At 64.1% G+C, this 55,578-nt stretch carries 55 protein-coding genes, 1 tRNA gene and 1 pseudogene (1 of these 57 only partly in view); 23 read left to right on the top strand and 34 right to left on the bottom strand.

Annotated features, from left to right (window positions below):
* Positions 1-711, top strand: the 3' end of a protein-coding gene (purH, locus tag FJ954_RS19130) for a bifunctional phosphoribosylaminoimidazolecarboxamide formyltransferase/IMP cyclohydrolase (RefSeq protein WP_140662519.1). Its footprint begins 906 nt before the window's first position; only the last 711 of its 1,617 coding nucleotides appear in the window; its start codon lies beyond the left edge, outside the window; its stop codon occupies positions 709-711.
* A 40-nt stretch (positions 712-751) separates the two neighbouring features.
* Here the strand turns inward: purH and FJ954_RS19125 are convergent, their stop codons facing one another.
* Complete coding sequence (locus tag FJ954_RS19125) at positions 752-2,125, bottom strand: MFS transporter (protein ID WP_140616558.1); 1,374 nt, start codon at positions 2,123-2,125, stop codon at positions 752-754.
* A gap of 85 nt (positions 2,126-2,210) precedes the next feature.
* The gene (locus FJ954_RS19120; RefSeq protein WP_140662517.1) at positions 2,211-6,998 is read right to left on the bottom strand and encodes an NAD-glutamate dehydrogenase; all 4,788 of its coding nucleotides are present in this window, start codon (positions 6,996-6,998) and stop codon (positions 2,211-2,213) included.
* Positions 6,999-7,136: 138 nt separating this feature from the next.
* Here FJ954_RS19120 and FJ954_RS19115 point away from each other — a divergent pair, with 138 nt between their 5' ends.
* A complete protein-coding gene (locus FJ954_RS19115; protein WP_140662516.1) occupies positions 7,137-7,700 on the top strand; it encodes a peroxidase-related enzyme in 564 nt (187 codons plus the stop codon).
* 141 nt (positions 7,701-7,841) lie between these two features.
* Entirely contained in the window at positions 7,842-9,662 is a 1,821-nt protein-coding gene (locus tag FJ954_RS19110; protein WP_140662514.1) for an aromatic amino acid ammonia-lyase, read from the top strand.
* A 2-nt stretch (positions 9,663-9,664) separates the two neighbouring features.
* On the opposite strand, the gene FJ954_RS19105 is transcribed toward FJ954_RS19110, so the two are convergent.
* Positions 9,665-10,276, bottom strand: coding sequence for a LysE family translocator (locus tag FJ954_RS19105; protein ID WP_140616554.1), 612 nt, complete (start codon positions 10,274-10,276; stop codon positions 9,665-9,667).
* A 438-nt stretch (positions 10,277-10,714) separates the two neighbouring features.
* Here FJ954_RS19105 and FJ954_RS19100 point away from each other — a divergent pair, with 438 nt between their 5' ends.
* Entirely contained in the window at positions 10,715-11,341 is a 627-nt protein-coding gene (locus tag FJ954_RS19100) for a DUF1062 domain-containing protein (RefSeq protein WP_140662512.1), read from the top strand.
* 57 nt (positions 11,342-11,398) lie between these two features.
* On the opposite strand, the gene typA is transcribed toward FJ954_RS19100, so the two are convergent.
* Complete coding sequence (typA, locus tag FJ954_RS19095; RefSeq protein ID WP_015315136.1) at positions 11,399-13,228, bottom strand: translational GTPase TypA; 1,830 nt, start codon at positions 13,226-13,228, stop codon at positions 11,399-11,401.
* A gap of 198 nt (positions 13,229-13,426) precedes the next feature.
* Between typA and FJ954_RS19090 the strand changes: the two genes are divergently transcribed.
* Positions 13,427-13,708 carry a hypothetical protein gene (locus FJ954_RS19090; protein ID WP_140662511.1) on the top strand — a complete coding sequence of 94 codons (282 nt, stop codon included), beginning with the start codon at positions 13,427-13,429 and terminating at the stop codon, positions 13,706-13,708.
* 193 nt (positions 13,709-13,901) lie between these two features.
* On the opposite strand, the gene FJ954_RS19085 is transcribed toward FJ954_RS19090, so the two are convergent.
* A complete protein-coding gene (locus FJ954_RS19085) occupies positions 13,902-15,185 on the bottom strand; it encodes an MFS transporter (RefSeq protein WP_181177869.1) in 1,284 nt (427 codons plus the stop codon).
* 74 nt (positions 15,186-15,259) lie between these two features.
* On the opposite strand from FJ954_RS19085, the gene FJ954_RS19080 reads away from it, so the two are divergent.
* Positions 15,260-15,877: a TetR/AcrR family transcriptional regulator gene (locus tag FJ954_RS19080; RefSeq protein WP_140662507.1), complete on the top strand. Its 618-nt coding sequence runs from the start codon at positions 15,260-15,262 to the stop codon at positions 15,875-15,877.
* A 44-nt stretch (positions 15,878-15,921) separates the two neighbouring features.
* Positions 15,922-16,515 (top strand): hypothetical protein, encoded by a 594-nt coding sequence (locus FJ954_RS19075; protein WP_140662505.1) that lies wholly within the window; start codon positions 15,922-15,924, stop codon positions 16,513-16,515.
* A 9-nt stretch (positions 16,516-16,524) separates the two neighbouring features.
* On the opposite strand, the gene ppa is transcribed toward FJ954_RS19075, so the two are convergent.
* From ppa to FJ954_RS19045, 6 genes are all read right to left on the bottom strand, one after another.
* Positions 16,525-17,058, bottom strand: a complete 534-nt coding sequence (ppa, locus tag FJ954_RS19070) for an inorganic diphosphatase (protein ID WP_140616548.1) — start codon at positions 17,056-17,058, stop codon at positions 16,525-16,527.
* A gap of 191 nt (positions 17,059-17,249) precedes the next feature.
* Positions 17,250-17,756 carry a GNAT family N-acetyltransferase gene (locus FJ954_RS19065; RefSeq protein ID WP_015315131.1) on the bottom strand — a complete coding sequence of 169 codons (507 nt, stop codon included), beginning with the start codon at positions 17,754-17,756 and terminating at the stop codon, positions 17,250-17,252.
* 244 nt (positions 17,757-18,000) lie between these two features.
* Positions 18,001-18,639, bottom strand: coding sequence for a TPM domain-containing protein (locus tag FJ954_RS19060; RefSeq protein WP_140662503.1), 639 nt, complete (start codon positions 18,637-18,639; stop codon positions 18,001-18,003).
* A 9-nt stretch (positions 18,640-18,648) separates the two neighbouring features.
* The gene (locus FJ954_RS19055; RefSeq protein WP_181172861.1) at positions 18,649-19,539 is read right to left on the bottom strand and encodes a YgcG family protein; all 891 of its coding nucleotides are present in this window, start codon (positions 19,537-19,539) and stop codon (positions 18,649-18,651) included.
* Positions 19,540-19,543: 4 nt separating this feature from the next.
* Entirely contained in the window at positions 19,544-20,356 is an 813-nt protein-coding gene (locus FJ954_RS19050; RefSeq protein WP_181177877.1) for a YgcG family protein, read from the bottom strand.
* 99 nt (positions 20,357-20,455) lie between these two features.
* Complete coding sequence (locus tag FJ954_RS19045; RefSeq protein WP_015315127.1) at positions 20,456-21,094, bottom strand: LemA family protein; 639 nt, start codon at positions 21,092-21,094, stop codon at positions 20,456-20,458.
* A 163-nt stretch (positions 21,095-21,257) separates the two neighbouring features.
* On the opposite strand from FJ954_RS19045, the gene FJ954_RS19040 reads away from it, so the two are divergent.
* From FJ954_RS19040 to FJ954_RS19015, 6 genes are all read left to right on the top strand, one after another.
* Positions 21,258-21,509, top strand: a complete 252-nt coding sequence (locus FJ954_RS19040; RefSeq protein ID WP_015315126.1) for a hypothetical protein — start codon at positions 21,258-21,260, stop codon at positions 21,507-21,509.
* Positions 21,510-21,522: 13 nt separating this feature from the next.
* Positions 21,523-22,407, top strand: a complete 885-nt coding sequence (pdxY, locus tag FJ954_RS19035; protein ID WP_015315125.1) for a pyridoxal kinase PdxY — start codon at positions 21,523-21,525, stop codon at positions 22,405-22,407.
* Positions 22,404-23,195 carry a DUF429 domain-containing protein gene (locus FJ954_RS19030; RefSeq protein ID WP_140662501.1) on the top strand — a complete coding sequence of 264 codons (792 nt, stop codon included), beginning with the start codon at positions 22,404-22,406 and terminating at the stop codon, positions 23,193-23,195. Before pdxY ends, FJ954_RS19030 begins: the two co-directional genes overlap by 4 nt.
* Before the next feature lie 147 nt (positions 23,196-23,342).
* Positions 23,343-23,987, top strand: coding sequence for a carbonic anhydrase (locus tag FJ954_RS19025; protein ID WP_140616544.1), 645 nt, complete (start codon positions 23,343-23,345; stop codon positions 23,985-23,987).
* Positions 23,984-24,418, top strand: coding sequence for a nuclear transport factor 2 family protein (locus tag FJ954_RS19020; protein WP_140662500.1), 435 nt, complete (start codon positions 23,984-23,986; stop codon positions 24,416-24,418). Before FJ954_RS19025 ends, FJ954_RS19020 begins: the two co-directional genes overlap by 4 nt.
* A gap of 89 nt (positions 24,419-24,507) precedes the next feature.
* Positions 24,508-26,562 (top strand): M3 family metallopeptidase, encoded by a 2,055-nt coding sequence (locus FJ954_RS19015; RefSeq protein ID WP_140662499.1) that lies wholly within the window; start codon positions 24,508-24,510, stop codon positions 26,560-26,562.
* Between the two features lie 34 nt (positions 26,563-26,596).
* Here FJ954_RS19015 and FJ954_RS19010 read toward each other — a convergent pair whose 3' ends face one another.
* The 4 genes from FJ954_RS19010 to FJ954_RS18990 form a co-directional block, all read right to left on the bottom strand.
* Positions 26,597-28,081 carry a M81 family metallopeptidase gene (locus FJ954_RS19010; RefSeq protein WP_140662498.1) on the bottom strand — a complete coding sequence of 495 codons (1,485 nt, stop codon included), beginning with the start codon at positions 28,079-28,081 and terminating at the stop codon, positions 26,597-26,599.
* A 78-nt stretch (positions 28,082-28,159) separates the two neighbouring features.
* Positions 28,160-28,984: a carbohydrate ABC transporter permease gene (locus FJ954_RS19005; RefSeq protein WP_015315119.1), complete on the bottom strand. Its 825-nt coding sequence runs from the start codon at positions 28,982-28,984 to the stop codon at positions 28,160-28,162.
* Positions 28,981-29,850, bottom strand: coding sequence for a sugar ABC transporter permease (locus FJ954_RS19000; RefSeq protein ID WP_015315118.1), 870 nt, complete (start codon positions 29,848-29,850; stop codon positions 28,981-28,983). Before FJ954_RS19000 ends, FJ954_RS19005 begins: the two co-directional genes overlap by 4 nt.
* Positions 29,851-30,281: 431 nt before the next feature.
* Positions 30,282-31,508: a sugar ABC transporter substrate-binding protein gene (locus FJ954_RS18990; protein WP_140662496.1), complete on the bottom strand. Its 1,227-nt coding sequence runs from the start codon at positions 31,506-31,508 to the stop codon at positions 30,282-30,284.
* A 182-nt stretch (positions 31,509-31,690) separates the two neighbouring features.
* Between FJ954_RS18990 and FJ954_RS18985 the strand changes: the two genes are divergently transcribed.
* The 3 genes from FJ954_RS18985 to FJ954_RS18975 are packed head-to-tail and all read left to right on the top strand — an operon-like array spanning position 31,691 to position 34,432.
* Entirely contained in the window at positions 31,691-32,461 is a 771-nt protein-coding gene (locus tag FJ954_RS18985; protein ID WP_140662494.1) for an SDR family oxidoreductase, read from the top strand.
* Between the two features lie 2 nt (positions 32,462-32,463).
* Positions 32,464-33,534, top strand: coding sequence for an ABC transporter ATP-binding protein (locus FJ954_RS18980; protein ID WP_140616538.1), 1,071 nt, complete (start codon positions 32,464-32,466; stop codon positions 33,532-33,534).
* Positions 33,535-33,550: 16 nt separating this feature from the next.
* Positions 33,551-34,432 carry a MurR/RpiR family transcriptional regulator gene (locus FJ954_RS18975; protein ID WP_140662492.1) on the top strand — a complete coding sequence of 294 codons (882 nt, stop codon included), beginning with the start codon at positions 33,551-33,553 and terminating at the stop codon, positions 34,430-34,432.
* A gap of 164 nt (positions 34,433-34,596) precedes the next feature.
* Here the strand turns inward: FJ954_RS18975 and FJ954_RS18970 are convergent, their stop codons facing one another.
* Both FJ954_RS18970 and FJ954_RS18965 read right to left on the bottom strand, forming a co-directional pair.
* Positions 34,597-34,911 carry a DUF167 domain-containing protein gene (locus FJ954_RS18970; protein ID WP_140662490.1) on the bottom strand — a complete coding sequence of 105 codons (315 nt, stop codon included), beginning with the start codon at positions 34,909-34,911 and terminating at the stop codon, positions 34,597-34,599.
* Between the two features lie 7 nt (positions 34,912-34,918).
* Complete coding sequence (locus tag FJ954_RS18965; RefSeq protein ID WP_015315112.1) at positions 34,919-35,212, bottom strand: YggT family protein; 294 nt, start codon at positions 35,210-35,212, stop codon at positions 34,919-34,921.
* A gap of 148 nt (positions 35,213-35,360) precedes the next feature.
* Between FJ954_RS18965 and FJ954_RS18960 the strand changes: the two genes are divergently transcribed.
* The 4 genes from FJ954_RS18960 (at position 35,361) to FJ954_RS18945 (ending at position 37,272) form a co-directional block, all read left to right on the top strand.
* A tRNA-Ala gene (locus tag FJ954_RS18960) sits at positions 35,361-35,436 on the top strand.
* Between the two features lie 321 nt (positions 35,437-35,757).
* Positions 35,758-36,507 carry a helix-turn-helix transcriptional regulator gene (locus FJ954_RS18955; protein ID WP_140616536.1) on the top strand — a complete coding sequence of 250 codons (750 nt, stop codon included), beginning with the start codon at positions 35,758-35,760 and terminating at the stop codon, positions 36,505-36,507.
* A gap of 242 nt (positions 36,508-36,749) precedes the next feature.
* A complete protein-coding gene (locus FJ954_RS18950) occupies positions 36,750-36,953 on the top strand; it encodes a nitroreductase family protein (protein WP_246681113.1) in 204 nt (67 codons plus the stop codon).
* Between the two features lie 67 nt (positions 36,954-37,020).
* Positions 37,021-37,272 (top strand): hypothetical protein, encoded by a 252-nt coding sequence (locus FJ954_RS18945; protein ID WP_015315110.1) that lies wholly within the window; start codon positions 37,021-37,023, stop codon positions 37,270-37,272.
* Between the two features lie 51 nt (positions 37,273-37,323).
* Here FJ954_RS18945 and FJ954_RS18940 read toward each other — a convergent pair whose 3' ends face one another.
* The 4 genes from FJ954_RS18940 to FJ954_RS18925 form a co-directional block, all read right to left on the bottom strand.
* Positions 37,324-38,268, bottom strand: a complete 945-nt coding sequence (locus tag FJ954_RS18940) for an energy transducer TonB (RefSeq protein WP_140662488.1) — start codon at positions 38,266-38,268, stop codon at positions 37,324-37,326.
* Entirely contained in the window at positions 38,265-38,732 is a 468-nt protein-coding gene (gene exbD, locus FJ954_RS18935) for a TonB system transport protein ExbD (RefSeq protein ID WP_140662486.1), read from the bottom strand. The genes FJ954_RS18940 and exbD overlap by 4 nt, the downstream gene beginning before the upstream one ends.
* 13 nt (positions 38,733-38,745) lie before the next feature.
* Entirely contained in the window at positions 38,746-39,672 is a 927-nt protein-coding gene (gene exbB, locus FJ954_RS18930; protein WP_140662484.1) for a tonB-system energizer ExbB, read from the bottom strand.
* A 64-nt stretch (positions 39,673-39,736) separates the two neighbouring features.
* Positions 39,737-40,528 (bottom strand): ATP-binding cassette domain-containing protein, encoded by a 792-nt coding sequence (locus FJ954_RS18925; protein ID WP_181166325.1) that lies wholly within the window; start codon positions 40,526-40,528, stop codon positions 39,737-39,739.
* Between the two features lie 288 nt (positions 40,529-40,816).
* Here FJ954_RS18925 and FJ954_RS18920 point away from each other — a divergent pair, with 288 nt between their 5' ends.
* The gene (locus tag FJ954_RS18920; protein ID WP_015315105.1) at positions 40,817-41,551 is read left to right on the top strand and encodes an isochorismatase family cysteine hydrolase; all 735 of its coding nucleotides are present in this window, start codon (positions 40,817-40,819) and stop codon (positions 41,549-41,551) included.
* Here FJ954_RS18920 and FJ954_RS18915 read toward each other — a convergent pair.
* The 9 genes from FJ954_RS18915 to FJ954_RS18870 form a co-directional block, all read right to left on the bottom strand.
* Positions 41,509-42,450, bottom strand: coding sequence for an LLM class flavin-dependent oxidoreductase (locus tag FJ954_RS18915; protein WP_140662482.1), 942 nt, complete (start codon positions 42,448-42,450; stop codon positions 41,509-41,511). The two genes, FJ954_RS18920 and FJ954_RS18915, sit on opposite strands and share 43 nt — an antisense overlap.
* Before the next feature lie 138 nt (positions 42,451-42,588).
* On the bottom strand, positions 42,589-42,744 hold the full coding sequence (locus FJ954_RS18910; RefSeq protein WP_015315103.1) for a hypothetical protein: 156 nt from the start codon (positions 42,742-42,744) through the stop codon (positions 42,589-42,591).
* A 263-nt stretch (positions 42,745-43,007) separates the two neighbouring features.
* Positions 43,008-43,952, bottom strand: a complete 945-nt coding sequence (locus FJ954_RS18905) for an ABC transporter permease (protein WP_140662481.1) — start codon at positions 43,950-43,952, stop codon at positions 43,008-43,010.
* Positions 43,949-45,004 (bottom strand): ABC transporter permease, encoded by a 1,056-nt coding sequence (locus FJ954_RS18900; protein ID WP_140662480.1) that lies wholly within the window; start codon positions 45,002-45,004, stop codon positions 43,949-43,951. The genes FJ954_RS18905 and FJ954_RS18900 overlap by 4 nt, the downstream gene beginning before the upstream one ends.
* Positions 45,004-46,512 (bottom strand): ABC transporter ATP-binding protein, encoded by a 1,509-nt coding sequence (locus tag FJ954_RS18895; protein WP_140662478.1) that lies wholly within the window; start codon positions 46,510-46,512, stop codon positions 45,004-45,006. Before FJ954_RS18895 ends, FJ954_RS18900 begins: the two co-directional genes overlap by 1 nt.
* 234 nt (positions 46,513-46,746) lie before the next feature.
* Positions 46,747-47,778 (bottom strand): BMP family protein, encoded by a 1,032-nt coding sequence (locus FJ954_RS18885; RefSeq protein ID WP_140662476.1) that lies wholly within the window; start codon positions 47,776-47,778, stop codon positions 46,747-46,749.
* A gap of 152 nt (positions 47,779-47,930) precedes the next feature.
* Positions 47,931-49,136 (bottom strand): 3-oxoadipyl-CoA thiolase, encoded by a 1,206-nt coding sequence (pcaF, locus tag FJ954_RS18880; protein ID WP_140662474.1) that lies wholly within the window; start codon positions 49,134-49,136, stop codon positions 47,931-47,933.
* 1 nt (position 49,137) lies between these two features.
* Entirely contained in the window at positions 49,138-49,938 is an 801-nt protein-coding gene (locus tag FJ954_RS18875) for a CoA-transferase subunit beta (protein WP_140662472.1), read from the bottom strand.
* The gene (locus FJ954_RS18870) at positions 49,935-50,792 is read right to left on the bottom strand and encodes a CoA transferase subunit A (protein WP_140662470.1); all 858 of its coding nucleotides are present in this window, start codon (positions 50,790-50,792) and stop codon (positions 49,935-49,937) included. The genes FJ954_RS18875 and FJ954_RS18870 overlap by 4 nt, the downstream gene beginning before the upstream one ends.
* A 121-nt stretch (positions 50,793-50,913) precedes the next feature.
* Here FJ954_RS18870 and FJ954_RS18865 point away from each other — a divergent pair, with 121 nt between their 5' ends.
* Complete coding sequence (locus FJ954_RS18865; RefSeq protein ID WP_140616522.1) at positions 50,914-51,684, top strand: IclR family transcriptional regulator C-terminal domain-containing protein; 771 nt, start codon at positions 50,914-50,916, stop codon at positions 51,682-51,684.
* A 54-nt stretch (positions 51,685-51,738) separates the two neighbouring features.
* Here the strand turns inward: FJ954_RS18865 and FJ954_RS18860 are convergent, their stop codons facing one another.
* The 3 genes and pseudogenes from FJ954_RS18860 to FJ954_RS32085 all read right to left on the bottom strand — a co-directional run.
* Positions 51,739-53,037: an FAD-binding oxidoreductase gene (locus tag FJ954_RS18860; RefSeq protein ID WP_181177868.1), complete on the bottom strand. Its 1,299-nt coding sequence runs from the start codon at positions 53,035-53,037 to the stop codon at positions 51,739-51,741.
* Between the two features lie 2 nt (positions 53,038-53,039).
* Positions 53,040-54,410, bottom strand: coding sequence for a glutamine synthetase family protein (locus tag FJ954_RS18855; RefSeq protein WP_140662733.1), 1,371 nt, complete (start codon positions 54,408-54,410; stop codon positions 53,040-53,042).
* A 5-nt stretch (positions 54,411-54,415) separates the two neighbouring features.
* A pseudogene (locus tag FJ954_RS32085) lies at positions 54,416-54,701 on the bottom strand (nucleotide disphospho-sugar-binding domain-containing protein); the annotation flags it as partial.
* On the opposite strand from FJ954_RS32085, the gene FJ954_RS31645 reads away from it, so the two are divergent.
* Positions 54,582-55,013 carry a hypothetical protein gene (locus tag FJ954_RS31645; RefSeq protein ID WP_181177867.1) on the top strand — a complete coding sequence of 144 codons (432 nt, stop codon included), beginning with the start codon at positions 54,582-54,584 and terminating at the stop codon, positions 55,011-55,013. The pseudogene FJ954_RS32085 and the gene FJ954_RS31645 overlap by 120 nt on opposite strands.
* Before the next feature lie 107 nt (positions 55,014-55,120).
* On the opposite strand, the gene FJ954_RS32275 is transcribed toward FJ954_RS31645, so the two are convergent.
* Entirely contained in the window at positions 55,121-55,447 is a 327-nt protein-coding gene (locus FJ954_RS32275) for a serine hydrolase (RefSeq protein WP_140662468.1), read from the bottom strand.
* Between the last annotated feature and the right edge of the window lie 131 nt (positions 55,448-55,578).

Genomic DNA, 55,578 nt, shown 5'->3' with positions numbered 1-55,578 from the left:
AAAGCGGCCTACGCCAAGGCGCTCGCCTGCGACCCGGTCTCGGCCTTCGGCGGCATCGTCGCCTTGAACCGCACCCTTGACGCCGAGGCGGCCGAGGAAATCGTGAAAACCTTCACCGAGGTGATCATCGCGCCCGACGCGACCGACGAGGCTGCTGCAATCATAGCTGCCAAGAAGAATTTGCGCCTGCTGGTCACCAGCGGCCTGCCGGACCCGCGCACGGCCGGCACGACGGTCAAGTCGGTTTCAGGCGGCCTGCTGGTCCAAGGCCGCGACAATGCCGTGGTCGACGACCTCGAACTGAAGGTGGTGACGAAGCGCGCGCCGACGCCTAGTGAAATGGCCGATCTCAAATTCGCCTTCCGCGTCGCCAAGCACGTCAAGTCGAACGCCATCGTCTACGCCAAGGACGGCGCCACGGTCGGCATCGGCGCCGGCCAGATGAGCCGGGTCGATTCCTCGCGCATCGCCGCGCGAAAGGCGATCGACGCGGCGGAGGCGGCAGGCATGGCCGAGCCGTTGACCAAGGGCTCGGTGGTCGCGTCGGATGCCTTCTTCCCCTTCGCCGACGGCCTGCTGTCGGCCATCGAAGCCGGTGCCACCGCCGTGATCCAGCCGGGCGGTTCGATGCGCGACGACGATGTCATCGCCGCCGCCGACGAACATGGCATTGCCATGGTGTTCACAGGCATTAGGCATTTCAGGCACTAACCTGCCGCTCGGCGGCCAGTGGGGTGAATTATCGAAGCATCTACTCCGGCCGATCCGCCGGATACGGTGTGCGAACCAGGATCGCCATGCCAATGGCCAGGAACAAAATAATCGCCGCCATGCCAAGCCGGGCCGAGCCGCTGGTTGCGGTAATCGTCGCCACCATGAACGGCGCCAGGAAACTGGTCGCCCGACCGGCCAGCGCATAGATGCCGAAATAGCGACCGGATTCGGCTGCGGTCACGCTGCGCGCCATGTAGGAGCGCGACGAGGCCTGCACCGGCCCGAAGGCCAGGCCGATCAGCAGGCCGTACATGATGTAGGCCTTTTCGGCCGCCGTACCGAACAGGCCGCCTGAATCGGCGGTCGAAAGCTGGATCAGGCCGAGCAGCGTGAACCCAGGGCCGGTCGAGACCACGCCGATAGTGGCGATGGACAGCATGACCAGCGAAATCATCACCACCGCCTTGGAGCCCAGCGCGGTGTCCAGGCGGGCGGCGACCCAGCAGCCGAAGATGGCGACGATATTGAGGATGATGCCGAACATCCCGATCTCGGTGATCGACCAGTGGAACATGCCCGCCGCGAAGGTGCCGCCCAGCGCCAGCAAGGCATTGACGCCATCCTGGTAGATCATGCGGGCGACGAGAAAGCGGAAGATGCCGCCGCGCTTGCGCACCTCGGCCAGTGTCGATTTCAGCTCCGACAGGCCTTCGCGCACCGCCGGCCCGATCGGGATGCCCTTGATGGCGTCGGGCGTAAAGAAAAACATCGGCAGGATGAACAGGAAATACCAGCCCGCCGACAGCGGCCCGGTGGCGCGAGCATCCTCGCCCAGTTGCGGATCGAGCCCGAACAGCGGGGTGATGCCGATGATCGTCTTGCCGGTCTCCGGCGAGCCGGCCAGGCAGGTGACGACGAAGATCAGTGCGATCATGCCGCCGAGATAACCGAGGCCCCAGGCCATGTTGGAGATGCGGCCGATCTCGCTCTTTGGCACCAGCCGCGGCATCATGGAATCGTTGAAGACAGTGGAGAACTCCGCCGCCACCGACGCCAGCGAGAACAGCGCCACGACCAGGAACAGGTTGGAACCCGGCGCGGCGAACCAGAGCAAGGTGAGACTGGTGATCTTGATCGCCGCGAAAAACGCGATCCACGGCTTGCGCGGCCCGGTCTGGTCGGCGATCGATCCGAGGATCGGCGATAGCACCGCGATGACCAGCCCGGCCGCGGCGATGCCATAACCCCAGACGGCCTGGCCAGTGGTTGGATCACCCGCCATGCGCGAAACGAAATAGGGGCCGAAGATGAAGGTGGTGACGACCGTGAAGAACGGCTGCGCCGCCCAGTCGAAGAACATCCACCCCCAGATGCCGCGCCCGGATGCCCGCTGCACTGTCTCTACCGCCATAGTGATTCCCCCGGCGTCCGCTCCGCCCATTTCGGGCGCCATGTCTGCATGTTTCGAATGATCATGCAAACGGACAACCGCTGGCTCACATGCCCGTCAGATCGCTCATCAGCCCCGACGCAACCGACAGCCGCGACACGGTGATGTCGCCGCCCTCCGTCAACGCCTGCAGCCGTTCGCGGATGCGCGCCACCCGCTCGCCACCAGCTTCGAGCCAGGCCGCCATCGGATCGGCCGCCTCGGCATGGCCGGTAAGCGCGGCGATAGCGATACCGCGCCGCGCCGCGCCGATCGTGTCGGTGGCGCGGGACAGAGCGAGCTGGTCATAATAGTCCGATGGCGTGATCGAGCGCGCCGCATCCTCGACGCGCGGGATGCGGAAGGCATCGCTGACGGCGAAGAACGCCTTGGCCGCCGCGACGATATCGGCACCGGCGGTGCGGGCCGTCAGCGCGACGTCGGGGATGAGCTCCGCCGCCTCGCTCATCGCCAGCTGCTCGGCCAGCTTTTCCGGTGCGCCCGCCTTGAACAGCGCGTGCCGCTTCTCCTCGATCCGCTCGCGCGAAAAAGCCGGCAGCAGCGAAACGAGCTTGGGCTCCAGCGCCTTGCGCGCATCCTGCAGTTCGGCGATGCGCTGGCCGAGCGGTGCCGTGCCGGCATCGTTCTTCAGGTACCAGCCGCTGCTCATGTAGATAAGCCGGCTCACCATCTGATAGAGATCGAGTTGCACCTGGCCGTCGACCAGGTTGTCGAGCGCGTCGATCTCGCGATAGAGCGCGGGCAGCGCAAAGCCATCGCGCACCACGGCGAAGGTGCGCACTACATCTGCCGCGGTGCGCCCCGTCGCCTCCTGAAGCCGGTTGACGAAGGACGGCCCACCGCGATTGACCAGATCGTTGGCGACGACGCGCGCGATGATCTCGCGGCGCAGCCGGTGGCCATGGATCTCGGAAGCGTATTTCTTCGCCATCCGGTCCGGGAAATAACCCATCAGGTCGCGGTCGAAATGCGCATCGTCAGGCACGTCGCTGGCGACGATGTCGGAAAACAGCACGATCTTGGCATAGGCGAGCAGCACGCCGAGTTCGGCCCGGGTCAACGGCTCGCCGCGCGCCTCGCGCTCGGCAAGGGCTGCCGGCGACGGCAGTGTTTCCACGACACGATCGAGCAGGCCGCGTGCCTCCAGCGCCGTCATGAAGCGGCTCTGATGCGCGATGTCGGCGAGGCCGCGCTTGCGGGCGATCGAAAGCGCCAGCGTCTGCTGGTAGTTGTTGGACAGCACCAGCCCGCCGACCTCGTCGGTCATCTCGGCCAGCAGCTTGTTGCGCGCCGGCCGCGTCAGCGATCCCTTGCGCATTGCCGACGCCAGCGCGATCTTGATGTTGACCTCGACGTCGGAGCAGTTGACGCCGCCCGAATTGTCGATCGCGTCGGAGTTGCAGCGGCCGCCATTCATGCCGAACTCGATGCGCGCCCGCTGCGTCACACCCAGGTTGGCGCCCTCGCCGATCACCTTGGCGCGCACGTCGAGCGCCGTGATGCGGATGGCATCGTTGGCACGGTCGCCGACCTCGGCATTGGTCTCGGTCGATGCCCTGAGATACGTGCCGATGCCGCCGAACCACAAGAGGTCGACCGGCGCCTTGAGGATGGCGGTCATGATCTCGACCGGCGTGGCGGTCGTCTTGGCAAGTCCGATCGCCGCCGCCGCGGCAGCCGGCAAGGTGATCGATTTCTGGCTGCGCGAAACGATGACGCCGCCATCCGACAGCTTGGTCTTGTCATAGTCCTGCCAGCTCGAACGCGGCAGCGCGAACATGCGCTCGCGCTCTGCCATCGAGGCCGCCATGTCGGGATCGGGATCGATGAAGATGTCGCGATGGTCGAAAGCGGCGATCAGCCGCGTTTTCGGCGACAACAGCATGCCATTGCCGAACACGTCGCCCGACATGTCGCCGACGCCCACGACAGAGAAGGGCGAGGTCTGGATGTCGCGGTTCATCTCGCGGAAATGCCGCTTGACCGCTTCCCAGGCGCCCTTGGCGGTGATGCCCATCTTCTTGTGGTCGTAGCCGGCCGAACCACCGCTGGCGAAGGCATCGTCGAGCCAGAAGCCGTGCTTTTCGGAGATGGCGTTGGCGGTGTCGGAGAAGGTTGCCGTGCCCTTGTCGGCAGCGACGACGAAATAAGGATCGTCCTGGTCGCGGCGCACGACACCTGCCGGTGGAATGACGCCGTCCAGGCCGATATTGTCCGTGATCGAGAGCAGGCTGGAAACGAAGTTCTTGTAAGCCGATGTGCCGGCCTCGAAGATCGCGTCGCGTCCGGCGCTCATCGGCAGTTTCTTGGGATAGAAGCCGCCCTTGGCGCCGACCGGCACGATGACGGCGTTCTTGACCTGTTGCGCCTTGACCAGGCCGAGCACCTCGGTGCGATAGTCCTGGGCGCGGTCGGACCAGCGCAAGCCGCCACGCGCAACCGGGCCGAAGCGCAGGTGCAGGCCTTCGACCTCCGAGCCGTAGACGAAAATTTCACGCCATGGCCGCGGCGCCGGCAATCCCTCGACCGCCTGCGACTCGAGCTTGATCGCCAGCGACTGGCCTTTCTCTTTCGTATCGGCAACGAAATGATTGGTGCGCAGCGAGGCTTCGATCAAATTGAGGTAACGGCGGATGATGGTGTCGTCGTCAATGTTAGGCACATCCTCCAGCGCATCCTTGATCTTGGCCTTGAGGTGCTTTGCCGCCACCACGCCTTCGGTTTCGGCCGTCGGGCCGAGCCGGGCGATGAACAGCGCGTGCAGGCCGCGCGCGATCTCGGGATAGCGGTTGAGTGCGGCGGCGATGAAATCCTGGCTCTGCGGGATGCCGACCTGCTGCAGGTAACGGCCATAGGCACGCAGGATGGTGATCTCGCCCGACCACAGGCCGGCGGTCTGGGCGAGGCCGTTATAGCCGTCATTGTCGACGTCGCCCCGCCACACCGACAGGAAAGCGTCCTCGAACAGCGCGCCGCCGTCGGCGAGGTCGATCGGCTTGCCGTAGCTGTTCTCCAGTTCCATATCGTGGATGAAGACCAGGCCCGACTGGTCGTCGCCGACTTCGAAAGTCCGCTCGCTGATGACGCGGAAGCCGATGTTCTCCAGCACCGGAACGCGCCGCGACAGTGCCACCGGGCTGCCATGGTGATAGATCTTCAGCGCCGCCTGGTGCGGCTTCTGCTCGGCATGGCGGTAATAATCGATGGCGATCGGATTGCCTGCGCTGATCTTGGCGATTCGTCCGGCATCGGCCAGCGCCACGCCAGCGCTGAACGTATCCCGGTAGCTCTCTGGCAGCCGCGCGGCGATGGCTTTCAACGCCGGGTCGCTGCCGCTGGCTTCGGCCGCATCGGCAAGCGCATCTTCCCAGGTGCGCACGATGTCGCGGATCGCCGCCTCTATCGTCGCCTGCTCGACCTTCGGCGTCTTGCCGCCGGAGCGGCCGATGATGAAGTGCACGCGCGCCAGCCCGCCTTCCGGGAAAGCCGGGTAATAGGCCGACAGCCGGCCCTCGAACGCGGTTTTCAGATAGGTGCCGATCTTCTCGCGCACGACGCTGTCGTAGCGGTCGCGCGGCACGAAGACGAGGATCGAGACGAAACGGTCGAACTGGTCGGCGCGCACCAGCGCCCGCACGCGTGGCCGCTCGACCAGGCCGAGAATGGCAGCGGCATGCTTGCGCAGGATCGGTACCGGCACCTGGAACAGTTCGTCGCGCGGATAGCTTTCCAGCACGTTGATCAGCGCCTTGCCGGAGTGGTCGTGGCGGTCGAACCCCGACTTGGCGATGATGGTTTCGGCCTTAGACCTGAGATACGGGATCTTCATCACCGAGCGCGTGTATGCGGTCGAGGTGAACAGGCCGACGATGCGCAGTTCGCCCGCCAACGCACCTTTGGCGCTGTAGGTCTTGACGCCGATGTAATCGAGATAGATGCGCCGGTGCACCAGCGACTTGGCATTGGCCTTGGTGACGATCAGCGGCTCCGGTCCGTGCAGGAAAGCGCGGATTTCCGGCGTCGTCGTCACCGCCTCGGTGCCGCGTCTCAGCACCAGCACGTCCGGGTCGGTCAGGATGCCGAGGCCGGGTTTTTCGGCCCGCTCCAGATTGCCGCTTTCCTCGCCGCCGGTGTACTTGAATTCACGCATGCCAAGGAAAGTGAAATTGTCGTCGCGCAGCCACTCCAGGAAGGCGATCGCCTCGGCGACGCTCTTCTTGTCGAGCGGCACCGCCGAATAGCGGAATTCGGAGATGGCCTGATCGAGCCGGGCCAGCATCGGCCGCCAGTCGTTGACGGCGGCATGGACCTGGCCGAGCATCTTGCGCAGCCGCTCGGCCAGGCCATTTGCTTGTTCGGGCGTCAGCCGGGGAATATGGACATGGATCACGCTCAGCCGGTCGTGGCTGCCGTCATCCCTGGCGAAATTGCCATCGCCGAGGATTTCGTCGACACCCGTCTTGCCATGGCGGACCGTAATCACCGGATGGGTGACCAGGGTCGGTTCGCCGGCGGTTTCTGTAACCTCGCCGAGGATGGAATCGAACAGGAACGGCATGTTGTCGTTGACGACCGTGATGACGGTCACCGGGCGGCCTTCGCGAACCACGCCCGAATCGGCTTCGACGGCGACGACGCACTCACCCTTTTTGTGGGCGGCGACCGCCTGGCCGGCGAGATCGGCGGCACGCTCGAGGTCGGCCACGTCATAGGCGGCGATATCCTCCGCCGGCGCGCGGGCGAGCAGGTAATCGGCGAGCCTGGCCGGTCTGTCATCGGCCTTTGCCGCAGGTGCCTTCTTCTTCGACTTAGCTGCGGATTTTACGCTGGCCATGACGCTTCTTCCCTCCCGTCGCATGCTTTTGCGACTATGGTAGCAGATGACCGCTGTTTGGCGACAAAGGTTTGACGGCTTGCCAAGAATTCTCGGAATTCGGCGGCAAGGCTTCGCATGACGAGGAGAAATGACACGATGACCGGCAAAATCACCGCGCTAGACCTGGCCGCCGGAGAGCTGAGCGAGCCGACAAAAGCCTATTTCGCCAAATGCGAGGAAAAGCTCGGCCTCGTCCCCAACGTGCTCAAGGCCTATGCCTTCGACGACAAGAAGCTGCGCGCCTTCACCGACATGTACAATGATTTGATGCTGGGCGAGTCCGGCCTGTCGAAGCTGGAACGCGAGATGATCGCGGTCGCCGTCTCCTCCATCAACCACTGCTACTACTGCTTGACCGCGCATGGCGCGGCGGTGCGCCAGCTCTCGGGCGATCCCCTGCTTGGTGAGATGATGGTGATGAATTTCCGCGCCGCCGATCTTTCGCCGAAGCAAACGGCAATGCTCGACTTCGCCGTCAAGCTGACGGAGGAGCCGGCCAGGATCGTCGAGGCCGATCGCGCGGCCCTGCGCCAGGCCGGCTTCAGCGATCGCGACATCTGGGATATCGCCTCGACCGCGGCCTTCTTCAACATGTCGAACCGTGTCGCGGCCGCGATCGACATGCGGCCGAACGACGAATACCACGCCATGGCGCGATAGGGCCACGCGCGTTCCACCATCGGTCCTGCTTCGCATCAAGCGTTGACAGGCGAATGCCGCCGGCTAGTTTTCCGGGAAACAAAATTTCCGAGGGGTGAACTTGATGCCCGAGGCCAACGCTTCGTGAATGGGAGTCCCCCTATGCTTGATGCAATCGCCAAACCCGGGATTTTTCTCCGCGCCCTGACCATGACGCTGGCGCTTGCCGCTCCACCCGCCCACGCCTTCGAGGCGGTGACAGCCTACCAGCCCATTTTCGAGACAGCCGCGGCCAAGACGATAACGCTGACTGGCCATGACCTGACCGTCGAACAGGTCATCGACATCGCCCGCAACGGCGCCAAGGTCGAGCTCAGTCCCGAGGCGCTGCAACGTTCGGCGGACGCTTATGGCCTGCTGCTCGAAGGTGCTGCCGAAGGTGTCACCATCTACTGGTTCAACCGTGGCGCCGGCGACCAGCGCGAGACGGTGATCTTCTCGGGCGATCCGACGACGCCGGAAAACAGTAAGCTGCTCAAGGATCAGCAGCTCGCCCGCTTCAAGGGCGGCGTCAACAGAGGCTACGGGCCGGAGCTGCAGGAAGAAGCGCTGGTACGCGCCATCATGGCGATCCGCGCCAACACCATGTCCTACGAGGCTGCCAGCCCGCAGCTGACGCATATGCTGGTCGACATGCTGAACAAGCGGGTGACGCCGGTCGTGCAATCGCGCGGCACGCTCGGCGAAGGCGACCTCGCGACGCTTGGCAATATCGGCGCGGCCATGGTCGGGGAAGGCGAAGCCTATCTCGATGGCGTCCGAATGCCGGCCACACAGGCCCTTTCGCAGGCCGGTCTGAAGCCTCTCGAGCCTTTCGCCGCCGACCAGGCCGCGCTGATCAGCACCAATGCCTACGCACAGGCACAGGCCGTGCTTTTGCTGGAGGACGCGCGAAAACTGCTGGAGTGGACCGACCTCAGCTACGCCATGGGGCTGAACGGCATGAATTCCAGCGTGACGCCGATTTCCGCACCCGTGCAATCCATGCGGCCTTACCCATGGCTGACATGGGATGCCGCGCGGGTCATGGACATGATCAAGGGCAGCTATCTCTTCGACGAGGATCAGGCCCGCATCATACAGGATCCGGAAAGCATGCGCGCCTCCAGCCAGCGCCAGGGCTCGGCCTGGCAGGCCTGGGCGGATCTGCGCCAATCCGTGCTGCTCTCCATCAATTCGTCGGATCACAATCCGGCCGTGCTGCCGGGCCTGACGCCGCAGAGCTCGCCGGAGCTGAGCACGCCGCAATTCATGAAATATTATATCAAGGGCGGGCCGCTGAGCGGCGGCAAGTCCGGCTATATCTTCTCCAACGCCAACTGGGATCCCTATCCCATGGCCAATCAGGTCGAGGCTTTCACCATCTCTCTCACCAATCTCGGTGTCGCGGTGGCGCAGCGCATCGAGCGCTTCCGCAATCCCTTCTTTACCGTGATCAAGCCGATCGATGTGCTGAAGCCCGACGAGCGCAAGGACATCCCGACCTTCGATGGCTATCTGCCGACCGATCTCTGGCAGGAACTGGCCGACCTCGGCACGCCGGTGACGCCGAATGGCCAGGCGATCGTCGCCACCGTCGAGGATCTGGAAGGGCAGACCCGCATCAAGACGCAACGCGCCCGCGAGGCGGTCGACATATCCTTCCATCTCTTGGCGCAGGACCTGTTGACGGCAAGCTATTGGATGGAAATCCGCAAGGCGCAGAACCCTCAGCGGAAATTCGGCGAGGCGCCAACCGCGGCGCTCGAGGCGCTGCGCCAGGTGATCCCGTGGCACCAGGCGGCATCGGAACGGCAAAAGCGGCCGCTCGGCATGGTCGCCTACGATTTCATGCAGGAGAACCCGGCCTCGAAATTCTATTCCGGCGGACCGCAGGCGCCGAAGGCGGCCGCCATGCCTGCGGCCGGCGTCTTGCCCAGATAGCCTTACCGCGCCGCGATGGCCGCCGCCGCACCGGCCATCGTCGTGGCGCTGACGCGGTTGGCGATCTTCATGGCGCGCTTGCTCCTGAGGAGCTTGCGCGCCTGCGAGGCGGCGAGCACCCAGGCGAGATCGATGGCGATCAGCACCACCGCCATGGTCGCCGTCAGTTCGACCCAGCCGACGAGACTGACCGAAGCGAGGTCGATGATGGTCGGCAACAGCGCCAGGTAAAACATCATGATCTTGGGATTGCCGAGCGTGACGGCCATGCCGGCGAAAAAAAGCTTGCCGGCCGAATCCTCACGCGGCATCTCGCCCTCCTTGGCGTCGACAGGCGCCGTCCACATCTTCCAGGCGAGATAGGCCAGGTAGAGAACGCCGATCCATTTCACAACGACGAAAGCGAAATGGAAGGTCTGCGCCACCACGGCCAGCCCAAACACCGCCAGCGACAGCCAGATGCCTTCGCCAATCCACATGGCAAGCAGGAACGGAAACACATCGCGAAACCCCTTCGAGATAACGCGCGCGACAAGCGCCGCGATCGATGGGCCAGGCGAACCGGCGGCCACGAACAAGGCGGCGGCGAAAATCAGCAGCGAGGCGAGGTGCATGGCGAGGGTCTCCGCGTCAGGGCTTCACCAACCACAATAACCCGACTGCTGCGTCTCTGGCAAAGGCAAGACAATATGGGCCATGGGCGCCGACCCCTACGGCGTGACTTGCGGAGCCCCTTGCAGCCCCAGCGTCACGCCGCTAGAAGGGCCGCCGCGAAACAATTTCGAGCTTCACTTTGCCCCAGTAACCACCGGTCTCGTCAACTCCCCCGACACACCTGCATGGCGCTGCATCAGCGGTGCCTGTTTGTTTTTTGATGTGTTCCTCTGGGCGGCGGTTCGAGACCGGTTTGGCACTGCTGAACCGCTGTCGCTCGGCTTACCGCCAGCGACACCTGATGTCACAATCTCCGCAGCCACCCGCCACGCCGCGCCCGCATGGGCATCTCGATAGCGCCGACCGGATGAACTTCCCAACGGGAAGGACTTACCGGCATGTCTTGCGCCCTGCGCGTCCACTGGACGATCGCGCCTGAAATCGCACCACGACCCCTGATCAACTGCAATCGCTGTGGCTTCGTGAAAGCCTACCGCTGCAGCGAGAAATTCCGCGTCAACGCCAACGGCAAGCGCATCGACGTGTGGCTGATCTATCGCTGCGTCGACTGCGACAATTCCTGGAATTTCGGCATTTTCGAGCGCTGCAACCGGCGCGATATCGCGCCGGCACTGCTGGCGGCGCTCGAAAGCAATGATCCGGCACTGGTCCGGAGCCATGCCTTCGACATCGTCGCCCTGCGCAACCAGGTGGGACGCGTCGAAGAGTTCCCTGACGCCGTCGTGCGCAAGCAGGTGATCGGCAGGATTAAGCAAGGCGCGACGGTGCTGGATCTTCGGCTTGGTCTGGAAATACCGGTATCGTTGAGGCTCGACCGGCTGCTTGCCAACGAACTCGGCATCTCGCGGTCGCGCCTTCGGGCGCTGGACGAGCGGAGGCTGCTGACCATCGAGCCGGATGGAGCAAAGGCCCTGCGCAAACCGGTCCGAGAGGGAGCGACAATCCGCATCGATCTCGCCAGCGAGCCCGACCGGCGGACCATCATCTCGGCCGCTGGTGGATGAACGAAAGAGGGCGGAGAACAAGTGCTCCGCCCTCTCAAACTCTCGGAAAGGGAAACTTTACGCCGCGCCGACCGCCTTCGACGACTTCTCGAAACGCTTGCGCTCGTTCGGGTCGAGATAGAGTTTGCGCAGGCGAATGGTCTTCGGCGTCACCTCGACCAGTTCGTCGTCCTGGATCCAGGCCAGCGCGCGCTCCAGCGTCATGCGGATCGGCGGGGTGAGCTTGACCGCCTCGTCCTTGCCGGCGGCGCGGATGTTGGTCAGCTTCTTGCCCTTCAGCACGTTCACTTCGAGATCGTTGTCCCGGCTGTGGATACCGATGATCATGCCCTGATAGACCTTGACGCCGGGATCGATGACCATCGGACCGCGATCTTCAAGGTTCCACATGGCGTAAGCCACCGACTCGCCCTGTTCGTTGGAGATCAGCACGCCGTTGGTGCGGCCAGGCAACTCGCCCTTGTAGGGCTCGTAGGCATGGAACAGCCGGTTCATCACGGCGGTGCCGCGCGTATCGGTCAACAGTTCCGACTGGTAGCCGATCAGGCCGCGCGTCGGCGCATGGAAGACGATGCGCTGGCGGTTGCCGCCCGAGGGACGCAGCTCGACCATTTCGGCCTTGCGTTCCGACATCTTCTGCACGACGACACCGGCATGCTCCTCGTCGACGTCGATGACGACTTCCTCGACCGGCTCCAGCAATTCGCCATTCTCGCCCTTCTGCATGACGACGCGCGGACGCGAGACGGCGATCTCGAAACCTTCGCGGCGCATGGTCTCGATCAGGACGGCGAGCTGCAATTCGCCGCGGCCGGAAACGAAGAACGAATCCTTGTCGGGCGATTCTTCGATTTTCAGCGCGACATTGCCTTCGGCCTCGCGCAGCAGACGGTCACGGATGACGCGACTGGTCACCTTGTCGCCTTCGGTGCCGGCCAACGGGCTGTCGTTGACGAGGAAGGACATGGTCACGGTCGGCGGATCGATAGGCTGTGCATGCAGCGCCTCGGTCACCGCCAGGTCGCAGAACGTGTCGGCGACGGTGCCCTTGGACAGGCCGGCGATGGCGACGATGTCACCCGCCTGCGCTTCTTCGATCGGCTGACGCTCGAGGCCGCGGAAAGCGAGAATCTTTGAAATGCGGCCGGTCTCGATCTGGGTGCCGTCATTGTGCAGCACCTTGACCGCCTGGTTAGACTTCAGCGTGCCGCTCTCGATGCGGCCGGTGATGATGCGGCCGAGGAACGGGTTTGCTTCCAGGATGGTGCCGATCATCCGGAACGGGCCGGGATGAACGGTCGGCGCCGGCACATGCTTGATGACGAGGTCGAACAGCGGCGCAAGCTGCTGGTCCTTCGGGCCTTCCGGATTTTCCGACACCCAGCCGTCGCGGCCCGAACCATAAAGGATCGGGAAGTCGAGCTGCTCGTCGGTGGCGTCGAGCGCGGCGAACAGGTCGAACACCTCGTTGACCACCTCGACATGGCGCGCGTCCGGCCGGTCGATCTTGTTGATGACGACGATCGGTCTCAAGCCGACCTTGAGCGCCTTGCCGACGACGAACTTGGTCTGCGGCATCGGGCCTTCGGCGGCGTCGACCAGCACGATGGCGGAATCCACCATCGACAGGATGCGCTCGACCTCACCACCGAAATCGGCGTGGCCGGGCGTGTCGACGATGTTGATGCGCGTGTCCTTCCAGTCGACCGAGGTCGCCTTGGCCAGGATGGTGATGCCGCGTTCCTTTTCGAGATCGTTGGAATCCATGGCGCGCTCGGCGACGCGCTGGTTGTCGCGGAAGGAGCCGGACTGTTTCAAAAGCTGGTCGACCAGGGTGGTCTTTCCATGGTCGACGTGCGCGATGATCGCGATATTACGGAGGTTCATGATTCTGGTCTCGGAAGCGTTGCAGGCAGCAGGCCAAAGGCGCTGCCTCTTTCGGTTGCGCGGCTCATACAGGGTTTTTCGCAGTTGCGAAAGGGGACGCGCGATACCAAATACTCATCAAATCTTAAGCATCTGCGTGTGAAATGATTTTGTTAACCAAGGCGGGAACCTTTTCAGGGCCCGGACAGTTCGAACGTCATGACCGATAGACTCAACCGATTTTGGCCGCTTATCGCTTCCGCCGCCTTTGCGATGCTGCTGGCGGCCAACGCCGCGCAGTCGGCCGCGACGCTGAAGGAAACGCGGCCTGTCCTGCCGGCCGATGCGCCTTCCGCGCAGCAGGCCTTTGCCGACGCGCCCGACGGCGTCGACCCCGTGGTGACCGGGCCGGTCAGTGCCGCCTTCAAGCAGAGACAGGCGAGCGCCAACTGCGACGCGGCGGTCTGGCCCAACATTCCAATGGTCTGCTACCCCGACTGATCGTTCGCGCCCGTTCTTACACGCTGAGGTGTGTTGAGATTCAGGTCAGGCCGGGCCGAAAATAGTGGTTTTCGAGAATCCGAGCGGAGCGTACATTTTGTACGTGAGCTCAGTTCTACTGCGACGCAGTAGAACTGAGAAGCGCAGGAATCCGCCGTTTGCAGGCCGGCCTCACCTGAATTATCGACGCGCCTCAAGCCGCCTGCGGTTCGGGATCGAAGGCCGGCCGGCTGGTGTTGATCAGGAGCGAAATACAAGCCGCCGCGATCGCCGTCATGCCGGCAATCAGGAACGCCAGTTCGTAGTTGCCCTGCAGTTCGCGCATGGTGCCGCCGAAGGCAGCGGCGGCGGCGGCACCCACCTGATGGCCGGCCACGATCCAGCCGAACACGATCGGCCCGCTGCGGTCGCCGAAGGCTTCGTTGGCGAGCCTTAAAGTCGGCGGCACGGTGGCGATCCAGTCGAGACCATAGAGCACCGCGAAGATGATCAGGCTGGTTGCCGAGAAGCCGGAATAGGGCAAATAGATCAGCGACAGGCCACGAATGGCATAGTAGACGCCGAGCAGCTTGCGCGGGTCGTAGCGGTCGGTGAGCCAGCCGGACAGCGTGGTGCCGATCAGGTCGAAAATGCCCATCATAGACAACAGGCCGGCGGCCTGCACCTCGCCGATGCCCATGTCGCCGCAGAAGGCGATCAAATGCGTGCCGACCAGCCCGTTGGTGGTGAAGCCACAGACGAAGAAAGTGGCGAACAGGTACCAGAAAACCCGCGTGCCGGCGGCGCGGCGCAGCGTGCTGAGCGTATGCGCCAGGAAATTGCCTTGTGATGCGGGCGAAGTCGGCGGCACATCATCCGCCTCGGCCCCATAACGCACCATTCCGATCGAGGCCGGGCGCTCCGGCACCAGCAACCAGACCAGAGGGATCAACGCCGCGGTGGCGATCGCGACAGCGATGACGACAGGCTGCCAGCCGCCTGACTGGGCGAGCGAGGCGATGAGCGGCAGGAAAATCAGCATGCCGGTGGCGCTGGAGGCCGACATCAGCCCCATGACAAGACCGCGATTGGTCTTGAACCAGCGGTTGACGATGGTGGCGCCAAGGACGCTGGCGACAGCGCCGGATCCGATGCCGGAAAAAACGCCCCAGGTGATGAACAGATGCCATGGCTTGGTCATCAGCAGGCTGAGCGTGGTCGAAGCCGACATCACCACCAGCGACGCCAGCAGCGTGCGGCGCAGCCCGATGCGCTCCATGAGCGCGGCGGCGAACGGACCGGTCAGCCCATAGAGCAGGATGCCGACGCCCGCGGCCAGCGAAATGACGTCGCGCCGCCAGCCGAAGCTGTTTTCGAGCGGCAGCATCATGACGGAAGGCGCCGAGCGCAGGCCGGCCGCGATCAGCAGGCAGAGGAAGATGACGCCCACCACGACGAAAGCGTAGCGCTGGCCAAAGGGACGAGATTGAGCTATCATGTTACTGACCGGTACGTTGCAAGGTAGGAGCATGTATACGTACCGATCGGTAACATTGTCAATCGAGTCCCATGATGCCAAGCGACAAAAATATTGAACTGACCATCAGCGACGGTCATGCGTCGGCGCCACCCAAGGCCGCCAAGAAGATCCTCGACGTGGCCTATGACCTGTTCTACCGGCGCGGTATCCGGGCGATCGGCGTCGACGAAATCGTCAAGCGTGCCGGTGTCACCAAGCCCAGCCTCTATCGCAGCTTTCCCTCCAAGGACGAGCTGGCCGCTTCCTACCTCAGGCAATACGATCTTGAATATTGGGAGCGTTTCGACGAGGCCGTCGCCGCCAATCCTGGCGACCCGCGCGCTCAGGTCAAGGCTTTCCTGACCCGTATCGGCAAGCGAACGCAAGTGGCGGACTATCGCGGCTGCGGCATGACCAATGCGGCGGTCGAATATCCCGACCACAGCCATCCGGCTCGCGTCGTCAGCGAGGCCAACAAGCAGGAATTGCGCCGCCGCCTGCGCGCCATGGCGGCTGCGATGGGCGCGCAAGACCCCGACACGCTGGGCGACGGGTTGCTGCTGCTTGTCGAAGGCGCCTATATCAGCGGCCAACTGTTCGGCCTCGGCGGACCCGCGCAGTCGGTTGCCCGCAACGCCGACCTGCTGATCGAAGCCAGCTTGAAGAAATAGCGATTGGCGATACGCTGGGACGACCTCCAACTGAGATCTCCGCCATGCGCAGCCTGTTGATCCCGCTCACCTTCGCCGGCCTTTGCCAGGCGGCACAGGCCGGCGACATATCCAGCACCTACACCGACCTCGACTGGAAGAAGGACTGCGTGACCTATGCGCAGGCCGAGCAGGGCGACGGCGACTGGGCCGACCTCGCCTGCTCCGGCTATCGCGGCTATCCAGTGCTGGTCGGATATGACGACGCCCGCGAATCGCTGTTCTATGGTTTTCCGCCCGGCGGCGACATGACGTCCGTCTGGGAAAGTTTTTCCGCCTTGAATTCGTCCGGAGCCAAGGTCGAGTGGCGCGTCGAAACCAATGGCGACAAAGCCGTGCCGTTCGCGGTCATCCACCGCCGCTCGATCAGCAATGGCGAGGACGAGACCAAAAAGACCGAGGTGCTGCTCGTCGCCAAGGTCGCCCAGATGGACGCCCGTGACGGCTGCACCGTCGGCCTGGTGTTGGCCACCGGTAACCCCGCCGCCAACGACCAGGCGCGCAAGATCGCCGACGAGAAGGCGAAAGGCTTCGCCTGCGGCAAGGACAAGCGCGTGGTGATTGGCGATGTGCCGGCTTTCGGCCGGGTCGATAACTGACCGCTCGAGCTACTTGCTCGCCTTCGCCCGGTCGATCGCGTCCATGATCATCTTCTTGGCGTATTTGGAATCATGCCAGCCCTCGATCTTGACCCATTTGCCGGGTTCCAGATCCTTGTAGTGCTCGAAGAAGTGCTGCACCTGCTGGCGCGTGATGTCGGGCAGCTGCGTGTATTCGGTGACGTTCTCGTAGCGCAGTGTCAGCTTCGGTGACGGTACCGCGATGATCTTTTCGTCCTGGCCGGCATTGTCTTCCATGATCAGCACGCCGATCGGCCGCACGTTGATCACGCAGCCCGGCACCAAGGCGCGCGTGTTGCAGATCAGCACGTCAATCGGGTCGCCGTCGCCCGACAGCGTGTGCGGCACGAAACCGTAATTGCCGGGGTAGCGCATCGAGGTGTGCAGGAAGCGGTCGACGAACAGCGTGCCGGCCTCCTTGTCCATCTCGTACTTGATCGGCTCGCCGCCGATCGGCACCTCGATGATGACATTGACGTCCTCAGGCGGATTCTTTCCGGTGGCTATGGCTTCGATGCGCATGTCTTTTGTCCCTCTCTCGATTGGCAGGAGATAGCGGGCGGCGCAAAATGGTGCAATGCGGCGAATGGTGCTTACAGGCGTCCGGCGAGACGCGATGGCGGTCGACCCGTTCAATCATCGGCACAAGATGTTTCAGCGTCGTGATGTGCGGTGAGCCCGGGACTGCGTCTCCCACGATCATCCCCAGGCGGTCACTCCCAGACGAAGGCGACCTTCTTCAGCGCCTTCTGCTCGAAAATCTCGACCCCTTCGGCGATGTCGCGGCCGCCGGCCCCGGCATAGAAGGCAAGTGCGTTCTGGTTGTCTTCCAGCGCCCACACCACCATGCCTTTCAGCCCGTGGTCGGCGAGACGTGCCCTGGCCGCCGAAAACAGCCGCCTGCCGAGCCCTATGCCCTGATATTCCGGGCGCAGGTACAATTCATAGATCTCGCCCTGCTGCTTGAGTTCCTTGGCGCGGTTCTTGCCGATCGTCGCGTAGCCGGCGATCGTGCCGCCGATCTCGACGACTAGGACGGTGGCGGCGCGGCGGATGGCGTTGGCCCACCAGTCGCTTCCGCGACGGTTGATCATAGATGTCAGCGTGCGGTGCGGAATGATTCCGCTATACGCGCCGCGCCAAGCCTCGAGGTGTACTTCGGCGATGGCGCCGGCATCGCGCGGGTCTGCCTTCCGAATGTCGATCGTCAGCGTATTCATGATTTGTTAACCATAAACCCGCATCGCCCGATTGCAAGAGTCGCGGCGGCCGATGGTCCGCTTTCGCACAGACGATCATGACACTGCCGACATTGGCCAAAGCCTGCCTGAAAACGCGCTCAGCCGAGGCGGATGGCGCGGCTTTCGAGTACCGAAACCCAGCGGACTTTTAGGTCCGTGGGCATCGGAAGCGCAGAAAGCCGCGTCAGGCGTCCGGCTGAGTAGCGTTTGCAGGTAGGGCTTTTCAGATTTCGACCAGATGGTCGTCGAGCTCGTTGGTATCGCCCGAAGTAACCGGAAAGTGCTCGGCCAGCACGGCCCCGACCCCCTCGATCGCCTTGACGAAACCGTCGGCAAGCCGATCGTGGCCGGCATGCGCGGTCAGATCGCGCACCACGCCGTCCCAGACATGCTGGCCGACCTTGGCAGCGATGCCCGAATCGGCGACCACTTCGGCGTAGCGCTCGGCGATCGAGACGAAGATCAGCACGCCGGTGCGCGCCGTGGTGCGGTGGACGTTGCGGGCGAGGAACTGCTTGACCGCATTGGCGTGCGCGGCCTGATAGCGCAGCCGACGCGGCACCATATGGATGCGCAGGCCGGGCAGCGTCCACAACAGGGCCAGCACGCAGGCCATGGCCAGCAACTGAGCGATGACGAAATGTGGCAGGCGGATGGTGAGCCACCAGGCCTCCAGCCCATAGGCGACCGCGAGGCTGACGACCAGCATGCCGAGGGTCGCCATCAAGGCTGCGGGAGCTAAGTAGCCATCGCTGGCATGCGCCACGACGCAGTAGATCTCGCCGTCGGTTTGCGCTTCGGCGGCGCGGATCGCAGCGGCGATGCGCTCATGATCCTGCGGGCTGATCGGTCGTGTCGCCATGATCTTGTCTCACCAGCTTCCTGAAGAACCGCCACCGCCGGACGAGCCGCCGCCACCGGAAAACCCGCCGCCACTGCTTGACCCCGACGACCAGCCACTGCCGGAACCACCCGAGGACCAGCCGCCGCCCGACGACCTTGTCGTCCAGCCGCTGGTTCCGGATGATCCGCCCGCACCCTGGCCATAACGAAACGTCATACCCAGCCATCGATACACGCCCGGCGACAGCTTTGTGCCGAACATCGGCGGCAGGAAGGCCATTGCCAGGCCACCGAAGAACATCGTCGCCCACAGGATCAGGAACACCGCGACGACCGGATCCATGGGGGTGCTGCTGTCGGCGGGATTGCGCCGGCCGCGCGCCTCCAACTCCTCCGGATTGCCGTTCAGCACCATGATCATGTCGTCGACGGCCTTGGAGATGCCGCCGGAGAAATCGCCGGCGCGGAAGGCCGGCACCATGTCGTTCTCGATGATCAGCTTGGTGTGCAGGTCGGTCAGCGTGCCTTCCAGCCCATAGCCCACCTCGATCCGCATCTTGCGGTCGTTCGGCGCGACCAAAAGCAGGACACCGTTGTTCTCCTTGGCCTGGCCGAGCTTCCAGAAGCGGAACAGCCGGTTGGCGTAGGGTTCGATCTCCTCGCCGCCGAGGCTGGGAATGGTGGCGACGACGATCTGGTCGGAGCCCTTGGTTTCGAAGTCCGCCAGCTTCTGCGTCAGCGCGGCACGTGTGCCGGCATCGATGATGCCGGCATTGTCGACCACGCGGCCGGTGAGAGCCGGAAGGTCGGCGGCCACGGCGGCGATCGAGGCAAGCAGCAGAGACGCCAGGATGATTAAGGCCAGGCGCAGCCGCGAAGCGCATTGGCCGGGCATTGAAGGGACGGCAGCTCTGGCCATGGCCTTACCAGCCTCCCGAGGAGCCGCCGCCGCCGGACGAACCGCCGCCGCCCGAAAAACCGCCACCGGAGGACCCTCCGCCGGAGGACCAACCGCCGCCGCCGGACGACCAGCCGCCGGACGATGATCGCCGGTGCGGCTCGAAGGTCATGCCGAGCCAGCGATAGCGTCCGGGCCCGAGTTTCTGGCCGAAGATCGGCGGCAGGACCGAGGCCGCGATGCTGCCGAAGAAAATGATCGCCCAGATGCCGATAAAAATGGCGAAGAACAGGTCGTCGGAATTGAATGGTGCCTGCTCGTTGCGCTTGCCGCGCGCTTCCAGTTCTTCCGGATTGCCCTCCAGCACCATGATCATGTCGTCGACGGCCTTGGAGATGCCGCCCGGGAAATCGCCGGCGCGGAAGGCCGGCACCATGTCGTTCTCGATGATCAGCTTGGTGTGCAGGTCGGTCAGCGTGCCTTCCAACCCGTACCCGACCTCGATGCGCATCTTGCGGTCGTTTGGCGCGACCAAAAGCAGGACGCCGTTGTTCTCCTTGGCCTGGCCGAGCTTCCAGAAGCGGAACAGCCGGTTGGCGTAGGGCTCGATCTCCTCGCCGCCGAGGCTGGGAATGGTGGCGACGACGATCTGGTCCGAGCCCTTGGTTTCGAAGTCGGCGAGTTTTTGGGTCAGCGCCGCACGTGTGCCGGCATCGATGATGCCGGCATTGTCGACGACGCGGCCGGTCAGCGCCGGAAGATCGGCGGCGAAGGCGGCGAACGGGAGGAAGAGGATGCCGGCAAGAAGGCCAAGAAAGGAAAGGTGGGCGTTCCGCAGCGCCCCCCTTGAGGAGGAGATGTCCGGCAGGACAGAGGGGGGTGTTTGCACGCCGGCGGTCCGTCTTTTCGCGGAATTCGTTCCGATGACAGTCGCCGTTCACCCGCCCTGCTTCGTGCCGAAATCGACCTTCGGCGGCTGCATCTTGTCTTCGTCGACGGTGAAGTTGGCGAAGGGCTCGTTGCCGCGGAACCAGAATGTCGCCCACAGTACCGACGGAAAGGTCTTCAGCGTCAAATTGTAGTCCCTGACCGCCTGGATGTAGTCGCGGCGGGCAACGGCGATGCGGTTCTCCGTGCCTTCGAGCTGCGCCTGCAGCGCCAGGAAATTTTGGTTGGCCTTGAGGTCGGGATAGGCTTCCGACACCGCGATCAGCCGCGACAGCGCGCTGGTCAGCCCAGCCTGGGCATCTTGAAACTTCTTGAGGGCTTCCGGATCCTTCAGCGTTTCGGGCGTCACCGTGATCTGCGTCGCCTTGGCGCGCGCTTGGACAACCGCGTCGAGCGTGTCCTTTTCATGCGAGGCATAGCCCTTGACCGTCTCGACCAGATTGGGAATGAGGTCGGCGCGTCGCTGATACTGGTTTAACACCTCGCTCCATGCCGCCCTGGCGTTTTCTTCCGCCGTCGGGATCGTGTTGTAGCCGCAGCCGGCAAGCAGCGGCAGCACGATTGCCATCATCAGGAAGGCGGGCAACGTGCGAAATGTCGATGGTCGAGCAAGGCGCTGGGCAAGCATGAAGGGATCCCTCGATAGAAGTTGCATCCGAAGCATTACCACAATCGGCGCGCAAGAAAACGGCCTCGGCCTCTGAAGCAGGCTCGGCATGAATTGTGCCCGCGCAAGGCCCTGTGATTGGCCTGGTGAACGCGATAAGGTTCGATCAGAACGGGATATCATCATGGCGAAACGCCAGGACAGCGACAGCGAATCGCGCCGTATCCTCCAGCGCGTCGCGCAGGAGACCGATCCGGCCGGCAATTCTTTCGTGGCACGGACGACGAAAGGCATGCGCGACCACGTCTCCGCGGCCGATGCCGATCGCACGGATCCGATCGAAGTCTGGGGCACGCGTGTTGGCAGGATACTCGGCCTGCTTCTGGCGCTGGGCCTGATGGTCTGGCTCGTGCTTTTCCTCACCCGGGGCAGCTAGGAATCAAGAGACAATGAGCGCCGAAAAAGCCGACGCGCCGCGCGCGGTCATCGTCATATCCAGCCATGTCGCCCGCGGCTCCGTCGGCAACCGCGCGGCCGTCTTCGCGCTGGAGACACTGGGCTTTCCGGTCTGGGCCGTACCTACGGTCACCCTGCCCTGGCATCCCGGCCATGGCCGCGCGACCCGCATCGTGCCGCCGCTCGACCAGTTCAAGGCGCTGATGGCCGATCTGGAGCGCGCGCCGTGGCTGGGCGAGGTCGGGGCCGTGCTGTCGGGTTATCTCGGCGAGGCCGGCCAGGCCGAGGCGGTCGCCTCGCTGGTCGCCGCGGTCAAGGCGAGGACGCCCGATGCCGTCTATATCTGCGATCCGGTGATGGGAGATTCCGGCGGCCTCTACGTGCCCGAGCCCACCGCCGCCGCCATGCGCGACCGGCTGATGCCGATCGCCGACATCGCCACGCCCAACCGCTATGAGCTGGAATGGATGGCCGGCGCGCCGCTGCCCGATCTGAAATCGGTGATCTCGGCCGCACTCCATGCCGGACCGTCGACCATGCTGGTCACCTCGGCTCCGTCGATGATGTCAGGCGGCACAGGCAATCTGCTGCTCGACGGCACCCAGGCGTTGCTGGCCGAACACCGCCTGATCGACAAGCCGCCGAACGGCCTTGGCGACTTGACGGCAGCGGTCTACCTGGCGCGCATCCTGTCCGGCCAGCCGGCGATCAAGGCGCTGCAGTCGACGACGGCGGCGGTCTACGAAATCCTGGCGCGCACCGCAAAACGCGGCGGCGACGAACTGCAGCTCGAAACCGACGCGCAGAGCCTGTCGCACCCGATGGCCATGGTCCAGCTTCGCCACCTCACGCATCCGGGGCGGGACCGCCGGGCGTGACCCCGGCCAAGGTCGCGCTCGTCGGCGCCGATGGCTGCAAGGCTGGCTGGATCGCCGTGCGGAGCGAACCCGGTTCGACACGTCGTGACCCAGATACGGCGCCTTCGGTCGATGTCTTCCCTTCGTTCGCCGCCCTGCTGGCGGCGATCCCCGATGACGCGATCGTCGCCGTCGACATGCCGATCGGTCTACCGGAATTTTCGCAAAAGGGCGGACGCGGGCCGGAAGCGCTGGTGCGGCCGCTGCTTGGCGCTCGCCAGTCCAGCGTCTTCTCGATTCCGTCCCGTGCCGCGCTCTATGCCGACACCAGCGACTTCACCACGATCGAAGCCTGGTACGCGGCGCATATCAGGGCAAGCGAAGCGGCCAAGGCCACATCCAACCCGCCGCGCGGCGTTTCCATCCAGGCCTTCGGCATCTTTTCGAAAATCCGCGAGATCGACACATTGCTGATCGCGCGGCCCGAACTGCGCGGCCGCATCTTCGAATCGCATCCGGAAGTCGCCTTCTGTCGCCTGAACGGCGATCAGGCCATGCGGTTGCCGAAGAAGATCAAGGGCAGCGTCAATCTGGCCGGCATGGCGGAGCGCAAGGCGCTGCTTTGCCGGCACGGCTATGACATGGATTTCCTCGACCAGCTGCCGCCACGTGGTGCGGCCGCCGACGATTTCCTCGATGCGGCGGCCATGATGCTGATTGCCGGCCGCATCGCCAGCGGCGACGCGAAGCCGTTTCCCGACCCGCCTCGCGCTGACGGTTTTGGCATACCGGTCGCCATTTGGGCGTGACAATGTCGGCGGGCGTCCCGCTCTGGCGCATGGCATTTATAGCTAGCCCCTACAATTCTGCATTGCTCGTAACGGGTTTTTGCCGTTAGAGGCTTTCCTCGACCGCAACGAGCTGCCGCCTCCAACCCGGAAAGGCCTTAGCCGCCCATGCCTCATCTTCCCGAACACCTCCTCGCCGGCTACCGCAATTTCATGAACGGCCGCTACCTCACCGAGAGCGGCCGCTATCGCGAGCTCGCCCGCGAAGGCCAGGCGCCCGAGACCATGATCGTCGCCTGTTGCGACTCGCGATCCGCGCCCGAGGCGATCTTCGACGCCGGCCCCGGCGAACTCTTCGTCTTGCGCAATGTCGGCAATCTGGTGCCGCCTTACGAGCCGGACGGCGAGTTCCATTCGACCTCGGCCGCGCTCGAATTCGCGGTGCAGAGCCTCAAGGTCAAGAATATCGTTGTCATGGGCCACGGCCGCTGCGGCGGCATCCGGGCCGCGCTCGACACCAACTCCGCGCCGCTATCTCCCGGCGACTTCATCGGCAAGTGGATGAGCCTGATCGCGCCGGCCGCCGAGACGGTGTCGGCCAGCACCTTCATGACGGCGACGGAACGTCAGACGGCCCTGGAGCGCATCTCGATCCGCTACTCCCTCGCCAATCTCAGGACCTTTCCCTGCGTCTCAATCCTTGAGGGCAAGGGGCGGCTGTCATTGCACGGAGCCTGGTTCGACATTTCGACCGGCGAGCTCTGGGTGATGAACAAGGAGACCGGCGATTTCGAGCGGCCGGTGCTGGAATGAACGGTACGGCGCGGCAGGCGATGAGTGTCCGGCCGGTCGTTTTCACGGCGGCCGCGCTGATGATAGCGATCGTTGCCGCTCGCGCCGATGACCGCGCCATCATAAGCCGCTGGTATTCGGCGCTGCTGGTCGCCGATCGCACCGAGCTGGCGGACCTGCTCGCCGACGACGTCCGCATCAAGCTCGACGACCTCGGCGTTGTCCAGAGCAAGCAGGAATTCATCGCCTCGCTCGACGAATGGAAAGGTGCGGTTGCGGGAGCCGCGATCCGCCACCGCATCGAGAAGACCGAAGGCGGGGTCACCACCGTGATCGCCTGCTACGACTTCCCCGACAATGATATGTTGATGCAGGAGACCTTCGCGGTGAGCGACAACCGCATCACCGCCAGTTCGCAGGCGGCAATCGCTGAAAACTGCGAGGGCTACTGAGGCGGAGCGGCCAACTGGCATATTGCGGGCCCGCGGACCGCGCCCTACATCGGTGACACCTCCTTCCTGACGCCAGCGAAAGACCCTCCATGCCCTCTCCGAAAGCCGTCGATCTCGCCGCCCATCCGTTGACCGCGTGGCGAGGGCCGCTCGGCCTGCCCGATTTCGCCCATATTGGCGACGGTGATTTTTCTCCCGTTTTCGACGCCGCGCTGAAGGCGCATGAGGCCGAGATCGACGCGATATCAGGCAACAAGGATGCGCCGAGCATCGAGAACACGCTTGCCGCGCTTGAGCTCGGCGGCGAGGCGCTGGATCATGTCTCATCGATCTTCTGGTGCCGCGCCGGCGCTCACACCAACGAAACCATCCAGGCCCTGGAGCGTGACATTTCGCCGAAGATGTCGCGGCACTTCTCGGCCATCTCGATGAACGAGAAGCTGTTTGCCCGCATCGACGATCTCTACCAGCGCCGCGAGAGCCTTGACCTCGATCCCGAGACGCTGCGCGTCCTGGAGAAGACCTGGAAAGGCTTCGTCCGTTCCGGCGCCAAGCTCGACGCCGACGGCAAGACGCGGCTGGCCAAAATCAACGAGGAGCTGTCGTCGCTCGGCACGACTTTCGGTCAGAACGTGCTGGCCGACGAGCGCGACTGGGCGCTGTTCCTCGACGAGGCCGATCTCGCCGGCCTGCCGGATTTCGTGAAAAGCTCGATGGCCGAGGCCGCCGAGATGCGCCGCCAGAAGGGCCGCTACGCCGTCACCCTGTCGCGCTCGATCTATGAGCCGTTCACAACCTTCTCCGAACGCCGCGACCTGCGCGAGATCGCCTATCGCGCCTTCACCATGCGCGGCCAGAACGGCGGTGCGTCAGACAACACGTCCGTGGTGCGCGACATGCTGAAGCTGCGCGCCGAAAAGGCGAAGCTGCTCGGCTACGCCTCCTTCGCCGCGCTCAAGCTCGACGACACCATGGCCAAGACACCGAAGGCGGTGCACGCGCTGCTCGACCCGGTTTGGGAAAAGGCATTGGAAAAAGCCGCCGCCGACCAGAAGGAGCTGGAGCGTCTGGCTGCCGAGGCCGGCAGCAACGAAAAATTCGCCGCCTGGGACTGGCGCTTCTACCAGGAGAAGCTGCGCGCCGAGAAGTTCGCTTTCGACGAGGCGGAGCTGAAACCCTATCTGCAGCTCGACCGCGTCATCGACGCCTGCTTCGACGTCGCGACGCGGTTGTTCGGCATCACGTTCGAGGAGAAGAAAGGCATCGCCGCCTGGCATCCGGACGCGCGCGTCTTCGTGGTCAAAAATGCCGACGGCAGTGAGCGCGGCCTGTTCCTCGCCGACTATTTCGCGCGGCCGTCAAAACGCTCCGGCGCCTGGATGAGCGCGCTGAAGTCCGGTTACAAGCTTGGCCATGGCTCGAAGCCGGTGATCTACAACATCATGAACTTCGCCAAGCCGCCAGCGGGCGAACCGGCTTTGCTGTCGGTCGACGAAGCGAAGACCTTGTTCCACGAATTCGGCCATGCGCTGCACGGCATGCTGACCGACGTCACCTGGCCGTCGGTGTCAGGCACCTCGGTCAGCCGCGACTTCGTCGAACTGCCCTCGCAGCTCTACGAGCACTGGCTGACGGTGCCGGCGGTTCTGGAAAAGCACGCGCTGCATGTCAAGACCGGCAAGCCGATGCCGAAGGCGCTGCTCGACAAGATGCTGGCCACGCGCACCTTCGGCGCCGGCTTCGCCACCGTCGAGTTCACCGCCTCTGCCTTGATGGACATGGCCTACCATGCACGGCCCGACGCGCCGGAAGAGCCGCTTCGTTTCGAGGCCGAAACGCTTGCGACGCTGCATATGCCGGATACGATCGCCATGCGCCATCGCACCCCGCATTTTGGCCATGTCTTCGCCGGCGAGGGCTATTCGGCCGGCTACTATTCCTACATGTGGTCGGAGGTGCTGGACGCCGATGCTTTCGCCGCCTTCGAGGAAACCGGAGACCCCTTCAACCCGGCGCTGGCCGAGCGGCTGAGGAAGAACGTCTACGCCGCCGGCGGCTCGAAGGATCCGGAAGAGCTCTACACGGCGTTTCGCGGCAAAATGCCGTCGCCGGAAGCGATGATGGTCAAGCGCGGATTGGTGTAGGCAATCGCCGAAGTCGGCGCTGACGTTAACCTCGTTATCCTTGGCTGCCGACCCAAGGATCCTTTACCCTTGGCCACACCGGCCGCGTCAGCTTCGTGTAATTCGTCGCCGCCGGATTGCTGGGATAGGAACTCGGCGCCGCGACATAGATGATCTCGGCGGCGATCGGCTCGAAGCCGGCGTAAAAATGGTTTGTTGACTTGATCAGCAATATGTCTTTCGACAGCGGATCGACGCCGATGTTGGAGAAGACATCCGGCTCGAAGGTCTGGGTGCGGTTGGTGTTCAGGATCACATCGACTTCGGTGCCCTCGATGCGCACCACCGCTGATGGTCCCAATGTCACCCGGCTCGGGCCAAAACTCTGCCAGCCCTCGGCAACCGCTTTCAGTACCTTGACGCGTGCATCGATCGGTTCGCCCGCCTGCGGGCCGGCCTTGCCGCCGAAACGCAGGTCGATGACGGCGCCCTCGCCGGCCGCCTGGCAGAAAGTCACCGCGATCGGATCCCAGATCGTCGCCACGCCGAACTTGTCCAGACCCCGCGCCAGCATCTGGCGCAGCACGAAGGTACCGTCGCCGGGAACGCCTCCGCCGGGGTTGTCCCAGATATCGGCAATGACCACCGGCTTGCCCGGTCTTTGCTTGCGCACGGCCAGCGCCCGATCGATGCCGTCGGCCGTACTCAGCATCGTCATCGCGGTCGTTTCGCGCATGGCATAGAGCTCGCGTCCAAGCCGCTCCGCCAGCGCATCGCCCTTGGCCTTGTCATTGTCGGTAACGACAAGGATGCGCGTGCCCATTTCGGGCACGTCGGCGGCCATGAAGCCGTGGATGACCGAGACCGACAGCACGCCGTCCTTGCCGTGCAGCGCCTTGATGCGGTCGACGAAGGAGCGCATCGGCTCGCGGCTGGTCGGCAGCACCTGGATCATGCGGCAGTCGAAGGTCGAGATGACCGGCTTGATCTCGCCGCGCGCCGCGGCCAGGCCAAGCGCGACCACATGCTCGCCGCGCTCGTAGAAATCGGTGTGCGGGAATTCGAGGAAATAGGCCATGATGTCGGACGCCGCCACGCGCTTCGGCGTCAGATGGCTGTGCGGATCGAACTCGCAGGCAATCACCACGCTTGGCCCGACAATGCCACGCACGCGCTCCAGCAGGTCGCCCTCGCAGTCGTCATAGCCTTGCGCCACCATGGCACCGTGCAGGCCCAGAATGACGGCATCGACCGGCAAGGCGGCCTTGAGCTGGCCGAGGATTTCGTCGCGGAGCGCCTCATAGGTCTGCCGCTGCACGAGGCCGCCGGGCTCTGCCCAGGTGGCGGTGCCTTCGATCACGGTCAGGCCTTCGGCGGCCGCGCGGCGGCGCAGCGCCACCATCGGCGAGGAGCACAGGGTCGGCGTTTCCGGATGCTTGCCCGGCCCGGCATAGAACGCCATCTCGAAAGAGGCTCGGTCGGTTGGCACCGGCGAGAAGGTGTTGGTTTCCGTCGCCAGCGAGGCGGTGAAGATACGCATGAAAACTCCGTGGACTTCTTGTTTTCGCAATTCCGGACGGATAACCGCTGGGCACTTTTCCTGGAATTGCTGGGATTGCTATTTGACAGCCCCGAGCGCCAAGCCCCGGACAAGATAGCGCTGCAGCCAGATGAACAGGATCGCCACCGGCAGCGTCGCCAGCAGCGTCGCCGCCATGACATGGTGCCACTCGATCGTGTAGCGCCCGGCAACCAGCGAGAACACCTGGATCGGCAGCGTATAGCTCTCCTGGCTGCGCAGCATGGTGAGCGCCACGACGAATTCGTTCCAGGCATTGATGAAGGTGAAGATCGCCGTCACCGCGATCGCCGGCAGGCAGAGCGGCAGGAACACTTTTCGCAGCGTCAGCCAGCGGCCGGCGCCTTCCATCCAGGCGGCCTCCTCAAGGTCGCGCGGAATGGTGTCGAAATAGCTCTGCAGCATCCATACGGTGAAGGCGACGTTGAAGGCCATATAGATGAAGCCGAGCGCGGTGGTCGATTCGACCAGTCCCCAGGCAGCCATCAGCCGGAACAGGCCGAGCACCAGCACGATCGGCGAGATCATCTGTGAGATCAGCAGGAACTGGCGGAACGCTCCATAGCCGGCAAAGCGGAAGCGCGACATGGCATAGGCCGCCGGGACGGATATGAGGATGGCGCCAACGGTGGCGATGACAGACACATAGAGCGAATTGGCCAGCGCCCGGCCGAAGCCTGTCGCCACCCACATGTCGGCAAAATTCGACCACCGGAACTCGCTCGGCCACCATGTCGGCGTCAGCACTTCGGTACGCGGCTTGACCGCTGTCAGGAACATCACCGCGAAGGGAAAGATCGTCACCACGATCAAGGGCGCCAGCAGCAGCCAGGCGATGATGGTGCGCTTCAGCTTGGCCTTCATGCGCGCTGCTCCCGCATCGCAAGGCGCACATAGATCATGGTGAAGATCAGCAATATGGCGAACATCACCAGCGAGACCGCCGACGCCTCGCCGAGTTTGCCGATACGGAATGCCAGCTTGTAGAGGTGGGTGACCAGTATGTCGGTCGAGTTGGCCGGCCCGCCCTGCGTCATCACCCAGATGATCGGGAACGAGTTGAAGACGTAGATGGTGTTGAGCACGATGGCGATGTTGATGAAGGGTTTCAGGAGCGGAAAGGTGATCTCGCGGAACTGCTGGAGCGGCGTTGCCCCTTCGAGCGCCGCCGCCTCGTAGAGATCGTCCGGGATCGACGACAGGCCGCCGAGAAAGATCGTCGTGGTGAACGGCACCGTCACCAATATGCCGATCAGCACCTGCATCGGAAACGCCGTCTCGGCGCTCGCAAGCCACTGGATGTTGTGGTCGATCAGGCCAAGTCCGATCAGCGCCGAATTCAGCATGCCGCTTTCACCGCTCAGCGCCCAGCGCCAGACCACGGCCGTCATGGTCAGCGACACTGCCCAGGGCAGCATGATGATGACGCGGGCAAGGCCACGCCCATAGAAATCGGTATTGAGGATCATCGCCACCGGGACCGAGAGCAGCAGCGCTCCGCCGACCACCAGCACCGTCCACAGCCCCGTGCGCCAGAGCGCGGCGACGAAGTCGGGATCGGCGGCCAGCGCGGCGAAATTGGCAAGACCGCTGAACTCGCGCAGCTGACCAAAGCGATTGACGTCATGCGTGGCGATCTGGATCAGGTCCCAGACCGGCCAGAAGATGACCACCGCCGCCAGGAACAGACTGGGCAAGGTCAGGAGGTAGGGCAGGAAGCGATTTTGCATCGGCTGATTTTACACCGCGTTGCGAGGCATCAGTAGCACTGGTTGGCCAGTTGACCTGTTCTTCCCAGGCGCTCGGTTTCGAACTCTTCCCCGGCGTCGGCGCCGCCCCTCACCTGCCTGCCGGCATCCTCTCCCGTATAGAGACGGGGAGAGGGGAGCTTTCATCACCGCTTTCGCCAGTCACCAGCGTCCAGAAAGGGCTCCGAGATGCCGGCCGCCCTTTCTCCCCGTCTCTATACGGGGAGAAATGCCCGGCAGGGCAATGAGGGGCGGCGCTGACGTCGACAATTCGTCCAAAGTGGTTGCTTGTCAGTCTTCGTTATTTACGTGGAGCGCAGCCAAATGTCTGTTTGGAAATGTGGCGCGCCCCACCTGAGTCGGGGGCGCGCCACGGGCGCAGGGAGATACGCCCTATTTGTTGGGCGCGGCCCCTACTTCTTCAGCACTGCGTTGGCCTTGGCCGCCGCTTCCTTCAAGCCTGCCTCGGGATCGCCGCCGAGATAGATCTTCTGCATGGCATCCGACGTGATCTGGGCAACTTCTTCCCAGCCTGGGATGACCGGCGCGAAACGCGCATCCGGCAGCAGGGCGGTGAAGGCGGCCAGGTCGGCGTTGTTGACGTAATAGTCCATCTTGGCCTCTTCCTTGTTCACCGGCAGGAAGCCTTCGCCCTGCGTGAACTTGGCGCGCTGTTCCGTGGTGAACAGGAAGTCCATCAGCTTCCAGGCCTCGTCCTTGTTCTTGGAGTTCTTGAACATGATCATGGAGTCGGTGACGCCATAGGTGCCGCGCGCACCGGTCGGACCGGCCGGAATGGCGGCAACGCCATATTTGAGGCTCGGCGCCTCGTCCTTGATCTGGTTGGACAGGAAGGGCGCCGTGATCATCATGCCGACCTTGCCCTGCTTGAACAGGTTCTGCACGTCCTCGCGATTGTTGGAGGTGACGCCGGGCTCCGTCAGCCCCTCGTCGATCATCGACTTGTAGAGCTTGGCCGCTTCGAGCGCGCCCGGCGTGCTCAGGCCCGACGTGCCGTCCTTGTTGAGGATCTCGGTGCCCTGCGACCACATCGCGTAGTAGTAATAGACGTCGGTCTCGATCTCCTTGCCCTGAAGGCCGAAACCGAAGGCACCCTGCGCCTTGATCTTGCGAGCATCCTCCTGCAATTCGGTCCAGGTTGCCGGTGGCTTGGCGATGCCGGCCTTCTCGAACAGCTCCTTGTTGTAATACATGGCGCGCGCCGAGGCGGCGATCGGCAGGCCGTAGGTCTTGCCGCCCATGATCGAGGGCGACAGGAAGGTGTCGATGAAGCGACCCTTGAATTCGGGCGTGATGTAGCTGTCGAGCGGCTCGGCGACGTCCTGCTGGACGAAGTCGATCAGCCAGCGCGTGCCTATGATGGAGAGATCGGCGTTGGTGCCGGCGGTGATGTCGGTGGTCAGCTTCTGCAAGAGCACATCCCACGGCACCACCTCGAACTTGACCGTGATGCCAGGGTTCTTCGCCTCGAACTCCTTCTTGACCTGCTCGAAATACGGGCCGGTCTTGGCGCTGTATTCGGCGACGGTAACCCGCACTTCGCCGGCCTCTGCCTGCGCCGCGAAGGCCAGAATGCCCATTCCGGCCATCAGGCCGGCAGTCCATTTCGCAAGGTTCATCCGATCTCTCCCATTTGTTTCGCGCATTCGCGCTCCTTGTGCCGGTGCCGGCACAAGATTTATGTGACTTTCCTACATTATCGATGAATTCGCCGCGCGCAAGCGGATTAATATGTTGCTTAATTACATCCTGTTCTTTAGCCTCTCCGGCATCTGCCTGACCTGCGGGAGGAGCAAGCGCCGTGGTTTCGAGAGCCGAATTCGAAGGCAGGACCGCCGTCGTCACCGGCGCCGGTGGCGGCCTTGGCTCGGCGATCGTCGCACTGCTGGCCGGCAGGGGCGCGCGGGTGGTCGGCTGCGACCAATCAGAGGAGGCGCTGGCGAGCCCGCACCTTGCCTCGCGGCATGTCTTCGACCTTCTCGACCGGGCTTCCATCGAGGCGGGGATCGCCGCCGTTCTCGACCGGGACGGCGTGCCAGATATCCTGGTCAACAATGCCGGCTGGACGCGCGCCGAAACGCTCGATGCGCTGACGGCGGACACGATCGAACATGAGCTCGACCTCAACCTGACCGGTGTGATGACTTTCGCCGACGCGCTGGTTAAGGCGATGGCTGCACGCGGTTCGGGCAGCGTCGTCTTCATTTCTTCCGTCAACGCCATCGCGCATTTCGGCAATCCGGCCTACGCCGCCGCCAAGGCCGGCATCAACGCCTATGCCAAGTCGATCGCCGTCGAGCTCGGCCGTAGCGGCGTGCGCGCCAATGTCGTCTGCCCCGGATCGATTCGCACCGCCGCCTGGGACCATCGCCTTGCCAAGAACCCTGACATAATCGGCAAGCTGCAGCGGCTCTATCCGCTCGGCCGCATCGTCAACGCCTCCGAAGTCGCCGAAGCGGTGACTTTCCTTGCCTCCGACCGCGCCTCGGGCGTAACAGGCGTGGTGATGCCCGTGGATGCGGGATTGACCGCCGGCTGCCTGCCGTTCATCGACGACATACTGGGAGCGTGACCATGACCGACGTCGAGTTTCGCAACCTCTCGAAATCCTTCGGCCAGCACAAGATCCTCGAGGAGATCAGCCTCGACATCAAGAGCGGCGAGTTCGTCGTGCTCGTCGGCCCGTCCGGCTGCGGCAAGTCGACCTTGCTGCGCATGCTGGCGGGCCTGGAGACCATCAGTTCCGGCGACCTCTTGATCGGTGGCACGCGCGCCAACGACCTGCCACCACAGCAGCGCAACATCGCCATGGTGTTCCAATCCTACGCGCTGTTCCCGCACCTGAAGGCTTCCGACAATATCGGCTTCGGTCCCAAAATCCGGGGCGAGAGCCGCGCCGCCATCGACCAGAAGGTCAAGAAGGCGTCCGGCGTCCTCAACCTGTTCTCCTATCTCGACCGGTATCCCCGCCAGCTCTCGGGCGGCCAGCGCCAGCGTGTCGCCATGGGCCGCGCCATCGTGCGCGAACCCTCGGTGTTTCTGTTCGACGAGCCGCTCAGCAATCTCGACGCGCAGTTGCGCGTGCAAATGCGCACCGAGATCAAGGCGCTGCACCAGCGGCTGAAATCCACCATAGTCTACGTCACCCACGACCAGATCGAGGCCATGACCATGGCCGACCGCATCGTCGTGATGGACCGCGGCAGGATTCAGCAGGTCGGGCCGCCGCTGGAGCTCTATGACAGGCCGGCCAACAAGTTCGTCGCCGGCTTCCTCGGCTCGCCGTCCATGAGTTTTGTATCCGGGGCACTGAAGACGACGCCCGGGACGACCTGGTTCGAGTCGGTCGGCGGCGGCCGGCTTGCGCTTGCCGGCGACCCGGTGCCGGCAGGCAGTGCCGTTGAGGCGGGGATCCGGCCGGAGCATTTCATCGTCGGTGAAGCCACCGACGCCATGACGCTCAAGGTTGACGTGGTCGAGCCGACCGGCTCCGAAACCCATGTTTACGGCGCCATTGGCACCGATACGGTGCGCGCCGTGTTCCGCGACCGGGTGCCGGTGCGGCCGGGCGACCTGCTGCCGGTCTCGGTCGACCCCGGCAACATCCATCTGTTCGACACGGCGACGGGCCTGCCGCTGAGATGACGACGGAAACGCGGATATGAAGACGCCGGCCGATATCATCACGCGGCTGCAGCTGATGTCGCAGGACGGCACCAAGTCGGATCGCCGGCTGGCGAGCCTCGTCCTGTCCGACCTCGACTTCGCCTCCAAGGCCGCGATCTCCGAGATCGCCGCGCGGGTCGGCGTCAGCGAACCGACGGTCACCCGCTTCTGCCGCAATCTCGGCTGCGAGGGGTTGCGCGACTTCAAGTTCTACCTGGCCCAGGCCATCGCCATCGGCGGCCAGTATCTGTCGCCGGAGCCACTGAGCCGCGACGCCCGCGAACAGCGCATTGCCTCGACCATCACCGAAGCGGCGGTTACAGCCATCCAGCGCGCCAGCGAGAACCTCGACATGACGACGCTGGTCGACGTCGCCGCGCGCCTTGCGGCATCAGGCAATGTGCTGTGCATAGGTTCGGGTGGCATTTCCTCGATGATGGCGACCGAAATGCAGAACCGGCTGTTCAGGCTCGGCCTGCCGGTTCTGGCACAGATCGACGGACAGTTGCAGCGCATGTATGCCGCCGTTGCCACGCCAGACACCACGGTGGTCGCCTTCTCGGTCTCCGGCTATGCGCGCTCGGTCATCGAGGCGGTGCAGGTCGCCCAACAATATGGCGCCGCCACGGTGGCGGTCACCGCGCCCGACTCCGCACTGGCCAAGGTCGCCGACACTGTCATCCACCTGCAGCCGTTCGAGGACGGCAACATCTACAAGCCGACATCGTCACGTTACGCGTTGCTGGCGATCGTCGACATGATCGTGACCTCGGTCGCCGAGACACGCGGCCCGAAGGTGCTGGAGAACCTGCGCCGCATCAAGCAGAGCGTGAACACGCTGAAGGTCGACGACCCGCGTTTGCCGCTGGGCGATTGACGAGCCGGCGCCGAAATTGCCAATTCCCCCCAAAAGCGTGAGTGAGGAGTGGTCCGCGCAGCGGACGGGAAGCCAATTGCTTGGCTTTCCGAACGACGACCACCCGGAGCGACAGCGCAGGACCGGGTCCGGCAGGGCAGAGGGGGCGATGTCCCGCCTGCATCTCAATTTTGGAAAAGCGCTTCGACACCTGTTACCAGCGCCTCCGGATCACCCAATATCCGCAACGTCTTGAGGCGGGCCGTACCGCCGGCGACGACGGAAACGGCCGATGCCGGAACACCTAGCGCCTTGGCGACCAGCCTCTCCAGCGCTTGATTGGCGGCGCCATTTTCCGGCACGGCGCGGACCCGCGCCTGCACGTGACTTCGTCCGTCCGCCAATGTTTCGACAACGTCGAGCCGGTCCACGGAAGACTTCGGCGTCAGCCGCACGAACAGATCGACGCCGTTCTCGCGCATGCGGAACGGCGCGCTCATGCGATCGTCAGGCCAGCAGCAGCGGCGCGACCGTGGTGAGAATGAACTGCCTGAGGAAGAACAGGATCAGCAACAGGATGATCGGCGAGATGTCGATACCGCCAAGGTCGGGCATGAAGCGGCGGATCGGCCGCAGCGCCGGCTCGGTCAGGCGGTAGAGCATGTTCCCGATGCTGCCGACGAACTGGTTGCGCGAGTTGACGACATTGAAGGCGTAGAGCCAGGAAAAGATCGCCGAGGCGATGATGACCCACCAATAGAGGTCGAGCGCCATGACGATGGTTTGAATGAGGGCGAGCATGCCGGACTCCAATTGTTGCCGACATGTAGCCATTACGCGCCAAACCGGCAAGGGCAGGGTTCCGCCACGCGACCGGCAGCCGGTTTTTCGGTGAAGCGCCGCCTTGACAGGAAACCGCGGCGCCCGATAAATGCGCCATCCGCTGGACGGGGCTGTAGCTCAGCTGGGAGAGCGCGTCGTTCGCAATGACGAGGTCAGGAGTTCGATCCTCCTCAGCTCCACCAGCGGAATAATCGTCCGGCTTTTGACCGTCCCGGCAAGGCGCGGCCGGCATCCGCCACGGCGCGATGCAAGGCGTAGCCCCGATCCCCCCAAAAATGGCCAAATGGCATTTCGCCGTTTCCGAGGCGAAATGGTTGTCAATTGGACTTATGGCGATGGCCGGTGTCCGGCAGGCGCTATTTTTTTTGGAAGCCGCCCCATTAGAGTGGCGTTCTCAAATCAGTTTTTTCTGTGTGTTGTGACAGGGCGTTTCGGCGGGGGCGACCGAAAGCGCTATACGGATTCCGAGTCGAAATGAAGTATCCGCCTGCGAAAGCAAACTAGTGTCCATTCGCCAGAATCTTGCTGCAAATCTCAGGCGGCTCTGCAAGGACCATGCTTCTGTCAGCGCGGTATGCCGCGAGCTTGGCATCAACCGCACACAATTCGAGCGTTACCTGCAAGGGCAGACCGTGCCCAACAAGGCCACCGCCAAGCTGATCTGCGATTATTTCCGCGTCGACGAAGCCGAGCTGTACCGGGACCCCGGCGCCCCCTCGCCCGCGGCTCCCGGTCTGCCGCCGATCTCCGAAAGCCTGTTCACCCAGATGATCCGGCCGCCCGCTCCGTCGATTGCGGGCGGCACCTATTTCACCTATTTTTCGATCCCCGGCAGATCCGATCTGCTGGTGCGGGCGATCACCTTCGTGCGTCGCGAAGCCGAGCTGGTCACGTTCCGCAGGGTCACCGGATGGTCGGAGCATCATCGCTCGACATGGGCGCGGGCACGCGGCAATCATTATGGCGTGGCGATCTCGCGCCTTAACTGGATCTATTTCAGCGGCGTCAACCGCCGCCAGACAGGCGAGCCGTCGCTGATCTCGGTGCAATGGGCGCCTATCTCCGAACCGGTGCTGACAGGCAAGGCCATGCTTCTGACCGAAGCCGGGCCGGCATTCGTGTCGGTCATCATGCGGCAGGATAGGTCCAATATCCGGCCCAGGCATGCGATCCGCATGGCGCATGTCGTCAGGCTCGATGATCCCAGCCTCGACCAGCTCGTCGTCAGCCTCGCTCGCGACGGGCTGGGTTAGCCGCTTGCTTACGCTGAATAAGAACAAGAATATCCCGAAAAAGCGTATGCCAGCGATTGCCTACTCCATAACCGAGTAAAATCGATTTTTTTAGACTTTCTAGCCAAGAAAGATATTTTAGCTCATGGCTGATTTACTACAGTTTTAACAAACCAGTAACTCTTCCGACCTTACCTTTCTTCCCGCGGATCCCTTTCCGGGATCTTTCAACAGATCCCTGGGGGTCGGGGAAAGGGACGAAAATGACCAAGAAAGTGAACATTGGCCAGAACATGATGTTGGCGGCAACCAGGCACGGCTTGTCGGCCTGCCCCACGGCGGCGCTGAGCCATTCGGCGATCAAGCGCCTTCTGGGCCTCGACAGCCTCACCGACGCGCCCATCTATGCGTTGACCCTCTCAATCCCGGAACTTGATCCGCATTCGGCCGGTCGATCGATCAATTAGCCGGCGTAGTACATCTAGTGCAGCCAGTACGCATTCCCTAAAGTTCATTCGATGACAGGAGCAGAACATGTCAAATCAGGCCTTACGTCAGTCAGAGCTCGACAGTCTCCAATATATCGCGACGATGACCAATGAGCTGGTGCAGATGGCCGAAGCGAGCCGCTTCCCCATGATCTCCTATCTGCTCGGTATGGCCTATGCCGAAGCCTTCGACGTCTTGCGCGGCGCACGGCCGGCACGACACGCGCAGCTCAGCGGCAATCCGATGCACCCCAAGGCACACCCGAAAGACAACCACGCTCAGCCAAGAACAGCGTAGCGCGATGCAATTGTCGGGCTTGCGGGACGGCTGGCACGGATTTGAGGGGCATTAGTCCCGCAAACTGAACACGAATGGCGCTGTACGGCTGACGCGCGGGCCGAGTTCCGCCGGTGGCGCCGGCACGGTCGCGCCCTGCAGCACCGCAAGTGCTGCTCGGTCGAGTTCGGCATCGCCGGACGAACGGGCGACCCGGGCCGACAGGACCCGGCCGGATGGGTCCATTGTAAAAGTCACGTTCACATTGCCCTGCGCGCGCCGGGATTTCGCGGCGCTCGGATAGCGCTTGTGGCGATTGATCCACGCCGTCAGCCGCGATTCCCATTTGGCCGGGCTGACACCCGAGAACCCGGCCGCCGATCTCGGCGCCGCCGCCTTGGCGGCAGGCTTGGCCTCGGCTCTCGCGGCACTTGCCGTCTTCGGTGGCTCGGCCTTTTCCTTCTTCGGCCTTGGCTTGGGCTTGTCGACCGGCTTTTTAACCTTGGCTTCGGCCGGTTTCTTTTCCTTGCGCCGTTCCGTCGGCTTTGCCCGCGGCAGCGGAACGACAGCCTCCGGCGCGACGGTCTCGACAATATCGGGGACGACCTGTTCCAGCGGCGGCTGTTCGACCGGTTCGGCCTTCGTCATCTCCGTAGGCTCGTTCGGCGGCACCATCACGGCCTCGGTAACAGGCTCCGCTTGCTCGACCATCTTGTCAGGCTCGGCCTCGGCGGCCTTCTCGGTCTGTTCGACTGGCTCGGCCCGGTCGGGAATGGCCGCGTCGGGCATCGCGGCCTGTTCGGGCACCGACGGCGTCACCATCATCGGCGCCATCTCGACCACTAGGGCCGGCGGCGGTCCGCCATCCGACAGGTCGACTGGATTGAAATTCTGCACGGCATACGCGACCGCGACATGAGCCCCAAGCATCAGCACCGCCGCGCATGCCCATAGGCCAAGGTCGCGCCAGTCGAAGCGCGACAGCACCACCGTGGGCGAGGCGGCGGATGGCGTCATGGAGCGGCCGCTTTGCCTGGCGCCGGTGCGGCGATATCACCTGCCGGCGCGGCCTCCAGGCCGACCAGCGCGATCTTCAGATAGCCGGCGGCCCGCAGCAGGTTCATCGCCTCCATCAGCTCGCCATAGGCGACCGCCTTGTCGGCTCGCAGGAATATCCGCGTCTGCTTGTCGCCCTTGGTGCGGCTGTCGAGCGTGGCGGCAAAAGCCGGGCGCGGCACCGTGTCGTTGCCGATCGCCAGGCTGAGATCGTTCTTCAGCGTCAGGAACAGCGGCGTCTCCGGTCGCGGCGCCGGCGTCGCGGTCGAACCGGGCAGGTCGACATTGACATCCACCGTCGCCAGCGGTGCGGCGACCATGAAGATGATCAGGAGCACAAGGATGACATCGATGAAGGGCGTGACGTTGATCTCGTGGCTTTCCTCGAGGTCGTCGTCCAGGGTCTGTCGCATTCTGCTCCCCATGGCGTCGCTCCCGCTACTCCGCCGCCAAGGCTGTCGCCGCCGCTATCGTGCGGAAATCGAGGTCGCGGCTGACCAGCCGTTCGACGCCGGCCGAGGCGTCGGCGAGGATCTGCCGGTAGCCGGCTATCGAGCGGGCGAAAACGTTGTAGATCACCACCGCTGGGATTGCCGCGACCAGACCCATCGCGGTGGCCAGCAGCGCTTCGGCGATGCCCGGCGCGACCACGGCGAGATTGGTGGTCTGAGCCTGCGAGATGCCGATGAAGGCGTTCATGATGCCCCAGACGGTGCCGAACAGGCCGACGAAAGGCGCGGTGGAACCAATCGTCGCCAGCAGGCCGGTGCCGCGCGACATGCGCCGCGACGCAGCCGCCTCGATGCGCGACAGGCGCGAGCTGACCCGTTCCTTCAGTCCGTCGCCGCCGACGTGGTCGAGCGCATTGGCCGAAAGCGCGGCCTCTTCTTCCGCTGCCCGCACCAGGAGCGCGCCGGGATCGCCACAGCGGTCGAGCGCGCGGCTCGCCTGCTTCAGCGTGGCGGCATCGCCGATCGCGCGGACGGCACGGCGGAGGCGCAGCTTGCCGCCGAAAATCTCCAGCGACTTGGCCAGCCATATCGTCCAGGTGACGAGCGACGCGAAGGCCAGTCCAGTCATCACCGCCTTCACGATGATGTCGGCGGCCTTGAACATGCCCCATGGCGACAGGTCATGCGGCAGGTTCAGGTCCATCGCCCCCGCAGGCGCGGCCTCGGCCGGCGCTGTCGCGCTCGGCTGGCCGGCTGGTTGCGCGGGCGCCATGACAGCCGGTGCAGCTTGTGCCGGCGCGGCAGGGGCCTCAACCGCTGGAGAAGAGCCGGCCGGTTGCTCCTGGGCCGTGGCGCCGGTCGCCCCCAGGACAAGCGATGCGACCAACGCCGCCAACAAACCATATCTCGACATGAGCTTCTTCCTTGTTCTCACGGCGGCCAGCCGCTTGCCGGTTCCTGCAACCCTGGCGACGACTTCACTGCACATAGCCGACGGGTTGGCCGGTGACGGGATGCGCGAACACACCCATCTCGACGCCGAAAATGTCCTTGAGCACATCGCTCAGCATGATCTCGCTCGGTGTGCCGCGCGTCAGCAGCCTGCCGTCCTTCAGCGCGATCAGCTCATCGCAGTAGCGCGCCGCCATGTTGGGGTCGTGCAGCACCACGACGACGCACAGGTCGCGCTTGCGGCTGAGCTCCCTGACCAGGCCCAGCACCTCGACCTGATGCGCGATGTCGAGCGCCGAGATCGGCTCGTCGAGCAGCATGACGCCGGCATTCTGCGCCACCAGCATGGCCAGCCAAGCGCGCTGGCGCTCGCCGCCGGATAATTCATCCACCAGCCGCTCAGTGAATCCTTCCATGTCGGTCAGCATAAGGGCCTGCTCGACATGGCGCCTGTCCTCGGCGCCGAAACGGCCAAGCGCACCATGCCATGGATAGCGTCCGAGCGTTGCCAGCTCGCGCACGGTCAAGCCCGTCGCCGCCGGCGTCGTCTGCGGCAGATAGGCAAGAGCCCGCGCCAGCTCGCGCGCGCCCCATTGCGATAGCGGCCGTGCGGCGAAAGTGATGGCGCCGGAGCTTGCCGGCTGCTGGCGCGCCAAAAGCTTGATCAGCGTCGATTTGCCCGAACCGTTATGGCCGATCAGCCCGTAGACGCGCGCGCGCCGCAATTCGAGCGAGACCGGACCGAGCAGCGTCCGTTCGCCGACGGCGAAACGCACGGCATCGATATCGAATGCGGTCTGGCTATCGGCTTCGGCCATGGTCACGGCATTTCTCCAGCCCCGCCGCCGCATTCCGATCCTGTCTGCGGAGGCAGGTCCCCGGTTGACTATGAAACTTGATATTACTAGTCAAGATTTAAGATGGGAATGCACCGCAAAACCTGAAACGCTCCGGGGCCGGTGCCATTGTTGCCGCGTACGGGCCCTCACCCGCGCAGCCAGCCGATCCGCGCCGGCGATCTCGGTCCCGGGCCACACGATGTCGGCATCCGGTGTCGCCGCATCGATGCGGACACGCTAGGGTGAGCCGGCGGCAAGGAGCTCCGGATGATCAAGGCGACACCCTTCGACTACCCCTATGACGGCAGGCTGGTTGCCGAAAACACCGCGCTCGTCGTCATCGACCTGCAACAGGATTTCCTGTCGACATCGGGCTATTTCGCCAGGAAGGGGTATGACCCCTCGCCGCTGCGGGCGATCCTGCCCGCCGTGAACCGCCTGATCGCGGCCGCGCGCAAAGCCGGCGTCACGGTCATCCACACAAGACAGGGTTACCGCGCCGACATGGCCGACATGACGCCCTACGAGAAATGGCGCCGCAAGCGTTCCGGCCTCGACGGCACCGACGTCCTGCTGCGCTCAGGCGCTGGGTTCCAGATCGTCCCGGAGATCGACGTCGCGCCGCACGACATCATCATCGACAAGACCTGCAACAGCGCCTTCACCTATACGGATTTCGAGCTTGTGCTGCGGGCGCAAGGCATCACGCATCTGATGTTTTCCGGGTGCACGACGGATGTCTGCGTCCACACCACGCTGCGCGAGGCCTGTGACCGCAATTTCCAGTGCCTGACGATTTCGGACGCCTGCGCCAGCGGCGACAGACAAGCGCATGAAGCGGCGTTGCACATGGTGACGGTCGAGGACGGCGTCTTCGGCGTGCTGGCCGATTCGGACGCCGTCATTGAAGGCCTGTCGCGGCTTGGCGACAGCCTGAAGCAGCAGACGATTGATGGGCTTCACCCCGCTGCTCGCGTCTCCAATCCTGGGCGAGGCGCATAAGCTCCAGGCTGGAACTCGCTGGCCTCCCGGCGCGCCAGGGAGTTGCGCAGCAGCGCCAATGTTTCCCGGCCGGCCGTCGCGATCTCGCGCGGCGTGTCGACGCCGACGATCATGAACTCATCGATCCCGAGCCCGGCATAGGCGAGCAGCGACAGCGCGGCCTGAGCAGGCGGGCCGGATAGGTCGACCGCCTTGTGGCCGGCGGCGGAAACACCCTGGTGGATCCTGACCGGAAGCGCGAAGCGCAGTTTGCCCGCACGGCCATGTTCGGCCGCGGCGCCACGTGCCCGCTCCATCAATTGCCTGATGTCGTCGATCGGCCCCGGCGCCAGTTCGAAGACATCGGCATGCCGGCCGGCCACCTTCAGCGCCGTTCCGGATTGCCCGCCCATGCGGACCACGAGGTCGGCGCCATGCGGGCCCTTGCGCGGCACATAACCGCTTTTGATGCTGTAGAAAGCGCCTTCGTGATCGAAGGGCCGGTCGTTCGACCACAGCCGCTTCAACAGCACCAGATATTCGTCGATGCGCTGCCAGACGACGCCATGTCCGACCGGCCGTGTCTCGGCATCGTCGTCGTTCAAGGGCTCGCTGATCATCCTGAGCGTCAGCCGTCCGCCGCTCTCCCTGTCGATGGACGCCAGCTGGCGGGCAGCGACCGTGGGTTCGATCACGCCGGCCCAGTGGGTGAGCACCACTTGCAGCGAAGCGGTGCGGTTGAGCACCTGCGAGGCCAGATCCATGTTGGTCAGCAGCCCGGCCGAATCGTCGACGACGATCTTCTGGAAACCGCCGTCCTCGATCAGCCCGAGCTTGGTCGAGGTCTCGGCGAAGTCATAGAAAAAGGGAACCGCCGCGTCGGCGGTCTTGCCGGGTACATGCGTGAATTCGATCGGCATTGTCATCTCCTCCATCACTGGAATCACTGATGCTGTGAAATGCGAATCCTCAGGCGCGCGAAAACGCCCCGGGATCCGGCTCATTCAACTCCGATTGCCTGAAAGCTGTGGGGCAGCAGCCCCTGTCGATCCCGCGCCTTAGGGAATAAGGCCCAGCACGACTGCCCCGGTGAACACGAACGCAAGGGCAAAGACGAGATAGGCGAAAGCGCCGGCATAGGCCGGGCGAAAGCCCTGGGCATTGGCCACTCGCTGGCCGTTGCTGTCGGTCTGGGCGTTCTGGAAATAGGACATGTCGACCTCCGTCTCGCCGCTTAATCTATAAAACTTGTAGACTTTGTCGATTGCTATTTTTGGGCAACTGACAGAATTATTTTCTCGTTGACCGCCAAAAATTGGTGTGAAGTTGCTGTGAGCTGGGTCCCAGGCAATCGATCGGAAAAGCGCGGGGGTATCGATGTGAGGCGTCCCAAGGTCCAGCTTCTTCATTCCGGGACAGCTTGACGCCCTTCCTCTCCCCCTCCGGAGGGATAGGAAGGACACCAAATCCTACTCGTCTAACGCTCTTCCCTTCGAAACGGCTTGAGCAGCGCCGATGGCGCCACAGCGTTGCGCGACATGACGGCCATGGCGACGATGGTGAAGATGAACGGCAGCATCAGGAACGCCTCGTAGGGGATGTGTCCAAGCCCACTCGCCTGCATTCGCAATTGCAAGGCATCGACGAAGGCGAACAGCAGCGCGGCCCCTGCCGAGCGCCAGGGATCCCAACGGCCGAAGACGACCAGTGCGATCGCCACCCAGCCGCGCCCGGAAACGACGCCGAAGGTGAAGGCGTTGAACTGCGCCATCGACAGGAAAGCACCAGCGAGCCCCATCAGGGCGCCACCGAGAATGACGGCCTGGAAGCGCGTGGCGATGACGCTGACGCCGGCGGAGTCGGCCGCGCGCGGGTTCTCGCCGACCATGCGCACCGACAACCCCCACGGGGTGCGGTAAAGGATGAAGGCCGCCAGAGGAATGGCCAGAATGGCCATGTAGACCAGCGCGAACTGGTTGAACACCGCAGGTCCCAGCACGGGAATGTCCGAGAGAACCGGGATCGGCAGCGTCTGAAAACCCTTGATGCTCGGCGGCACCGATTGCTGGCCGAAGATCAGCCGGTAGAGGAAATAGGCCAGCCCCGACGAGAACAGGGTGACGCCGATACCGCAGACATGCTGGCTGAGACCGAGCACCACCGTGAACAGCGCATGCAGCGCGCCCATCAGCATGCCGGTCAGCACCGCCACCAGGACACCCAGCCACAGGCTTCCACTGAGGCTGGTGGCGGTGAAGCCGGTCATGGCGCAAAGCAGCATGATGCCTTCGATGCCGAGATTGAGCACGCCGGCCCGTTCGGAGAACATTTCGCCGAGCGTGGCAAAGGCCAGCGGCGTGGCGATGCGGATGATGGCGGCGAGAAAGCCGACCTGAAAAATCTGCTCGAACACCGCGCTCATCCGACGGCTCCGACGCGGCGGATGCGATAGGCCGTGAACAGCAGCGCCACCAGCATGGCAAGCAGCGCCGTGCCCTGGATGACGTCGCTGAGGAAGGCCGGCACGCCGGTCGCGCGCGACATAGCCTCGGCGCCGGTCATCACGGCTGCAAGGAAGATCGCCGCCGGCACGACGCCGAGCGGGTTGAGCCGCGCTAGCATGGCGACGACTATGCCGGAATAGCCGTAGCCCGGCGAAATATCGCTCATCACCTGGAAATGCACGCCGCCGACCTCACCGACGCCGGCCAGCCCCGCCAACGCGCCCGACAGCAGCGCCGTCGACAGCAGCACGCGCTCGACATGGATGCCGCCATAGCGTGCCGCTTCCGGGTTTTCGCCGGTGACCCTGATCCGGAAGCCCAGCGTCGTGCGCACGATCAGGAACCAGATAACCGGGGCCGCGATCAGCGCCGCGACGACACCGAGATGCAGCCGTGTGCCTTCGATCAGCACCGGAAAGTTCGCCGAATCCTCGATCGGCGGCGAGATCGGATAGCCGCTGAAGCTGTCCTTCCACGGTCCCTCGATCAGTGCCATCAGGGCATAATAGATGACCGAGTTGAGCAGCAAGGAGCTCACGACATCGTCGACCTTGAACTTTACCCGCAGCGTCGCAGGCACCAGCGCGACCGCCGCGCCTGCGGCCGCCCCCGCCAGCGCCATGAAAAGCATGGCAAGCGGTCCGGGCATCGGGATCGCACCAACGAAACAGCTCGCCACCGCGCCGGCCAGCAATTGCCCTTCCGCGCCGATGTTCCAGAACTTTGCGCGGAAGGCGACCGCCACCGCCAGCCCGGTAAAGATCATCGGGGCGGCGCGGACCAGCGTTTCGGTGACGGCGTAGCTGTCGCCAAGCGAGGCCGTGAACATCACGCCGTAGGATTCGAACACCCCGGCCCCGGCCAGCGCGATCAGGCCGCTACACAGGATGAGCGTGGCGACAATCGCCAGCAACGGCAGCGCGAGGTTGAACCAGGCGGGCGTGGACGTGCGGACTTCGAGGCGGAACATCAGTGGCCCTCCGCGCCGGTCATCAGCAGGCCGAGCCGGGCGACTGTCGCATCGGCACTGTCCAGCGTGCCGACGATGCGGCCCTCATACATCACCGCGATGCGGTCGCACAGCACCAGCAGTTCCTCCAGATCCTCGCCGATGACGATGATGCCGCAGCCTTTGGCGCGCATGTCGAGGAATTTTTCATGGATGAAGCGCGCCGCACCGATGTCGAGGCCACGTGTCGGCTGTGAAACGATCAGCACCTTCGGATCGAAAGCAAGCTCGCGCGCCAGAAGCGCTTTCTGCAGATTGCCACCGGACAGCGCGCCGGCGCGCGTCATCGGTCCGGGACATCTGATGTCATAGGCCTTGATCTGTTCCTCGGCGAAAGCGCGGATCGCATCCGGCTTGAGCAGGCCCTTGGCGGAGAAGGCTGAAGTGCCGATGCGCGGCAGCACCATTGAATCGGCGAGCGGCAAATTGGTGACCAGCCCCGTCGTCATGCGATCTTCCGGGATGCGGCCAAGGCCGAGCGCCTGCACCTCGCGCGGCGAGAATTTTGCCACCTGTTTGCCGGCTATCGTCATTCGGCCCGTCTCGGGCGCCAGCACGCCGGAGATCACCTCCGCCAGCGCCCGCTGGCCATTGCCGGAGACGCCGGCGATGCCGAGGATTTCGCCGGCACGAACCGCAAGCGACACATCGCGCAACGCCATGCCGGAATGCTTCGAGGTTGAAATGCCGTCGAGCGTCAGCACATCGGCGCCGGGCGTCGACGATCCCCTTGCCGGCGGCACGATCTCATGGCCGCACATCAGTTCAGCCATTGCAGCCGACGTCGTGTTGGCGGGGTCGTCGACGCGGCCCGCGACGCGGCCGTGCCTCAGCACGGTGCAGCGATGCGTCAGCGCCCGCACCTCGTTGAGCTTGTGCGAGATGAAGATGATGCCCAGGCCTTGCGCCGCCATCGAGCGCAGGGCTGAAAACAGTCCGTCGACCTCGCTCGGTGCCAGCACCGCCGTCGGCTCGTCAAGGATCAAGAGCTTGGCACCGCGAAACAACGCCTTGACGATCTCCAGCCGCTGTTGCTCGCCGACCGACAGCGCCGAGACCGGCAGATTGGGATCGAGCGTCAGCCCGTGCCGGCTGCTGATTTCAGCAAGCCGCGCCAGCCCGCCGCTGCGGTCGATTCGTCCCGATTTGCCCGGAATACCAATGAGCAGATTTTCCAGCACGGTGAGCCGTGGTGCCAGATGAAAATGCTGATGCACCATGCCAATGCCCGCGCCCAGCGCATCGGCCGAGCTGGTGATCCTGACTGGCTGGCCCTGGATCAGGATCTCACCGGCATCCGGCGCGTAGGCACCGAACAGCACGTTCATCAATGTCGTCTTGCCGGCGCCGTTCTCGCCGAGCAGCCCGAGGATTTCCCCCGGCGCCACGCTGAGATCCACAGCCTCGTTTGCCTTGACGACGCCGAAGCTCTTGGTGATGCCGCGCATTTCGATGAGAGGGGCGGACAAGAATGCTCCTGATTTTTCCGATCCGGCCTTAGCTGCGGAGGGCGGCGCTGTACCCCCCTCTGTCCTGCCGGACATCTCCCCCTCAAGTGGGGAGATTGGCAGCTTCGCCGACTTCGCTTATGTTTCAAGGTCGGCGATTGGCGAAAGCCGAAGTGACATCTGATCTCCCCCCTTGAGGGGGAGATGGCCGGCAGGCCAGAGGGGGGCGCCACGCGCCAGCCCTCAATCATGGCGTCAATCCGAAACCGGCGTGTTCTCGTCGACGTCGACGCGGAAATTGCCTTCCAGGATCTCGGCCTTCTTCTTCTCGACCAGATCCTTGACCTCGGCGGGCAAAGTCTTGTCGAACTTGTGGAAGGGCGCCAGATACGAACCGCCCTTGGCCATGCGCGAGAAATCGCCATAGTCCTGCGCGGTGTAGACCCCGGCCTTGACCAGCTTGATCGCCTGCTCGACCGTCGGATACATGTCCCAGACCGGACCGGTGATGACGGTATCGGGGCCGAGGCTCGACTGGTCGGACATGTTGGAGATGGCGAAGATCTTCTTTTCCACCGCCGCCTCGATGACGCCGAAGCGTTCGGCATAGATGACATCGACGCCGGCATCGATCTGCGCCACCGCGGCTTCCTTGGCCTTGGGCGGATCGAAAAAGGAGCCGATGAAGGCGACCTTCTTCTTGACGTTCGGGTTGACCTCCTTGGCGCCGGCGAAGAAGGCGTTGACCAGCCGGTTCACTTCCGGAATGCCCATCGCCGCCACCGCGCCGACCGTGCCCGATTTCGACATCTTGCCTGCGATCATGCCGGAGAGATAGGCGGGCTCGTGGATCCAGTTGTCGAACACGCCGAAATTCGGCTCGGCCGGCCCGGCGCCAGAGCCGAACAGCCAGGCTGTCTTGGGGAACTGCTTGGCCGTGCGGCGCGATTCACGCTCGGCGGCGAAGGCATCGCCCAGCACCAGCTGATAGCCGCCCTGCGCATATTCGCGCATGACGCGGCTGAAGTCGGCGGTCTGGACCTTCTCCGACCATTTATATTCTATGCCCAGTTCCTTCTCGGCCTTCTGCAAGGCAACGTGGATCTGGTTGTCCCAGGGTTCCTCGATCGGCGTGGCGAAGATCGCCGCCACCTTCAGTTTTTTGCCCGCCGCGAAGGCCGCACCCGGCAGCATCGTCGCGGCCAGGCCAAGCGCGCCCAGCTCCAGCACGTTGCGTCGCGACAGCCCTTCGCGCATCGAATGAGATCTGTTCTTCCGGTCTTCCATTGAAGTGCCCCTCTGTTTGACAGCCGTGTCGAGCCGGCCGTTCCTGAAATCAGACGGGGAACTATGGAACGGGTCCGGACTTTTGTCCACATGGTCAAATTTGGCAGGATCGAGCACATCCACTCTCCTGGCCTGCCAGGAAGAGCGATTGCTCAGGCCCGTTCGAGCGCGATGGCAATGCCCTGGCCGACGCCGATGCACATGGTGGCCAGCGCATAGCGGCCGCCGCGCTCGCGCAGCTCCAGCACCGCCGTCCCGGAGATGCGCGCGCCCGACATGCCCAGGGGATGGCCAAGTGCGATGGCGCCGCCATTCGGGTTCACGTGCGGCGCATCCTCGGCAATGCCGAGTTGGCGCAGCACGGCGATGCCTTGCGAGGCAAAGGCTTCGTTGAGTTCGATGACATCGAATTGTTGCGGCGTCAGGCCAAGCCGCACGCAGAGCTTCTGCGTCGCCGGCGCCGGACCGATGCCCATGACGCGCGGCGCGACCCCGGCGGCGGCCCCGCCAAGAATACGGGCGATCGGCGTCAGCCCGTATGTCTTCACCGCCGCTTCCGAGGCAACAATGAGCGCCGCCGCGCCGTCATTGACGCCAGACGCATTGCCGGCCGTCACCGTGCCACCTTGCCGGAACGGCGTCGGCAATTTGGCCAGCGCCTCGACGGTTGTGCCGGCGCGAGGATGTTCATCCTTGCTGATAGTGACCGCATCGCCCTTGCGCTGTGGAATCGTCACCGGGGTGATCTCCTTCGCCAGCCGGCCATTGGCTTGTGCCGCGACGGCCTTGTCCTGGCTGCGCACGGCGAAGGCATCCTGGTCCCAGCGGGAAACAGCGAAGTCTTCCGCCACATTCTCGCCGGTCTCCGGCATCGAATCGACGCCGTATTGCTTCTTCATCAGCGGGTTGACGAAGCGCCAGCCGATGGTGGTGTCATAGATCTCGGCATTGCGGGAGAAGGCGGTGTCGGCCTTGGGCATGACGAAAGGCGCGCGGCTCATCGATTCGACGCCACCCGCGATCATCAGTTCCGCCTCGCCGGCCTTGATGGCACGCGCCGCGATGGTCAGCGCGTCCATGCCCGAGCCGCACAAGCGATTGACCGTCGAGCCTGGTATCTCCTTCGGCAGCCCAGCTAGCAGCAACGCCATGCGCGCTACATTGCGGTTGTCCTCGCCGGCCTGGTTGGCGCAGCCATAGACGACGTCGTCGATCCGCTGCCAGTCGATGCCGGGATTCCGCTCAAGCAAAGCCTTCAGCGGGATGGCGGCAAGGTCGTCGGCCCGAACCGAAGACAGCGAACCGCCGAAGCGGCCGATCGGCGTGCGGATGTAGTCGCAGATATAGGCCTCGGCCATTTTATGCAGCCTTTGTTTTTCCGGTTCCCTCATGCGCCGCCTTGGTGCGGGCCTGCAGGTTGCGCAATGTCGCGAGTTCGAGTTCGCTTGGCGCCGGTGTTTCGTCAAGCGCCTCGGCGAACTTAACCACCCAGCCACAGCTCTCCTGCACCTGCTGACGGGTTACCCTGGGATGCAGCGACACGACCGTGAATTCCTTGGCCACCGGATCGGGCTTCCAGATGGCAAGATCGGTGATCAGCAGCGTGGGGCCAGCGGTCTTGATGCCTACCCGCTGTCGGTGATCGCCGCCCTCGCCATGGCCGAAGGAGGTGACAAAGTCGATCTTCTCGACCATGCCGCGCTTGGTCTGCGCCATGGTGATGTAGATCTCCTTCGACGACGTCGCGATCTCCGGCGCGCCGCCGCCGCCGGGCAGTCGGGTCTTGGGATGGAAATAGTCGCCGATGACAGTGGTGTTGATGTTGCCGAACTTGTCGAGCTGCGCCGCACCGAGGAATCCGATGGAAATGCGGCCGCCCTGCAGCCAGTAGCGGAACATCTCCGGCACCGCGACGGTGGTGACGGCGGTTTCGCACAATTCGCCATCGCCGATCGACAGCGGCAGCACGTCGGGCGCCGTACCGATCGTGCCGCTCTCATAGATCAAGGTGATGTCGGGCGCATGCGTCAGCCGCGCGACGTTGCATGCCGCGGACGGCGCGCCGATGCCGACGAAGCAGACATCGTCATTCCTCAGCGCCCGGCTCGCGGCGATCGTCATCATCTCGTTGGGGGTGAAGCCCAGCTGATTGTCGCTCATGCCGCGTTCCGCAGATGCGAGACCCGGGCCGCGAAATCGTCGGGACTTTTCTCGATCACGTTTGCCTGCATCCAGGCCCGGAATTTCTCGCGGTCGGCCGCGACCTCGTCCCATTCGATATAGGCGGCATTGTCGCGCGCATAATAGCCATGGGCATAGGAGGGGTGCGAGCCGCCGGGCACGACCGAGATCGCCGCGATCGTCCAGCGGGGCAGCACAGTCAGATTGGGGTGAAGATCGTCAAAATTGTCGACCACCTCCTCCACCGTCACCACCGCGCGCCTCGCCGCCAATACCGCCTCCCTCTGGACGCCGATGATGCCTTCGACCAGCACATTGCCTTTCCGGTCGGCTTTCTGCGCATGGATGAAAGTGACATCGGGCCGGATGGAAGGCACGGCCGCCAGCATCTCGCCGGTGAACGGACAGGTCACCGCTTTGATGTTCGGATTGACATCAGCCAGCCCCGTGCCGCGATAGCCGCGGAACACCGCGCAGGGCAGGCCGGCCGCACCCGCCTCATAGCCATTGGCCATGCCGGCATGGCTGTGTTCCTCGACCGCGATCGAGCGGGGAAAACCGTTCTCGATCGCATCGCGGGCGCGCCGCAGCAGGCCGACACCGGGATTGCCGACATAGGAGAAGACGATTTTCTGGGCCATGCCCATGCCGATCATCTGGTCGTAGATCAGGTCCGGCGTCATGCGGATCAGGGTCAGGTCGCGATATCCCTGGCGGATCGCCTCATGCGCCGCAGCCGTCGGGATCAGGTGGGTGAAACCTTCGAAGGCAGCGGTGTCGCCATCGTTCAGGTTCTCCGCCACGGCCTGTTTGAGCGGCAGGAACTTGACCATTGCGGCGACTCCCAGAGTCCAAAAGTTCGTATTGCGAACATATGTATTGAATGCGATACTTTCTAAACTCCGTTGAGCCGGGGTGTCAATCGTAGCGAGATCGCCCGGACCGAGAGATGAGATGCACGACGAGACCGTTTCCCGTGATCACGTCGGCTCGCTCGAGCGCGGACTCGGCGTGATGGAGATATTGGCCCGCCATCCCTCCGGCATGACCCTGACCGAAATGGCCGAACAAGCCGGCCTGACCCGTGCCGGCGCCCGGCGATTCCTGCTGACGCTCACCGCTACCGGCTATGCGACGCAATCCGGGCGTCTATTCTCCCTGTCCCCGCGCCTGCTGACCGTTGCCCGCACCTGGCTCGGCGGCGCCTCGCTGTGGAGCTTCGCCGCGCCGATCATGCGCGCGGTCGCCGCGCAACTGAACGAGGCCTGCTCTGCAGCGATCCTGTCGGGCCAAGATGTCGTCTATGTCGCCCGCATTCCCGGCCGGCGGATCCTGAGCGTATCGCTCGATGTCGGCACCAGGCTACCCGCTTATTGCACCTCGATGGGGCGGATGCTGCTGGCGGGGCTGACACCGGCGGAATTGGACGCCTTCTTCCGTAAGGCAACGGTCGAGCGGCGGACGCCGAAGACAATTGTTGAAAGACCGTTGCTGGCAAAGGCCATTGCCAAAGCCAGAATGGATGGCTTCGCCATCGTCGACGAAGAGCTGGAACTCGGCCTGCGCTCCATCGCCGTGCCGATCCGCGACCGCGCTGGGCGCACGGTCGCGGCGATCAATGTCTCGACCCAGTCGGCACGGTTTTCCGTCGCGGATATGGAGCGGGAGATCTTGCCTGCGCTGCTTGAGGCCAGACAGCGTGTCGAGGATTTCTTTGTCGTCTGATAGAGGCCTGTTAGGCTTCCCTGGCGTTGGCCCGCCAGCGTCTAAATAGCGCCCTCAATGCTTGATCCGGTCCCGCATCGCGTACCACAGCATGCCCAGCACATAGAGCGGCCCGCGCAGCGCCGTGCCGCCCGGGAACGGCATTGGTGTCAGCGTCGAGAACAGGTCGAGCCGTGAGGCATCGCCGGTGATCGCCTCGGCCAAAAGCTTGCCCGAGAGCGTCGACAGGATGACGCCCTTGCCTGAATAGCCGTGCGCGAAATAGACCTCGCCATAGTGCCCGACATGCGGCAGCCGCGACGTCGTTACCGACACCAGCCCGCCCCAGGCATGATCGATGCGGCAGCCCTTGAGTCGCGGAAAGGTGCTCTCCATGTGCGGCCGCACGAAGCCGGCAATGTCGGCCGGCGGTGACGGCGTGTAGCGCTCGCCGCCGCCGAACAGCAGGCGTCCATCGGCGGACATCCGGTAATAGTTGACGACGAAGCGTGTGTCGGACACTGCGACATTGGCCGGGATGACGTTGCGCGCGCCCTCCAGCGGCTCGGTGGCGACAATGTAGTTGCCGACCGGCATGATGCGGCTGTTGACGCGCGGCTCCAGCCCGTTGAGCAGCGCGTCGCCCGCCAGCACGACGTGTCTGGCCCGCACCGATCCCTTTGCCGTCGAGACCCGGATCGAGGGTTCGCGCTCCAGCTTCACGGCCACCGAGTTTTCGTGGATGACCACGCCGGCCGCGGCAGCCGCTCGGGCAAGCCCAAGCGTGTAGTTGAGCGGATGCATGTGGCCGCCGAGCGGCTCATACATGGCGCCATGATAAGGCGTGTCGACCTTGGCCCGAGCCGCCGCTGCCGAGAGTATCTCGACATCGCGGAATTTCATCACGCTCTCGAGGCACTTGGCCTCTTCTTCCAGATCCTTGAGGTCGGATCCGTTGACCGCGCCGACCAGATGGCCGGTCAGCCTGAGATCGCACTCGATGGCATTGCGTTCGATGATGTCGAGCACCAGGCCGCGCGCTTCGAAAGCGAGGTCGAACAGCACCTTGGCCCGCTCGGCTCCATAGAGCTTGACCAGGCCCTTGGCGCCCTTGCGCAGGCCGGGGATCATCTGGCCGCCATTTCGGCCCGATGCGCCCCAGCCGATCTTGCCGCCTTCGAGCAGCACCACCTTCAGCCCGCGTTCGGCGGCGTGAAGGGCGGCCGACAGCCCGGTGCAGCCGCCGCCGACGATGACCAGGTCGGTTTCGGCATCGCCGACGAGCGCTGGATGGTCCGGCGCCGGATTGGCGGTGGCGACGTAGTAGGATTTGCCGATGTCGAGACCGGAATTGAAACCCGTTGAAGATGCCATGATCACACCTTCAGCAAGAGATGGTCGCGTTCCCAGCTCGTCACCACGCTTTGGAATAGGTCGAGTTCGACGGTCTTGACGCGCAGATAGGTCTGGAAGAAGTCCTCGCCGAGCAGTTCGCGTACCGGGCCACAGGCGGTGAAGCGGTCGAGCGCCTCCTCCATGGTCTTAGGCAGCGTGCTCCTGATCTTGTAGGCATTGCCCGACGCCTCGGCCGAGCGCGCCAGTTTCTGCTCGACGCCGAGATAGCCGGCAAGCAGCGATCCGGCGATCGCCAGATAGGGATTGCAATCCGCCCCGGGCAGCCGGTTCTCCACCCGCCGCGCGGCGCGTCCCCCCGCCGGCACGCGCAGGCCGCAGGAGCGGTTGTCATGCGACCACTCGATATTGGCGGGTGCGCTGTGGTTGGGCCTTATGCGGCGGAAAGAGTTCACGTTTGGCGCGAACAGCGGCATGATTTCCGGAACGTATTTCTGCAAGCCGCCGATGAAGTGGCCGAACATCCCGGTGTCGGCATCGTCGCCGCTGGCGAAAAGCGCGTTGCCGGCCTCGTCGACGACCGACATGTGCAGATGCATCGAGCTGCCGGCCTGGGCCGCGATCGGCTTGGCCATGAAGGTCGCATGCATGCCGCATTGCTGCGCGGCCTGGCGCGTAAACCGCTTGAACAAAAGCACCTGGTCGGCAAGCGGCAGGGCGTCGCCATGCAGCAGGTTGATTTCCAGCTGCGCCGTACCCGATTCATGGATCAGCGTGTCGAGCGGCAGACCGGCCGCCGCTGAATAGTCGTAGATGCGCCGGATCACCGGCTCGAATTCTTCCAGCGCGGCCATGTCATAGGGATGCTGCACACCCTCGGCGCGGCCGTTGGCGCCGACCGGGGCGGTCAGCGGTCTGTCCGGATCGGGGTTCGGCGCGGCCAGATAGAATTCGAGTTCCGGCGCCACCACCGCGCGCCAGCCGCGCTGGCGATAGAGATCGAGCACGGCGCGCAGCACGTGGCGTGGCGAGGCCATCCAAGGTCTGCCGTCCATGTGAAAGGCGTCGGCGAAGACATAGGCCTTGCCCGCCCCCGCACCCGGCGCCAGGCACAGCGTCGAGACATCGGGCACCATGCGCATGTCGGGGTCCGAATAAGCAAAACCCTCGTCGATAGAGCCGGAATAGCGACCGTCGATGCTGACCAGGAAGGCGCTGCTCGGCAGGTAGAGCGCGCGGTCTTCCAGCGCCTTGAGGAGTTTGGCGGTCGGCAGCGCCTTGCCGCGCAACACGCCGTTCATGTCGGGCACCAGGCACTCGACCTCGGTGATGCCGTGCTGCGTGAGCCAGGCCTTGGGGTCGTTGGTTGCGGTATTCGTATTCTTATCAAGCATTTCGTTCATGTCCGTATCATGGAGACAATGGCTTGCGCGGCCTCGTCCGTTTCGGATTTCAGCGCTAGCTCGGCTGTATTGTCCCTGAGCCGGGCGCGCATGGCGTCATCGGCCAGCAGGCCGAGAAGGGGCTCTCTCCAATCCCCCTTCGGTCCAGCCGTCGCGGCCGATATGATCGCCGGTCTCTCCGGCGCGTTGCGCATTGTCGTCCCAGCAATAGAGCATGATCAGCGACGGCACGCCGAAGCGCAGCGCCTCGCAAAAGCTTTTATTGCCGCCGTGGTGGATGAAGGCTGGGCGCCCCGGGCGGGCAAGGCCTGTGCGATGCCAATGCAGTTCAGCGCGGCGCCAGAGCCCGCCTTGGAAAACAGCGCGATGGTCGGGCTGGCTTTACGCGTCAATTCATCCTCTTCAATCCGGCCGGCTGATCACGCCGAACAGTGCGGCCCCGTGCCTGGCCGCCTGCGGCCGCCGGCTGCGGGAGAGGCGCAGGTGGATGCGAAACAGATCGGCACCCATTTCATATCGCCGGTTGTCGAGATGGTCGAGTGTATTGAGGTGCTCGCGCAACGATTGCTTCAGCCGGAAGACGTTGATGCATGACCCGGAACGGCTGGATGTGTGTGAAACCGGCGGCGCGGCAGAGCCGCGCCGTTCGACATCGCTTTATGCCTCGATCGCTTCGACCAGTGCGCGCGAGACCGAAGCTATCACCGCATTGCGCTTGGCCAGGCCCTGCCTGTGCCGGTCAGATAGATCGACATCAGAACCGGATTGCCCGAGGCCGGCCAGATGACGGCGGCATCATTGGTACTGCCGCGCTCGCCGGTCCCGGTCTTGTCGCCGCATTTCAAGCCTCTCGGCAGGCCCGCCCTGATGCGCTCACCACCGGTCTTGTTGGCCACCAGCCAGTCGACAAGCCGCGCTCGGCTTTTTTCGCCGACAATCAGGTCGAAGCGAGAAGCGGTTCTGCGTTGTCGTTGAGCGGGAACGGCTCCAGGAGGAAAACGATGCCGCCAGGCCAAGCCCAGCGGCATCTCCTCTGGTGACTACGGGCCTTTTCAGCGACGAACCGCTACGGCGTCGTTCCCGCCTGAAGCTTGGCCGCCGTCTGGTCGATCTTGCCGGCAAGAACACCTTGGGCCCAGGCCGTGACCTCGGCGTCGAC

Origin of the sequence: Mesorhizobium sp. B2-3-15, from assembly GCF_006442875.1 — a bacterium.
GTDB lineage: Bacteria > Pseudomonadota > Alphaproteobacteria > Rhizobiales > Rhizobiaceae > Mesorhizobium > Mesorhizobium australicum.
Note: the sequence above shows the minus strand (reverse complement) of the source record. Positions and strands in the feature narration are given on the sequence as shown.

What these genes read in the sequence shown, in the direction of transcription:
- FJ954_RS31645 (WP_181177867.1), top strand. Translation starts at nt 54,582, where the DNA reads ATGATCGCCGGTCTCTCCGGCGCGTTGCGCATTGTCGTCCCAGCAATA.
- FJ954_RS19005 (WP_015315119.1), bottom strand. Translation starts at nt 28,984, where the DNA reads ATGAAGGCCAAGCTGAAGCGCACCATCATCGCCTGGCTGCTGCTGGCG.
- FJ954_RS19115 (WP_140662516.1), top strand. Translation starts at nt 7,137, where the DNA reads ATGACCGGCAAAATCACCGCGCTAGACCTGGCCGCCGGAGAGCTGAGC.
- FJ954_RS19010 (WP_140662498.1), bottom strand. Translation starts at nt 28,081, where the DNA reads ATGCGTATCTTCACCGCCTCGCTGGCGACGGAAACCAACACCTTCTCG.
- FJ954_RS18980 (WP_140616538.1), top strand. Translation starts at nt 32,464, where the DNA reads ATGACCGACGTCGAGTTTCGCAACCTCTCGAAATCCTTCGGCCAGCAC.
- FJ954_RS18940 (WP_140662488.1), bottom strand. Translation starts at nt 38,268, where the DNA reads ATGACGCCATCCGCCGCCTCGCCCACGGTGGTGCTGTCGCGCTTCGAC.
- FJ954_RS19015 (WP_140662499.1), top strand. Translation starts at nt 24,508, where the DNA reads ATGCCCTCTCCGAAAGCCGTCGATCTCGCCGCCCATCCGTTGACCGCG.
- FJ954_RS18885 (WP_140662476.1), bottom strand. Translation starts at nt 47,778, where the DNA reads ATGGAAGACCGGAAGAACAGATCTCATTCGATGCGCGAAGGGCTGTCG.
- FJ954_RS19020 (WP_140662500.1), top strand. Translation starts at nt 23,984, where the DNA reads ATGAACGGTACGGCGCGGCAGGCGATGAGTGTCCGGCCGGTCGTTTTC.
- FJ954_RS18950 (WP_246681113.1), top strand. Translation starts at nt 36,750, where the DNA reads ATGACCAAGAAAGTGAACATTGGCCAGAACATGATGTTGGCGGCAACC.
- FJ954_RS19105 (WP_140616554.1), bottom strand. Translation starts at nt 10,276, where the DNA reads ATGCACCTCGCCTCGCTGCTGATTTTCGCCGCCGCCTTGTTCGTGGCC.
- FJ954_RS19100 (WP_140662512.1), top strand. Translation starts at nt 10,715, where the DNA reads ATGTCTTGCGCCCTGCGCGTCCACTGGACGATCGCGCCTGAAATCGCA.
- FJ954_RS18975 (WP_140662492.1), top strand. Translation starts at nt 33,551, where the DNA reads ATGAAGACGCCGGCCGATATCATCACGCGGCTGCAGCTGATGTCGCAG.
- FJ954_RS19055 (WP_181172861.1), bottom strand. Translation starts at nt 19,539, where the DNA reads ATGGCCAGAGCTGCCGTCCCTTCAATGCCCGGCCAATGCGCTTCGCGG.
- FJ954_RS18925 (WP_181166325.1), bottom strand. Translation starts at nt 40,528, where the DNA reads ATGGCCGAAGCCGATAGCCAGACCGCATTCGATATCGATGCCGTGCGT.
- typA (WP_015315136.1), bottom strand. Translation starts at nt 13,228, where the DNA reads ATGAACCTCCGTAATATCGCGATCATCGCGCACGTCGACCATGGAAAG.
- FJ954_RS18945 (WP_015315110.1), top strand. Translation starts at nt 37,021, where the DNA reads ATGTCAAATCAGGCCTTACGTCAGTCAGAGCTCGACAGTCTCCAATAT.
- FJ954_RS18915 (WP_140662482.1), bottom strand. Translation starts at nt 42,450, where the DNA reads ATGCCGATCGAATTCACGCATGTACCCGGCAAGACCGCCGACGCGGCG.
- FJ954_RS18990 (WP_140662496.1), bottom strand. Translation starts at nt 31,508, where the DNA reads ATGAACCTTGCGAAATGGACTGCCGGCCTGATGGCCGGAATGGGCATT.
- FJ954_RS32275 (WP_140662468.1), bottom strand. Translation starts at nt 55,447, where the DNA reads ATGCCGCTGGGCTTGGCCTGGCGGCATCGTTTTCCTCCTGGAGCCGTT.
- FJ954_RS18875 (WP_140662472.1), bottom strand. Translation starts at nt 49,938, where the DNA reads ATGAGCGACAATCAGCTGGGCTTCACCCCCAACGAGATGATGACGATC.
- FJ954_RS18910 (WP_015315103.1), bottom strand. Translation starts at nt 42,744, where the DNA reads ATGTCCTATTTCCAGAACGCCCAGACCGACAGCAACGGCCAGCGAGTG.
- FJ954_RS19090 (WP_140662511.1), top strand. Translation starts at nt 13,427, where the DNA reads ATGACCGATAGACTCAACCGATTTTGGCCGCTTATCGCTTCCGCCGCC.
- exbB (WP_140662484.1), bottom strand. Translation starts at nt 39,672, where the DNA reads ATGTCGAGATATGGTTTGTTGGCGGCGTTGGTCGCATCGCTTGTCCTG.
- FJ954_RS19085 (WP_181177869.1), bottom strand. Translation starts at nt 15,185, where the DNA reads ATGATAGCTCAATCTCGTCCCTTTGGCCAGCGCTACGCTTTCGTCGTG.
- FJ954_RS18970 (WP_140662490.1), bottom strand. Translation starts at nt 34,911, where the DNA reads ATGAGCGCGCCGTTCCGCATGCGCGAGAACGGCGTCGATCTGTTCGTG.
- FJ954_RS19040 (WP_015315126.1), top strand. Translation starts at nt 21,258, where the DNA reads ATGGCGAAACGCCAGGACAGCGACAGCGAATCGCGCCGTATCCTCCAG.
- FJ954_RS19125 (WP_140616558.1), bottom strand. Translation starts at nt 2,125, where the DNA reads ATGGCGGTAGAGACAGTGCAGCGGGCATCCGGGCGCGGCATCTGGGGG.
- pdxY (WP_015315125.1), top strand. Translation starts at nt 21,523, where the DNA reads ATGAGCGCCGAAAAAGCCGACGCGCCGCGCGCGGTCATCGTCATATCC.
- FJ954_RS19065 (WP_015315131.1), bottom strand. Translation starts at nt 17,756, where the DNA reads ATGAATACGCTGACGATCGACATTCGGAAGGCAGACCCGCGCGATGCC.
- FJ954_RS19110 (WP_140662514.1), top strand. Translation starts at nt 7,842, where the DNA reads ATGCTTGATGCAATCGCCAAACCCGGGATTTTTCTCCGCGCCCTGACC.
- FJ954_RS19075 (WP_140662505.1), top strand. Translation starts at nt 15,922, where the DNA reads ATGCGCAGCCTGTTGATCCCGCTCACCTTCGCCGGCCTTTGCCAGGCG.
- FJ954_RS19060 (WP_140662503.1), bottom strand. Translation starts at nt 18,639, where the DNA reads ATGGCGACACGACCGATCAGCCCGCAGGATCATGAGCGCATCGCCGCT.
- exbD (WP_140662486.1), bottom strand. Translation starts at nt 38,732, where the DNA reads ATGGGGAGCAGAATGCGACAGACCCTGGACGACGACCTCGAGGAAAGC.
- FJ954_RS19120 (WP_140662517.1), bottom strand. Translation starts at nt 6,998, where the DNA reads ATGGCCAGCGTAAAATCCGCAGCTAAGTCGAAGAAGAAGGCACCTGCG.
- FJ954_RS19080 (WP_140662507.1), top strand. Translation starts at nt 15,260, where the DNA reads ATGCCAAGCGACAAAAATATTGAACTGACCATCAGCGACGGTCATGCG.
- FJ954_RS18900 (WP_140662480.1), bottom strand. Translation starts at nt 45,004, where the DNA reads ATGTTCCGCCTCGAAGTCCGCACGTCCACGCCCGCCTGGTTCAACCTC.
- FJ954_RS18870 (WP_140662470.1), bottom strand. Translation starts at nt 50,792, where the DNA reads ATGGTCAAGTTCCTGCCGCTCAAACAGGCCGTGGCGGAGAACCTGAAC.
- FJ954_RS18920 (WP_015315105.1), top strand. Translation starts at nt 40,817, where the DNA reads ATGATCAAGGCGACACCCTTCGACTACCCCTATGACGGCAGGCTGGTT.
- FJ954_RS19025 (WP_140616544.1), top strand. Translation starts at nt 23,343, where the DNA reads ATGCCTCATCTTCCCGAACACCTCCTCGCCGGCTACCGCAATTTCATG.
- FJ954_RS18965 (WP_015315112.1), bottom strand. Translation starts at nt 35,212, where the DNA reads ATGCTCGCCCTCATTCAAACCATCGTCATGGCGCTCGACCTCTATTGG.
- FJ954_RS19000 (WP_015315118.1), bottom strand. Translation starts at nt 29,850, where the DNA reads ATGCAAAATCGCTTCCTGCCCTACCTCCTGACCTTGCCCAGTCTGTTC.
- FJ954_RS18905 (WP_140662481.1), bottom strand. Translation starts at nt 43,952, where the DNA reads ATGAGCGCGGTGTTCGAGCAGATTTTTCAGGTCGGCTTTCTCGCCGCC.
- FJ954_RS18855 (WP_140662733.1), bottom strand. Translation starts at nt 54,410, where the DNA reads ATGCTTGATAAGAATACGAATACCGCAACCAACGACCCCAAGGCCTGG.
- ppa (WP_140616548.1), bottom strand. Translation starts at nt 17,058, where the DNA reads ATGCGCATCGAAGCCATAGCCACCGGAAAGAATCCGCCTGAGGACGTC.
- FJ954_RS18865 (WP_140616522.1), top strand. Translation starts at nt 50,914, where the DNA reads ATGCACGACGAGACCGTTTCCCGTGATCACGTCGGCTCGCTCGAGCGC.
- pcaF (WP_140662474.1), bottom strand. Translation starts at nt 49,136, where the DNA reads ATGGCCGAGGCCTATATCTGCGACTACATCCGCACGCCGATCGGCCGC.
- FJ954_RS18860 (WP_181177868.1), bottom strand. Translation starts at nt 53,037, where the DNA reads ATGGCATCTTCAACGGGTTTCAATTCCGGTCTCGACATCGGCAAATCC.
- FJ954_RS19045 (WP_015315127.1), bottom strand. Translation starts at nt 21,094, where the DNA reads ATGCTTGCCCAGCGCCTTGCTCGACCATCGACATTTCGCACGTTGCCC.